This is a genomic window from Massilia sp. Root133 (assembly GCF_001426525.1).
Taxonomy (GTDB): domain Bacteria; phylum Pseudomonadota; class Gammaproteobacteria; order Burkholderiales; family Burkholderiaceae_D; genus Telluria; species Telluria orientalis.
In genome coordinates this window covers 1-56,425 of record NZ_LMEW01000023.1, presented here as the reverse complement: position 1 = coordinate 56,425, position 56,425 = coordinate 1, and the positions used below count along the sequence as shown (strand labels likewise).

General features: G+C 65.9%; 54 protein-coding genes (1 of these 54 cut by a window edge). 20 read left to right on the top strand and 34 right to left on the bottom strand.

All coding sequences use genetic code 11. From position 1 onward, the window contains the following. The 3 genes from ASD28_RS16255 to ASD28_RS16245 form a co-directional block, all read right to left on the bottom strand. Positions 1–1,044, bottom strand: partial view of a phosphomannomutase/phosphoglucomutase gene (locus ASD28_RS16255; protein ID WP_056130027.1) — the 5' portion only. 339 nt of this gene lie to the left of the window's left edge; only the first 1,044 of its 1,383 coding nucleotides appear in the window; it begins with the start codon at positions 1,042–1,044; its stop codon lies off the left edge, out of view. Between the two features lie 198 nt (positions 1,045–1,242). Next, positions 1,243–1,569: an H-NS family nucleoid-associated regulatory protein gene (locus ASD28_RS16250; protein ID WP_056130024.1), complete on the bottom strand. Its 327-nt coding sequence runs from the start codon at positions 1,567–1,569 to the stop codon at positions 1,243–1,245. Positions 1,570–1,655: 86 nt separating this feature from the next. Then, on the bottom strand, positions 1,656–2,750 hold the full coding sequence (locus tag ASD28_RS16245; protein ID WP_056130019.1) for a glycosyltransferase family 4 protein: 1,095 nt from the start codon (positions 2,748–2,750) through the stop codon (positions 1,656–1,658). A 232-nt stretch (positions 2,751–2,982) separates the two neighbouring features. On the opposite strand from ASD28_RS16245, the gene ASD28_RS16240 reads away from it, so the two are divergent. Beyond that, entirely contained in the window at positions 2,983–3,828 is an 846-nt protein-coding gene (locus ASD28_RS16240) for a symmetrical bis(5'-nucleosyl)-tetraphosphatase (RefSeq protein WP_056130016.1), read from the top strand. Positions 3,829–3,939: 111 nt separating this feature from the next. On the opposite strand, the gene ASD28_RS16235 is transcribed toward ASD28_RS16240, so the two are convergent. The 6 genes from ASD28_RS16235 to ASD28_RS16210 are packed head-to-tail and all read right to left on the bottom strand — an operon-like array spanning position 3,940 to position 8,484. After that, entirely contained in the window at positions 3,940–4,674 is a 735-nt protein-coding gene (locus tag ASD28_RS16235) for a 1-acyl-sn-glycerol-3-phosphate acyltransferase (protein ID WP_056130012.1), read from the bottom strand. Beyond that, positions 4,675–5,961, bottom strand: a complete 1,287-nt coding sequence (locus ASD28_RS16230; protein WP_056130008.1) for a dihydroorotase — start codon at positions 5,959–5,961, stop codon at positions 4,675–4,677. 10 nt (positions 5,962–5,971) lie between these two features. Further along, the gene (locus tag ASD28_RS16225) at positions 5,972–6,937 is read right to left on the bottom strand and encodes an aspartate carbamoyltransferase catalytic subunit (protein WP_036235592.1); all 966 of its coding nucleotides are present in this window, start codon (positions 6,935–6,937) and stop codon (positions 5,972–5,974) included. Further along, positions 6,930–7,457 (bottom strand): bifunctional pyr operon transcriptional regulator/uracil phosphoribosyltransferase PyrR, encoded by a 528-nt coding sequence (gene pyrR, locus ASD28_RS16220; RefSeq protein WP_056130006.1) that lies wholly within the window; start codon positions 7,455–7,457, stop codon positions 6,930–6,932. The genes ASD28_RS16225 and pyrR overlap by 8 nt, the downstream gene beginning before the upstream one ends. Continuing rightward, positions 7,441–7,836, bottom strand: a complete 396-nt coding sequence (gene ruvX, locus ASD28_RS16215; protein WP_056130004.1) for a Holliday junction resolvase RuvX — start codon at positions 7,834–7,836, stop codon at positions 7,441–7,443. Before ruvX ends, pyrR begins: the two co-directional genes overlap by 17 nt. Positions 7,837–7,869: 33 nt before the next feature. After that, on the bottom strand, positions 7,870–8,484 hold the full coding sequence (locus ASD28_RS16210; protein ID WP_229412081.1) for a YqgE/AlgH family protein: 615 nt from the start codon (positions 8,482–8,484) through the stop codon (positions 7,870–7,872). Between the two features lie 221 nt (positions 8,485–8,705). On the opposite strand from ASD28_RS16210, the gene ASD28_RS16205 reads away from it, so the two are divergent. After that, a complete protein-coding gene (locus ASD28_RS16205) occupies positions 8,706–10,154 on the top strand; it encodes a deoxyribodipyrimidine photo-lyase (protein ID WP_056129997.1) in 1,449 nt (482 codons plus the stop codon). 89 nt (positions 10,155–10,243) lie between these two features. On the opposite strand, the gene ASD28_RS16200 is transcribed toward ASD28_RS16205, so the two are convergent. From ASD28_RS16200 to ASD28_RS16175, 6 genes are all read right to left on the bottom strand, one after another. Continuing rightward, positions 10,244–15,688, bottom strand: a complete 5,445-nt coding sequence (locus ASD28_RS16200; protein WP_056129994.1) for an Hpt domain-containing protein — start codon at positions 15,686–15,688, stop codon at positions 10,244–10,246. 19 nt (positions 15,689–15,707) lie between these two features. Further along, positions 15,708–18,047, bottom strand: coding sequence for a methyl-accepting chemotaxis protein (locus ASD28_RS16195; RefSeq protein ID WP_056129990.1), 2,340 nt, complete (start codon positions 18,045–18,047; stop codon positions 15,708–15,710). 34 nt (positions 18,048–18,081) lie between these two features. Then, a complete protein-coding gene (locus tag ASD28_RS16190) occupies positions 18,082–18,597 on the bottom strand; it encodes a chemotaxis protein CheW (RefSeq protein ID WP_056129988.1) in 516 nt (171 codons plus the stop codon). 1 nt (position 18,598) lies between these two features. Then, on the bottom strand, positions 18,599–18,967 hold the full coding sequence (locus tag ASD28_RS16185; protein ID WP_036235745.1) for a PleD family two-component system response regulator: 369 nt from the start codon (positions 18,965–18,967) through the stop codon (positions 18,599–18,601). A 22-nt stretch (positions 18,968–18,989) separates the two neighbouring features. Next, entirely contained in the window at positions 18,990–19,391 is a 402-nt protein-coding gene (locus ASD28_RS16180; protein WP_056129984.1) for a PleD family two-component system response regulator, read from the bottom strand. Between the two features lie 174 nt (positions 19,392–19,565). Beyond that, positions 19,566–19,718: a rubredoxin gene (locus ASD28_RS16175; protein WP_029755924.1), complete on the bottom strand. Its 153-nt coding sequence runs from the start codon at positions 19,716–19,718 to the stop codon at positions 19,566–19,568. A 94-nt stretch (positions 19,719–19,812) separates the two neighbouring features. On the opposite strand from ASD28_RS16175, the gene ASD28_RS16170 reads away from it, so the two are divergent. The 5 genes from ASD28_RS16170 (at position 19,813) to ASD28_RS16150 (ending at position 24,432) form a co-directional block, all read left to right on the top strand. Beyond that, positions 19,813–20,634, top strand: coding sequence for a hydroxymethylpyrimidine/phosphomethylpyrimidine kinase (locus ASD28_RS16170; RefSeq protein WP_056129983.1), 822 nt, complete (start codon positions 19,813–19,815; stop codon positions 20,632–20,634). 39 nt (positions 20,635–20,673) lie between these two features. Next, on the top strand, positions 20,674–21,975 hold the full coding sequence (gene hemL, locus ASD28_RS16165; protein ID WP_056129981.1) for a glutamate-1-semialdehyde 2,1-aminomutase: 1,302 nt from the start codon (positions 20,674–20,676) through the stop codon (positions 21,973–21,975). Between the two features lie 16 nt (positions 21,976–21,991). Beyond that, entirely contained in the window at positions 21,992–23,269 is a 1,278-nt protein-coding gene (locus tag ASD28_RS16160; RefSeq protein WP_056129979.1) for an NRAMP family divalent metal transporter, read from the top strand. A gap of 94 nt (positions 23,270–23,363) precedes the next feature. Then, a complete protein-coding gene (locus ASD28_RS16155; protein WP_056129976.1) occupies positions 23,364–23,777 on the top strand; it encodes a hypothetical protein in 414 nt (137 codons plus the stop codon). A 169-nt stretch (positions 23,778–23,946) separates the two neighbouring features. Then, positions 23,947–24,432 (top strand): heme-degrading domain-containing protein, encoded by a 486-nt coding sequence (locus ASD28_RS16150; protein WP_056129971.1) that lies wholly within the window; start codon positions 23,947–23,949, stop codon positions 24,430–24,432. Positions 24,433–24,435: 3 nt separating this feature from the next. Here the strand turns inward: ASD28_RS16150 and ASD28_RS16145 are convergent, their stop codons facing one another. From ASD28_RS16145 to ASD28_RS16120, 6 genes are all read right to left on the bottom strand, one after another. After that, entirely contained in the window at positions 24,436–25,668 is a 1,233-nt protein-coding gene (locus ASD28_RS16145; RefSeq protein ID WP_056129968.1) for a PepSY domain-containing protein, read from the bottom strand. Positions 25,669–25,670: 2 nt separating this feature from the next. Then, a complete protein-coding gene (locus ASD28_RS16140) occupies positions 25,671–27,890 on the bottom strand; it encodes a TonB-dependent siderophore receptor (RefSeq protein ID WP_229411990.1) in 2,220 nt (739 codons plus the stop codon). A gap of 136 nt (positions 27,891–28,026) precedes the next feature. Then, entirely contained in the window at positions 28,027–28,992 is a 966-nt protein-coding gene (corA, locus tag ASD28_RS16135) for a magnesium/cobalt transporter CorA (RefSeq protein ID WP_056129966.1), read from the bottom strand. Between the two features lie 193 nt (positions 28,993–29,185). Further along, a complete protein-coding gene (gene mtgA, locus ASD28_RS16130) occupies positions 29,186–29,926 on the bottom strand; it encodes a monofunctional biosynthetic peptidoglycan transglycosylase (RefSeq protein WP_056129963.1) in 741 nt (246 codons plus the stop codon). After that, positions 29,923–30,744 (bottom strand): shikimate dehydrogenase, encoded by an 822-nt coding sequence (gene aroE, locus ASD28_RS16125; RefSeq protein WP_056129960.1) that lies wholly within the window; start codon positions 30,742–30,744, stop codon positions 29,923–29,925. The genes mtgA and aroE overlap by 4 nt, the downstream gene beginning before the upstream one ends. Before the next feature lie 11 nt (positions 30,745–30,755). Next, positions 30,756–31,607: a TonB family protein gene (locus ASD28_RS16120; RefSeq protein WP_056129957.1), complete on the bottom strand. Its 852-nt coding sequence runs from the start codon at positions 31,605–31,607 to the stop codon at positions 30,756–30,758. Positions 31,608–31,969: 362 nt separating this feature from the next. On the opposite strand from ASD28_RS16120, the gene ASD28_RS16115 reads away from it, so the two are divergent. From ASD28_RS16115 to ASD28_RS31885, 3 genes are read left to right on the top strand one after another with little or no spacing between them, the layout of a single operon-like run. After that, positions 31,970–32,464, top strand: a complete 495-nt coding sequence (locus ASD28_RS16115; protein WP_056129954.1) for a type VI secretion system tube protein Hcp — start codon at positions 31,970–31,972, stop codon at positions 32,462–32,464. 25 nt (positions 32,465–32,489) lie between these two features. Beyond that, positions 32,490–32,915 (top strand): hypothetical protein, encoded by a 426-nt coding sequence (locus tag ASD28_RS16110; protein WP_056129951.1) that lies wholly within the window; start codon positions 32,490–32,492, stop codon positions 32,913–32,915. Further along, complete coding sequence (locus tag ASD28_RS31885) at positions 32,912–33,091, top strand: hypothetical protein (RefSeq protein ID WP_156403698.1); 180 nt, start codon at positions 32,912–32,914, stop codon at positions 33,089–33,091. The genes ASD28_RS16110 and ASD28_RS31885 overlap by 4 nt, the downstream gene beginning before the upstream one ends. Before the next feature lie 31 nt (positions 33,092–33,122). Here ASD28_RS31885 and ASD28_RS16105 read toward each other — a convergent pair whose 3' ends face one another. The 4 genes from ASD28_RS16105 to mpl are packed head-to-tail and all read right to left on the bottom strand — an operon-like array spanning position 33,123 to position 37,742. Next, positions 33,123–35,168: a ribonuclease catalytic domain-containing protein gene (locus tag ASD28_RS16105; RefSeq protein ID WP_056129948.1), complete on the bottom strand. Its 2,046-nt coding sequence runs from the start codon at positions 35,166–35,168 to the stop codon at positions 33,123–33,125. Then, positions 35,165–35,758 carry a chorismate lyase gene (locus tag ASD28_RS16100; protein ID WP_056129945.1) on the bottom strand — a complete coding sequence of 198 codons (594 nt, stop codon included), beginning with the start codon at positions 35,756–35,758 and terminating at the stop codon, positions 35,165–35,167. Before ASD28_RS16100 ends, ASD28_RS16105 begins: the two co-directional genes overlap by 4 nt. Further along, positions 35,755–36,375 carry a YqiA/YcfP family alpha/beta fold hydrolase gene (locus ASD28_RS16095; protein WP_056129942.1) on the bottom strand — a complete coding sequence of 207 codons (621 nt, stop codon included), beginning with the start codon at positions 36,373–36,375 and terminating at the stop codon, positions 35,755–35,757. The genes ASD28_RS16100 and ASD28_RS16095 overlap by 4 nt, the downstream gene beginning before the upstream one ends. Further along, positions 36,372–37,742, bottom strand: coding sequence for a UDP-N-acetylmuramate:L-alanyl-gamma-D-glutamyl-meso-diaminopimelate ligase (mpl, locus tag ASD28_RS16090; RefSeq protein ID WP_082577113.1), 1,371 nt, complete (start codon positions 37,740–37,742; stop codon positions 36,372–36,374). The genes ASD28_RS16095 and mpl overlap by 4 nt, the downstream gene beginning before the upstream one ends. Before the next feature lie 86 nt (positions 37,743–37,828). On the opposite strand from mpl, the gene ASD28_RS16085 reads away from it, so the two are divergent. From ASD28_RS16085 to ASD28_RS16050, 8 genes are all read left to right on the top strand, one after another. Beyond that, on the top strand, positions 37,829–38,458 hold the full coding sequence (locus ASD28_RS16085; protein WP_056129939.1) for a hypothetical protein: 630 nt from the start codon (positions 37,829–37,831) through the stop codon (positions 38,456–38,458). Then, the gene (locus tag ASD28_RS16080) at positions 38,451–39,005 is read left to right on the top strand and encodes a TlpA disulfide reductase family protein (RefSeq protein WP_056129938.1); all 555 of its coding nucleotides are present in this window, start codon (positions 38,451–38,453) and stop codon (positions 39,003–39,005) included. Before ASD28_RS16085 ends, ASD28_RS16080 begins: the two co-directional genes overlap by 8 nt. A 106-nt stretch (positions 39,006–39,111) precedes the next feature. Then, positions 39,112–39,549, top strand: a complete 438-nt coding sequence (gene aroQ, locus ASD28_RS16075) for a type II 3-dehydroquinate dehydratase (protein ID WP_056129935.1) — start codon at positions 39,112–39,114, stop codon at positions 39,547–39,549. A gap of 86 nt (positions 39,550–39,635) precedes the next feature. Continuing rightward, positions 39,636–40,100 (top strand): acetyl-CoA carboxylase biotin carboxyl carrier protein, encoded by a 465-nt coding sequence (gene accB / locus ASD28_RS16070; RefSeq protein ID WP_056129930.1) that lies wholly within the window; start codon positions 39,636–39,638, stop codon positions 40,098–40,100. A gap of 73 nt (positions 40,101–40,173) precedes the next feature. Continuing rightward, entirely contained in the window at positions 40,174–41,565 is a 1,392-nt protein-coding gene (gene accC / locus ASD28_RS16065; protein WP_056129921.1) for an acetyl-CoA carboxylase biotin carboxylase subunit, read from the top strand. After that, positions 41,565–42,518, top strand: a complete 954-nt coding sequence (prmA, locus tag ASD28_RS16060) for a 50S ribosomal protein L11 methyltransferase (RefSeq protein WP_056129918.1) — start codon at positions 41,565–41,567, stop codon at positions 42,516–42,518. The genes accC and prmA overlap by 1 nt, the downstream gene beginning before the upstream one ends. Before the next feature lie 3 nt (positions 42,519–42,521). Beyond that, entirely contained in the window at positions 42,522–44,000 is a 1,479-nt protein-coding gene (locus tag ASD28_RS16055) for a DUF3426 domain-containing protein (protein WP_056129915.1), read from the top strand. Positions 44,001–44,008: 8 nt separating this feature from the next. Next, positions 44,009–44,947, top strand: coding sequence for a carbohydrate kinase family protein (locus tag ASD28_RS16050; protein ID WP_056129912.1), 939 nt, complete (start codon positions 44,009–44,011; stop codon positions 44,945–44,947). 70 nt (positions 44,948–45,017) lie between these two features. Here the strand turns inward: ASD28_RS16050 and ASD28_RS16045 are convergent, their stop codons facing one another. The 5 genes from ASD28_RS16045 to ASD28_RS16025 form a co-directional block, all read right to left on the bottom strand. Beyond that, entirely contained in the window at positions 45,018–45,545 is a 528-nt protein-coding gene (locus ASD28_RS16045) for a YggT family protein (protein ID WP_229411988.1), read from the bottom strand. Between the two features lie 75 nt (positions 45,546–45,620). Continuing rightward, positions 45,621–46,994, bottom strand: a complete 1,374-nt coding sequence (locus tag ASD28_RS33200) for a transcriptional regulator (protein ID WP_307168195.1) — start codon at positions 46,992–46,994, stop codon at positions 45,621–45,623. Positions 46,995–47,701: 707 nt separating this feature from the next. Continuing rightward, positions 47,702–49,357: a glycosyltransferase family 4 protein gene (locus tag ASD28_RS16035; RefSeq protein ID WP_056129906.1), complete on the bottom strand. Its 1,656-nt coding sequence runs from the start codon at positions 49,355–49,357 to the stop codon at positions 47,702–47,704. Beyond that, positions 49,354–50,622: a glycosyltransferase family 4 protein gene (locus tag ASD28_RS16030; protein WP_056129903.1), complete on the bottom strand. Its 1,269-nt coding sequence runs from the start codon at positions 50,620–50,622 to the stop codon at positions 49,354–49,356. The genes ASD28_RS16035 and ASD28_RS16030 overlap by 4 nt, the downstream gene beginning before the upstream one ends. Before the next feature lie 128 nt (positions 50,623–50,750). Beyond that, on the bottom strand, positions 50,751–51,017 hold the full coding sequence (locus ASD28_RS16025) for a hypothetical protein (RefSeq protein ID WP_156403697.1): 267 nt from the start codon (positions 51,015–51,017) through the stop codon (positions 50,751–50,753). Between the two features lie 29 nt (positions 51,018–51,046). Between ASD28_RS16025 and ASD28_RS16020 the strand changes: the two genes are divergently transcribed. After that, positions 51,047–51,760 carry a DUF6445 family protein gene (locus tag ASD28_RS16020; protein WP_056129899.1) on the top strand — a complete coding sequence of 238 codons (714 nt, stop codon included), beginning with the start codon at positions 51,047–51,049 and terminating at the stop codon, positions 51,758–51,760. A gap of 6 nt (positions 51,761–51,766) precedes the next feature. Here ASD28_RS16020 and ASD28_RS16015 read toward each other — a convergent pair whose 3' ends face one another. Next, positions 51,767–52,675 carry a LysR family transcriptional regulator gene (locus tag ASD28_RS16015; protein ID WP_056129895.1) on the bottom strand — a complete coding sequence of 303 codons (909 nt, stop codon included), beginning with the start codon at positions 52,673–52,675 and terminating at the stop codon, positions 51,767–51,769. 123 nt (positions 52,676–52,798) lie between these two features. On the opposite strand from ASD28_RS16015, the gene ASD28_RS16010 reads away from it, so the two are divergent. Beyond that, a complete protein-coding gene (locus tag ASD28_RS16010) occupies positions 52,799–53,722 on the top strand; it encodes an alpha/beta fold hydrolase (protein ID WP_056129892.1) in 924 nt (307 codons plus the stop codon). A gap of 406 nt (positions 53,723–54,128) precedes the next feature. Here ASD28_RS16010 and ASD28_RS16005 read toward each other — a convergent pair whose 3' ends face one another. From ASD28_RS16005 to ASD28_RS31880, 3 genes are read right to left on the bottom strand one after another with little or no spacing between them, the layout of a single operon-like run. Continuing rightward, on the bottom strand, positions 54,129–54,395 hold the full coding sequence (locus ASD28_RS16005; protein WP_056129889.1) for a PAAR domain-containing protein: 267 nt from the start codon (positions 54,393–54,395) through the stop codon (positions 54,129–54,131). 3 nt (positions 54,396–54,398) lie between these two features. Next, positions 54,399–55,805 carry a T6SS immunity protein Tli4 family protein gene (locus tag ASD28_RS31180; RefSeq protein WP_229411986.1) on the bottom strand — a complete coding sequence of 469 codons (1,407 nt, stop codon included), beginning with the start codon at positions 55,803–55,805 and terminating at the stop codon, positions 54,399–54,401. Next, positions 55,802–56,254 carry a hypothetical protein gene (locus ASD28_RS31880; RefSeq protein WP_156650909.1) on the bottom strand — a complete coding sequence of 151 codons (453 nt, stop codon included), beginning with the start codon at positions 56,252–56,254 and terminating at the stop codon, positions 55,802–55,804. Before ASD28_RS31880 ends, ASD28_RS31180 begins: the two co-directional genes overlap by 4 nt. Between the last annotated feature and the right edge of the window lie 171 nt (positions 56,255–56,425).

The following is a 56,425-nucleotide window of genomic DNA, read 5'->3' as shown; positions in this document are numbered from 1 at the left end:
CTCGAGCAGGCGTGCGCCCGTGTACAGGCCGTCGTCGAAGCCGAACCAGCGGTCCTTCCAGAAGATATGGCCGCTCATCTCGCCGCCCAGCGGCGCACCGGTTTCCTTCAGCTTGGCCTTGACGAGCGAGTGCCCCGTCTTCCACATCAGCGGACGGCCGCCATGCTGCTCGATCCACGGCCCCAGGTGGCGCGTGCACTTCACGTCGTACAGGATTTCGGCGCCCGGATTGCGCGACAGGACGTCCTTCGAGAACAGCATCATCTGGCGGTCCGGGAAGATGATCTGGCCATCTTTCGTGACGACGCCCAGGCGGTCGCCGTCGCCGTCGAACGCGAGGCCGATTTCGGCGTCCGTCGTCTTCAGGCATTCGATCAGGTCCTGCAGGTTTTCCGGGTGCGCCGGATCCGGGTGGTGGTTCGGGAAGTGGCCGTCCACGTCGCAGAACAGTTCGATCACGTCGCAGCCCATCGCGCGGAACAGATCGCCCGCGACCATGCCGGCCACGCCGTTGCCGCAGTCGACTGCGATCTTGATCGGACGCGCGATCCTGACGTCGCCGACGATGCGTTCGACGTAGGCGGCCTTGATGTCGTGCGTCGAGTAACCACCTTGCCGGGCGGCCGGCTGGAAGTCGTCGCGTTCGATGGCCTGGTACAGGCCCTGGATCGCATCGCCATAGATCGCCTCGCCGGCCAGCACCATCTTGAAGCCGTTGTAGTCCGGCGGGTTGTGGCTGCCGGTGACCATGATGCCCGAACGCGCACCCAGCACGTTGGTGGCGAAATACACCATCGGCGTAGCGACCATGCCCAGGTCGACAACATCCACGCCCGCGGCCTGCAGGCCTTCGGCCAGCGCCCTGGCGAGCTCCGGGCCGGACAGGCGGCCGTCGCGGCCGATGATCACGGTGCGTTCTCCCTTGGCCAGCGCGGCGGCGCCGAACGCCTGGCCGATGCGGCGTGCGATCCCCGCATCGAGCGTGCTGCCGATGACGCCGCGGATGTCATAAGCCTTGAAGATCGTTTTCGAGAGAGAAACCATGGATTATCTACCTTGCTGGACGAGGCACCGGAATGCACGCGCACGGGCATTACGAACGCCGGTTGGGTCGGGATTGGAAAAAAGGGATATTGTAACGGCAAGCAGGGCCGCCGGGGCCGGATTACCGGTGTACTGGATGCGCAAATAAGCGCGATGAGGCGCACAGAACGTGCGCACTCGGAACGATATGAAACGGAATCAGACGCGCAGTTTGTCCATCGATTTACCGCCTTCGACCCATTCCTTGACCCATTTCGGCTGGCGGCCGCGACCGGTCCACTGTTGCGAGGCATTGTCCGGATTGCGATAACGGACGGCGACGGAACCGGCATTCGCACCCGCCGATTTGCCGCCACGGCCGCTGGCGCTGATCAGGTCTTTCAAAGGTACGCCGACGCTCTGTGCGATGGCCATGATCTGTTCACGCGCCTTTTGCACTTCCTGCACCTCGCGTTTCTTCATTTCCTGCTTGATCTGCTCTTGCAGGTTGCGCAAATCGCCCAAGGACAAATTAGACAGATCCATCTTGATTCCTTATATGTAGAGTCTAGGTGTAAGGGATTTTATCGAATAATCACCAATGCTCGCAATATACTACAACTGAAATTTCTTTAGTGTTTTTTGTGCCAAATCAGCCAGCGCGGCGACTTGAATCTCACGATACGCGCGTACAACCATACGTAGCTGATAATGAACAACAGACAGAAGAATATCAAAATTCCCGTATTCCGCCAGAACACGGTTGCGGGGATAACGGCGGTGAGGGAAAACAGCCACAAGTATGGCGAAGTACGCGCATTCCTTTTCATCAGTGCACGGGCTTCTTTGCGACCGACGGTCCATTGCACGATACGCCGGAAAATCAGGCTGTGCAGGTGGATTCCATCTGGCATGGTAGGGGATTTCCCACGTACAAACATTCGGCGGTAAACGGAAAATATGGTTTCGAATGCCGGATAAATCAGCAGCAAGACGGCATACCACGTCGATACCTGGGGATTGCGCATCACGAGCAGCAGGGCCAGTTCGCCCAGCATGAATCCGATGAAATAAGCGCCGCCGTCGCCGAGGAAGATGAGGCCGACGGGATAATTCCAGATGAGGAAACCGGCCGTTGCGCCCGCGACCGTCAGCGCGGACACCAGCACGAACATGTCGCCCACCTGCCAGCCCACGTAAGCGAGCGACAACAGCATGAAGATCGTGACGACACTGGCCAGGCCATTGAACCCGTCGATGATATTCACCGCGTTCGCAATGCCCGCAACGGCCAGTACGGTCAGCGGCAATATCAGCCACAGCGAATCGAGGTGCCAGCTCACGAAAGGCATATCGAGCCGCGCGATTTTCGCGTCCAGCACGAGATAGCCGAGGAACGCGGCGACCATCGTCAATATCAGGCGGCGCGAGGGACGCACCTTCCCCGTATAGTCTTCGACGATACCGCCGGCGAATGCGATCCCCCCACATCCCAGCAGCGAGACCAGCCAATAACCGAGGCCGGGCACCCGCCATACGGAAATGCCGGCGGTCAGGGCCACCGCGAGGAAGATCGGCAATCCGCCAATCCGCGCCACCGCATGGAGATGGACCTTCTGTACGCCGTCGAAATTATTGTCGAGTGCGGGTCCGTGCAATTTCGAATGCTTGACGACGAGGAGCGTCAGTAGCGCGGACACGACAAAACTTACGATGAAGGAAAACATTTTATTATTTTTTAAATGCAACCGTGCGGGATTGTACCGGATTAGTCGTCGGCAAACCGGACCTCGGCAGTGTACGCGCGCAGACTGCCGTCCGATTGAGGAATTACGAAATACCGGAACTTTGACTGATGGGCAAGACAATTTACAATCAGCAATTCCCTCGGCTGGGGCCGCCGTACGAAACCCGGAAGAATCGATTAGTATCGATCCTGCAAAATCGAATGTGAGCGAAATGAAAACCTATGTAATCGGCGACCTGCAAGGGTGCGCCCATGAAGCCGGCCTGCTGCTGGAACGAATCGACGCGACGGCGGGACCAGGTACGCGCATCCTGTTCGTCGGCGACCTGATCAACCGCGGCCCCGATTCGCTGGGCGCGCTGCGCCGCATGAAGGCGCTGGCGGAAGCGAGCGATGGCCGCGTCGACGCCCTGCTCGGCAACCATGACCTGCACCTGCTGGCCGTGGCCGTCGGCGCCCAGAAAATGAGCCGGTCCGATACGCTGGACGAGATCCTCGCCGCGCCCGATCGCGATGCACTGATCGACTGGCTGCGCCGCCGCCCGCTCGCGATGTTCGTCGATGCCCACCTGCTGGTACATGCCGGCGTGGCGCCGCAGTGGACGGCCGCGCAGACGATGGCGCTGGCGGCCGAAGTGGAGGCTGTGCTGCGCGGCGACCACTGGATCGACTTCCTCGGCCAGATGTACGGCAACGAGCCGGACCGCTGGGACGACGGCCTCACGGGCATCGCCCGCCTGCGCTGCATCGTCAACGCGCTCACGCGCATGCGCCTGTGCTGGCCGGACGGCCGCATGGATTTCCATCACAAGGAAAGCGACAAGGGGCCGGAAGGCACGGACCTGCAGCCCTGGTTCGACCTGCCCAACCGCCGCACGCTCGATGTCACCGTCGTGTTCGGACACTGGTCGGCGCTCGGGCTCGTGCTGCGGCCGAATCTCGTGGGGCTGGACAGCGGTTGCGTGTGGGGCGGCAAGCTGACGGCCGTGTGCCTGGATGACCGGTCGCTGTTGCAGGTGGATTGTCCCGAGTATCGGGAGCACAGCGGCAAGAGATAACGCCGTCGTCCCCGCGCACGCGGGGACCCATGCTGAGTTTCCGAAGTTGGTAGCTCAGTATGGATTCCCGCTTTCGCGGGAAGCCGTTTCCGGCAATGCCGGGAACGACAACTAGCCCTGCCCCAGCGCCCCCGCGATCGCATCATGCGCCGCCTGCGCCAGCTCGCGCCGGTGCGCGCCCGCCGCCGGGATCGGCGCCAGGCAGGCCAGCCGCGCGACCACCGGTTCACCGCCGAGGATGCGCACGATGCTGTCGACGAACGTCGTCTCGCCCGTGTAGTCGACGGCCGGATGCCAGCCGCCGTCCGCGTCGACATAGGCCAGCGCGACCGGCTGCACGGGCACCGCGGCGTCGATGGCGGCTTCGAACAGATTGGCGTGGAACGGCAGCACCGTGCCCTGGCTGGCCGTCGTCCCCTCGGGGAAGAACGCCACGCGGCGGTGCTGGCCGAGGGCTTCCACGAGGCCCTTGAAGATGTGGCGCAGGTCGCGCCTGTTGCCGCGCGCGATGAACACCGTGCCTGCCTGCGCGACGAGCCAGCCGACGACGGGCCAGGCGCGGATCTCGGCCTTGGCCACGAAGCGGCACGGGTGCACGGCATTGATGACGAAGATGTCGAGCCACGAGATGTGGTTCGCGACGATGAGCGCGTGCGCCAGCGAGTCCTCGCCAGGCACGCGCTCGAGGCGCACGCGGCAGATGCCCAGCAGGCGTACCGACCAGCGCTGGATCAGGCGCTCGCGCAGGGCATCGCCCGCCCACGGGAACACGAGGGCGCAGGTGACCAGGCCCTGGACCACGTGGAGGACGAGGCGCGCGAGGCGCCACGCGAGCTTGATCTTCAATCAGCGTTCGAACGCGACGTGGCCGGCGACGATCGTCGCCTTTACCTGGCCCGCCAGTTCGTAGCCGAGGAACGGCGTGTGCTTGCCCTGGCTCGCGAGGGCGGCCGCGTTGACGGTCCAGCGCGTGTCCGGGTCGAACAGCACGACGTCCGCGCTTGCGCCCTGTGCCAGCGTGCCGGCGGACAGGCCCGCCGTGCGCGCCGGATCGCTCGTGATCCTGGCCAGCGCGGTCGACAACGCCTTCCCATCGTTGCCTTGCTCGGCCGCCCATTTCAGCATCAAGGACAGTAGCAGTTCCAGACCGGTGGCGCCGGGCGAGGCCTCGGCGAATGGCAGCAGCTTCTCGTCGTCGTCGACCGGGGTGTGGTCCGAGCAGACGGCGTCCACGGTGCCGTCCTGGACGGCCGCGCGGATCGCGTCGCGGTCGCGCTGGCTGCGCAGCGGCGGCGTGAGGCGCGCGTTGGAATCGAAGAAGCCGATGTCGGCATCCGTCATGTGCAGGTGGTGCACGCCGACGTCGCACGTGACCGGCAAGCCTTCCTTCTTGGCGGCGCGGATCAGGTCCAGCGCGGCGGCCGACGAGATGCGGCACAGGTGCACGCGCGCACCGGAGGCGCGCATCAGTTCGAAGATCGTGTGCAGCGCGATGGTCTCTGACATCACCGGCACGCCAGAGAGGCCCAGGCGCGACGCCAGCGGGCCGCTGTGGGCGATGCCGCCGCGGCCGATGTGCGGGTCCTGCGGGCGCAGCCACACGGTGTAGCCGAACGTCTTCGCGTACTGCATGGCGCGCAGCAGCACGGTGGTGTCCTCGATCGGTTCCTCGGCCTGCGCGAAGCCGATGCAGCCGGCTTCCGTCAGCTCGGCCATCTCGGTCAGCGCCTTGCCCTTCAGGCCGACGGTCAGCGCGCCCAGCGGATGCACGTTGGCCTGGTTCAGCAGGCGCGCGCGGTGCTTGAGCATTTCGACGAGGCCCGGCTCGTCCAGCACGGGGTCGGTGTCGGGCGGGCACACGAGCGTCGTCACACCGCCCTGCACCGCGGCCTGCATTTCCGATTCCAGCGTCGCCTTGTATTCGTAGCCCGGCTCGCGCAGGCGGGCGGAAAGGTCGACGAGGCCCGGCGCGACGACGAGGCCCGCGGCGTCGATCGTGCGCGCGGCCGTGAAGCCGGCGGGTGCGTTGCCGATGCCGGCGATCTTGCCGTCGGCGATGTAGAGGTCCTGGACGGCGTCGATGCCGGCCGCCGGGTCGATCAGGCGCCCGTTCTTGATGTGCAAGTTATTCATACGTGCGAATTTAAGTGTGACTACCGGCTAAGATACTCATGACGGCCATGCGGACCGCGATACCGAAGGTGACCTGGGGCAGGATCACGGCCTGGGCGCCGTCCGCCACGGCCGAATCGATCTCCACGCCGCGGTTCATCGGGCCCGGGTGCATCACGATGGCGTCCGGCTTCGCGAGCGCCAGGCGCTCCGGCGTCAGGCCGTAGCTCTTGAAATACTCGCCGGCCGACGGCAGCAGCGCGCCCGACATGCGCTCGTTCTGCAGGCGCAGCATGATGATCACGTCGACGTCCTTCAGACCCTCGTCCATGTTCGTGAACACGCGCACGCCCATCTGTTCCAGGCCGCCCGGCAGCAGCGTGTGCGGGCCGATGGCGCGCACTTCCGGCACGCCCAGCGTCGTCAGCGCGTGGATGTCCGAACGGGCCACGCGGCTGTGCAGGATGTCGCCGACGATGGCCACGCGCAAGTTCGTGAAATCCTTCTTGTAGTGGCGGATCGTGTACATGTCGAGCAGGCCCTGCGTCGGGTGCGCGTGGCGGCCGTCGCCCGCGTTCACCACGTGCACGTGGTTCTGCTGCGTGTCGTTCAGGTGCTTGGCGATCAGGTACGGCGCGCCCGACTGCGCGTGGCGCACGACGAACATGTCGGCGTGCATGGCCGACAGGTTGTCGATCGTGTCCAGCAGCGATTCGCCCTTGCTCGTCGACGAGGCGGCGATGTTCAGGTTGATGACGTCGGCCGACAGGCGCTTCGACGCGATCTCGAACGTCGTGCGCGTGCGCGTCGAGTTTTCGAAGAACAGGTTGAAGACGCTTTTCCCGCGCATCAGCGGCACCTTCTTGACCTCGCGGTCGGAGATGCTCACGAAGCTCGAGGCGGTGTCGAGGATGTGGTTGATGATGGCCTTGGGCAGTCCCTCGATGGTAAGGAGGTGCTGCAGTTCGCCGTTCTTGTTCAGTTGCGGGTTATGCATTGTCGTCTTCGATCGTGAGCGAGAGTCGACCGTTCGGGTCACGCGCGAGCGCGAGCGAGCGGCCAGGGGCAAGCTGTGCGTGCGCGCCGACGAAATCGGCGGCGACCGGGAGTTCGCGGCCGCCGCGGTCCGCCAGCGCGGCCAGCATGATACGCTGCGGACGGCCGTAGTCGAACAGCACGTTGATCGCCGCGCGCACCGTGCGGCCGGTGTACAGCACGTCGTCGACGAGCACGATGGTCGCGCCGTCGACGTTGAATTCGATCCGGGTCGGCTTCACGTCCGGATGCAGGCCCTTGCGGGCAAAGTCGTCGCGGTAGAACGAGACGTCGATGAAGCCCAGGCGCGATTGCAGGCCCAGGTCGGCCGCGAGACGTTCCGCGAGCCAGGCGCCGCCCGAGTGGATGCCGACGATGGCGGCATCCGCCACGCCCGTGAGACCCGCGCGCACCTGCGCGAGCAGGTCGCGGTACAGGGCCTCGGCATCCAGGCCATCCGCGTCGTTAATATGAGTTGGCATGATCGTCAAAGTATTGTTGCAAAATGATGGCGGCGGCCTTGGCGTCGATGATCTCGCCGCGCTTGGCGGGAATGACGGCCGACGAGTAGCGCTCGTCGACGAGTTCGACGGGCAGGTTGAAGCGGCCGTTAAGCTGATTCGCGAAGCGGCGCGCGCGCAGGGTCATCTCGTGCTCCGCGCCGTCCGGATGGCGCGGCTCGCCTACGACGAGGCGCGCGGGGCGCCATTGTTCGATCAGGTCGCCGATGACCTTGAAGCGGGTCGTATTGTCGACCGCCTTGATGACGGACAGCGGTTGCGCCTGTCCCGTCAGCGTATTTCCCATGGCGATGCCGATGCGCTTGATGCCGAAGTCGAAGCCTAGAACGATGTCGACCATTACCTGCGTCGACTCCGGGTTGTAAAGCGCCCGTCAAGCATGGCCGGCCTCGGAAGCCAGCATGAGGGGATCGATCCCCAGCAGCTTGATGGCCGCGTTGTAGCGCTCCTCGATCGGCAGGTCGAACAGCACGCGCGCGTCGGCGCTCACCGTGAGCCAGCCGTTGCGGGCGATCTCTTCTTCCAGCTGGCCCGGACTCCACCCTGCATAACCGATCGAGACGAGCATGCGGTGCGGGCCGGTGCCGTTGGCGACGGCTTCCAGCACGTCGATCGACGTCGTGAACGCGACGTCGTCGGTGACGCTCAGCGACGAGGAATAGCGGCCGCCGGGCGAATGCAGCACGAAGCCGCGGTCGTCCTGGACCGGGCCGCCGAACATGATCGGCTCGTCCTCGACGCTGGCGCGCAGCCCTTCCGCCACTTTCAGGTCGATGCGGTCGAACAGCACGTCCATGGTCATGTCGGTGGGCTTGTTGATGACGACGCCGAGCACGCCCTTCTCGTTGTGCTCGCAGATATACACGACAGTACCGCCGAAGATCGGGTCATTCATGGACGGCATGGCAATCAGGAAATGATTAGCCAGGTTCAGCTGGGACGTGGATGCACTCAACGTGCCGAGGAGAGGCGTGTCTTCCTGGGGCATCCCGGGCATGGTTAGAGGCTTGCCGACCTTACTTTTTTTCATGCTCATACTCTCTGTTGGCTCACTCTCTGGGGTTACCGCGGCATTGCTATGCTGAAAAGCTGGACTTTTCGCTAGTTTACACCGAATTGCCCGACCGGCCACGGAAGCCGGTCGGCGGGGCAAACCTGAGAGATGGTAGACAGTAAAATTCTGGACTGCATTGACTCAACACACAGAAGATGACTCTGAGAAACTCGCTGGTCTGGTTCCGGCGCGATTTGCGCGTGGACGACCATGCCGCGCTACATCACGCCCTGCTCTCCTCACGCCGGGTGGTTGGCGTGTTCGTGTTCGATACGGACATCCTGGCCGGTCTGCCGTCCGACGACCGGCGCATTCAATTTCTGCTCGACAGCGTGCGCGAGCTGGATGCGCGCCTGCATGCAATGGGAGGTTACCTCATCGTGCGGCACGGGCGCGCCGCGCAGGTGATCCCGGCGCTGGCGGCCGAACTGGATGCGGAATCCGTGTTCGCCAACCGGGATTACGAGCCGCAGGCCATCGCCCGCGACCGCGCCGTGCAGGGCGCCCTGCGCGCGGCCGGCCGCAGCCTGCAGACGTTCAAGGACCAGGTCATCTTCGAGCAGGACGAAGTATTGACGCTGGCCGGCGGCCCCTATTCGGTCTTCACGCCGTACAAGAACGCGTGGCTGAAACGCCTCGCGCGCGAACCGGAGGCGCTGCGGCCGTACGAGACGGCCCCGCACGCGGGCGCGCTCGCGCTGGCGCCCGCGGACCAGGCCCTGCCCGCGCTGGCCGATCTCGGTTTCGTTCCGAACGCCGCACCCATCGCGCATCCCGGCATGACGGGTGCGGAGGCACTGCTGGCGCAATTCGGGCAGCGTCTCGCGCGCTACGACCACGACCGGGACTTCCCGGCGCTGGACGCCACGTCGCGCCTGTCGATCCACCTGCGTTTCGGTACGCTGTCCGTGCGCCGCCTCATCGCGCTGCTGCAGGAACGCATCGCCGACGGCAGCGGCGGTGCCGGTGCGCCCGTGTGGCTGTCGGAACTGATCTGGCGCGAGTTCTACATGATGATCCTGGCGCGCCATCCGCGCGTCGTCACGCAATCGTTCAAGCCCGCCTTCGACGCCGTCGCGTGGGACGACGGTGCGGAGGCGGACGCGCTGTTCGACGCGTGGTGCGCGGGCCGCACGGGCTATCCGCTCGTCGACGCCGCGATGCTGCAGCTGGAACGCACGGGTTTCATGCACAACCGCCTGCGCATGGTGACGGCCAGCTTCCTGACCAAGGACCTCGGCATCGATTGGCGCCGCGGCGAACGGTGGTTCGCGCTGAAGCTGAACGATTACGAACTGGCGTCGAACAACGGCGGCTGGCAATGGGCGGCGTCGACGGGGTGCGATGCGCAGCCGTGGTTCCGCATCTTCAATCCCGTCACGCAGTCGAAGCGGTTCGATCCGGACGGGGCGTTCATCCGGCAGTACCTGCCGCAGCTTGCAGGGCTGAACGGGGTGGCCATTCATGCGCCGTGGCTGGCGAAGCCGGAGGTTTTACAGGAGGCCGGCGTCGTGCTCGGGAAGGATTATCCGGTGCCGGTGGTGGACCACGAAGCAGCGAGAGAGAAAACACTCGCGCGCTTCAAGGCGATACGCGACATGTAAACGTCATCCCCGCGGAGGCGGGGATCCAAGTTCTGCATGCGCGGCCGGAACGCGTGCAAATTGGGCCCCCGCCTCCGCGGGGGCGACGTTCATGTGTTACGAGTTTCGAGCAATCCCGTAATCGCCGCCAGCAACGCATCTTCCTGGTACGGCTTCCCGAAATACGCATCGACCCCGAGCCCCAGCGCCACGTTGCGGTGCTTGTCCGCCGTGCGCGACGTGATCATGATGATCGGCAGCGCCGCCGTGGCAGCGTCTCCGCGCACGTGGCGCGTGAGGTCGAAGCCGTCCATGCGCGGCATCTCGATATCGACCAGCATCAGGTCCGGACGCGTCTCCTGCATCTGCTCGAGCGCATCGACGCCGTCCTTGGCCAGCAGCACGCGATAGCCTTCGCGCTCCAGCAGGCGCTGGGTGACCTTGCGCACGGTGAGCGAATCGTCCACGACCATGATGGTCGCGATGCGCGCGGCCGGCGCCGGTGCCGGCATCTCCACGGCACGGCCGGGGCGCGCGCCCTGTCCCGCCAGCTGCACCGGGTCGAGGATCAGCACGATCTCGCCCGAACCGAGCACCGTGGCGCCGGCGATGCCCGGCATGCGCGCCAGCTGCGGCCCGATGTTCTTGATGACGACCTCGCGGTTGCCCAGCACCTCGTCCACCCGTACGGCGACGCGCGTGTTGCCGCTCCTGAGGACCAGCACCGACGACGAGCGCTGGCCACCGGCGCCGCCGGGTTCGTGCAGCAGCGCGGGCAGGTAATGCAGCGGGACGCTCTCGCCGTGGACGTTGATCGCCCCCGCGGCGAAGGCCGCATCGAGCTCCGCCTCGCGCACCTGCAGCACCTGCTCGACCAGCACGGCCGGCAGCGCATGCGTGCGCGGGCCGCTGGCGACCAGCACGACCTGCGTGACGGCCAGCGTGAGCGGCAGGTGGATGACGAAGGCGGCGCCGCGGCCCGGCGTCGTCTCGACGTCGACGCGGCCGCCCAGCGCGCGCGCTTCCGAGCGCACGACGTCCATGCCGACGCCGCGGCCGGCCAGTTCCGTCAGCGTGTCCGCCGTCGAGAAGCCCGGCTCGAACACCAGCTCGGCCGCGTCCTGGTCGGACACGTCCTCGCCGTCGGCCAACAGTCCGAGCGATGCCGCCTTGGCGCGGATGCGGCCCAGGTCGAGGCCTGCGCCGTCGTCGGCGAAGCGGATCTCGACTTCGTTGCCCTGCTGGCTCACCTGCACGAGCAGTTCGCCCGTCTCCGGCTTGCCGGCGGCCAGGCGCTGCTCGCGCGGCTCGATGCCGTGCACGATGGCGTTGCGCAGCAGGTGTTCGAACGGCGCTGCCATGCGTTCCAGCACGCTGCGGTCGATCTCGACGCCGCCGCCGCGGATGTCCAGGTTGACGCGCTTGTCCATTTCCTTGGCGGTCTGGCGGGCGACGCGGAACAGGCGCTCGGACAGGCTCGCGAACGGCACCATCCGCACCCGCATCAGGTCGCGCTGCAGCTCCCGCGTGAGGCGCGACTGCGCGGCCAGGTCGTCGGCCGCCGTTTCCACCGTGCGCGCGAGGCCGTCGTGGAACGAACCGACGTCGTTCACGCTCTCGGCCATCATGCGCGTGAGTTCCTGCAGGCGCGTGAAGCGGTCGAATTCGAGCGGGTCGAATTCGCGCTCGCCCGCGATCGACAGGCGCGACGCGATCTGCGATTCCGCCTGCATCTCCACTTCGCGCAGCTGGCGCCGCAGGTTGGCGAGGTTGTCGGAGAATTCGGCCAGCATGCCCTTCAGCGTGCCGACCTGCGTCTCCAGCTTCGAGCGCGTGATCGACACCTCGCCGGCCTGGTTGACGAGGCGGTCGAGGATGTCGGCGCGCACGCGCACGAGCGGCGCGCGCGCGGCCTGCTCGTCCGCGGGCGCTGCCGGCAGCGCCGCGGGTTCCGGTGCCGCAGCGGGTTGGAGCACCGGCGCTGCCGGCTGCTGCAACTGCTCGAACAGCAGTTGCGCCTGGTCGTAGTTGGCCAGCAGTTCGTCGAACGCGGCCGGGTTCGTCGTCCCGGCGTGCAGCATGTTCTCGATCTGGGTTTCCAACGCGTGCGTGTGCTGGCCGAGGCGCATCGCGCCGGCCATGCGCGCGCTGCCCTTCACCGTGTGCAGGGCGCGCAGCAGGCCTTGCGCGACGGCCGCGTCGGCCGGGTTCTGCTGCCACTGGCGCAGGCCGTTGCCGATCTGCGGCAGCAGGTCCGCCGCTTCTTCCATGAAGACGGGCAGCAGGTCCGCGTCGAGGTCGTCGACGAATACCGGCTCCGCGGCCAGCACCGCGTCCGCTTCCGGCTCGGCGACGGGGTCCGGCTGCGCCTCGGGTTCGGGTTCGGGTTCGGGCTCGGGTTCGGGTTCGGGTTCGGGCTCGGGTTCGGGTAGGGGCACCGGGATGTCGAACAACGCATCGATGTCGATGACCTCGTCCGCTTCGACCGGTGCGGGCGCGGGTTCGGCCTGCTCCAGCGTGGGCGCGGCGAACGGATCGTCGAAGTACGCATCGAACAGATCGTCGACGGCACTCACGGCCGGATCGTCCAGGCGCGGTGCCGGCGCGCGCGGCGCCAGTTCCGTGCTGGCGGGCAGCGACGGCGTGCCGGTGGCGAGCGGCGGATCGGCAAGGATGCTCGCATACGTGGCGGCGAACAGCGCGTCCAGGCGCTGCGCCAGTTCCGGCTCGGCGTCGGCGATGACGGCGTCGGCGCGCTGGCGGCCCAGCGCATCGCGCAGCGCTTCCAGGCGCGCCAGCAGTTCCGGCTGCGCGGGCGCCAGTTCGCCCAGCGCGAACACCTGCAGCATGATGCGCACGCGCTCGACCGTCTCGTCCAGCAGGTCGAACTGGGCGCCGTCCAGCGGCGGAACGGCGACCTGCAGCGCTTCTTCCAGCGCCACGGCCAGTTCGCGCAGCGCGTTGAAGCCGACGGTGGCCGACGTGCCGCCCAGCGTGTGCGCCGCCTTCAGGGCCTGCGCGGACACGGCGCGCAGCGGTTCCGCGCGCCAGCCGGCGAAGTCGTCGGCCAGCGTGCGCACCAGTTCCTCGGTCTCGCCGAGGTAGATGTTGTACAGCGGGAGCGGAATCTCCAGGTCGCCCACGTGCCGCACGTTCGCTTCCGACACGGGGAATGCGAGCACGTTGTCCGGCAGCTCGTCCGTGGACAGGGCCGGGAGCGGCGCGGGCGCCTCGTCGGGCGCGACCTCGAAGCCGGCGGCGGGTTCGACCGGTTCCGGTGACGGCTCGGATGCGGCGGGCACGGCATCGAGCGCGCCGACCGTTTCCGGTGCCAGCTCGGCCGGTGCATCGACCGCCGGCACCTCCGGCGTCGACACGAGCGACGCCGGCGCTTCCGCCGGCGCAAACGGCCCACCGTCCTGAACGCGCCGGGCTGCCTGCACGAGCGCCGCGCCATCGCGCTGCGATCCGCCGGCCGCGAGTTCATCGACCCACGCGCCCAGCTCCGCATGCGCCTGCGCGAGCAGTGCCAGCAGGTCCGGCGTGGCGGCGCGCGCCTCGGCCAGCCACAAGTTCATGACCTTCTCGATGGCCGCCGCCGCCGCGGCGAACTGTTCGAGGTTCACCATGCGGCTGCTGCCCTTGAGCGTGTGGAAGCCGCGGCGCAGGCGCGTGAGCGTGTCCTGGTCGGCCGGATTCGCTTCGGCGGCCGGCAATGCGGTGCCGACGACGTCCAGCACTTCGCGGGCCTCGCCGATGAAGATCTCCAGCAGTTCGGCGTCGAGGGCGTCCGGTGCCGCCACCGGCACGGGCTGCGGCTCCGAAGGTGCCGGTGCTTCGAGCGGCAGCTCGTGGAACAGGCCCGCCGCCGCATCGAAGCGGTAGCGCCGGCGCGCGCCGTCGACGTTCTGCGCCAGCGCGTCGGTGAAGAAGCCGAGCGCGCCGATGTTGCGGGCCAGGTTGTCCAGCACGGCGCCGCGCGCCGCGGCATCCGGCGGCGTCTCGATCAGCGTGCGCACCTGGGCGCGCACGTGGTCGACGGCCTGCGTGGCCTGCTCCTGGTCGAGGATGGCCAGCGCACCCTGCAGCTGGTGCAGCAGTGGATCGACCTGTTCCAGGGCCGCGATGCGTGCCGCGTCTTCGTAGTAGTCGTCGATGAGTTTCTCGACCTGGCGCAGGCCCGTGCGGATCTCGCCCGCCAGCACCGCGACGGTCTGGCCCTGCTGCAGCTCGCGCGCCATCTCGCCGTGCCACACCGGCGCGTCCGGCGGGGTCGCGCCGTGCGCCAGCGCGAGCAGGCGCTGGCCGACGGCTTCCGCATGCTGGCCGAAGTCCTCGGGCAACTGGCGCACCTGGTCCAGGCCATGCTCGACGAACAGCATGGCCTCGGCCATCTCGAGGCTGAACTGGTCGCTGCGGCCGCCCGCCATCGATTCGCTGGCGGCCTGCCCCAGTTCGCGCAGCAGGTGCGCGAGCTGCGGTGCGCCCAGCTTCTCGCTGGCGCCCGCCAGCTTCGCCAGCGCGTCGTTGAAGCCACCATCGAGCACGTCGCCGCCTTCCGTGGCGACGCGGTCCCAGCCCTGCTTGGTCTCGATCAGCGCTTCCTTGGCATCCTTCAGCAGCTCCGGATCGACCTTGCCGTAGCGGCGTTCCAGGTAATCGGCCGGCACCTGGCCGCCGACGTGGTACGCGTCGCGCAGCTGGCGCGCATCAAGGGTAGGTTCGGGCGCGGCCGAGATGAAGAACAGCGCGTCGCGCAGCAGCGCTTCCGGCAGTTCGGTATGTCCCTGTACCGCGCGGCGCAGTTGCAGGTTGATCTGGCCGAACAGCTGCTTCACGTACAGGTCGGGCGCCACCTGGCCGTTCGCGACGAGGTCGGCGACGGCCTGCAGCGCCAGCCAGAACGCGTGGGCCTCCGCCTGCGGCTGGCCGTGGACGACGCTCGCCAATGCATCGCGCATGGCGGCCGCCTGGCCGCGCTGGGCGTCGACATCCTGGCTGCGCAGGAACAGCAGCAGCGCCTTCTCGAATGCGGCGCGGGTCGCGGCGTAGTCCGGCGTCGGGCCGGCGCCGCCGCCCGGCAGCAAGGCCGGCGCAAGGTCCAGCACGAGCATCTGGCCCGGGTGGACGCGTTCCACGCCCAGCAGTTCCTGCAGCGCGCGGTAGTACGGGAACAGGCGCACGGGTTGCGGCGCCGCGCCTTCCAGCAGCTCTTCCAGGTATTCGACGAGCGCCCGGTACGCCTCGCCCACGGCGCCGGCCCGCTCGGGGTCGAGCGCCAGGGTACCGTCCTTGAAGCGGTCGATGACCTGTTCGGCCGCCTCGCTCAGGCGTTCGACGCCGGCGACGTCGACCATCTGCAGGGCCCCGTGGGCCTGGTGCAGGTGCGACTTGGCATGCAGCAGCAGCGTGGGCTGCGCTTCCGGCGTGCGGCCGGCCGCATCCTGCAACGCCTTGGCGGAACGCCCGAGGGCGTCGCGGATTTCACCGATGACCCAGGACAGGGGGCCGGTGTCGAAAGGCGGTGCGGAAGACGCGTGCGAAAACTGGGTCATGTGGGCAAAAGTGAGATGCTCAGGCGGCGACGCGGAAGCGCGACACCGAATTCTTCAGTTCCTGCGCGAGCTCCGCCAGCTGCCGGATCGACTGCGCGGTCTGCTGCGTGCCGCCCTGTGCCTGTTCGGTGATCGCGAGGATGTGCTGCATATTATGCGCCACGCCGTTCGCGGACGTCGCCTGCAAGCCCGCGGCGACCGCCATCCCCTGGATCAGCTCCGCCAGGCGGTTCGACACGCGCGAGATGTCGGCCAGCGCCGCGCCGGCCGCGTCGGTCGTGCGCGCGCCCTCGACGACGCCCTGCGTCGACTTTTCCATCGCCGCCACGGCGTCGTGCGTGTCGGTCTGGATGGTGCGCACCAGCGCGCCGATCTGCTTGGCCGCTTCGGCCGACCGTTCCGCCAGCCGCTGCACCTCTTCCGCCACGACCGAGAAGCCGCGCCCCGCCTCGCCGGCCGACGCGGCCTGGATGGCGGCGTTCAGCGCCAGCACGTTGGTCTGTTCCGTGATGTCGGAAATGAGTTCGGTGATCTCGCCGATCTCCTGCGACGATTCGCCCAGGCGCTTGATGCGCTTGGAGGTCTCCTGGATCTGCTCGCGGATCTCGCCCATGCCGCGGATGGCGTTCTGCACCGCCGTCGCGCCCTGCTCCGCCGCCGCCACCGACTGGCGCGCCACCTCGGCCGACTCCTTCGCGGAGCTGGACACGTCCGTGATCTCGCCGGCCATGCGCAGCATCGTGGCCGACGTATCCTGGATCTCGCGCGCCTGCTGGCCCGCCGCGACGAGCAGCCGGCTCGACACCTGCTGCGCATCGTTCGACGCCTGCGTCACCTTTTCCGCCGTATCGATCACGCGCACGACGAGGCCGCGCAGTTCTTCCACCGTGTAGTTGACGGAGTCGGCGATGGCGCCCGTGATGTCTTCCGAGACGGTGGCATAGACCGTCAGGTCGCCGTCCGCCACTTCCTGCAATTCGTTCATCAGGCGCAGGATCGCGGCCTGGTTCTGGTCGTTGGTGGCCTTGGCTTCCTCTTCCTTGGCCTGGGCCAGCAGGTGCATCGCCTCCGCTTCCTGGCGGCGGGCGTCGGCGCCGCGGGTGCGGTTGCGCGAATCCTGCAGCATCACGCGCGAGATGCTGCCCGCCGTGACGAGGGTGAAGATCGATGCCGCCACGAGCACCCACAGCCACATACCCGTGCTGCCCTCGCCGGCGCGGTACGACGCCTGCAGGCCGGTCAGCTGGCGGCGCAGCGTCTCGTTGTCGCGGAAGATCGTCTGCTCGGCGGCCTTGGCGGCCGTCATGTCGGACAGTTTGTCGAGGAAGGTGGAGATCAGCTTCTGGCAGATGTCGAATTTCGACTGCACTTCTTCCAGCTTGGCGCGCAGCGCCGGGTCGCGCAGCGCGGCCAGGCCCAGCGCGGCGCTGCCGTTCAGCAGGCCGTCGACGGTGGCGCGGAACGTGGTCGTGTCGCGGCCCATCTGGAACGCGGTCTCGGGACGGATGCCGCCCGACGTGAGGAATTCGCTGGCGCTGCGCGACAGGCGCTGCGTCAGCATCATCATGCGGCCCAGCGCCGCCAGTTCGCGCGCGCTGCCGCCGCGCGCCGTGCGTTCGGTGAGGATGTCTTCGGTCAGCGCCAGCATGTCCGGCGCCAGCACGTCGAGCTGCTTCAGGTTCTTGTCGAAGGCGACCAGCTCCGGCTTCATCTTGAGGATGCTGGCGGCGGCCGCGTCGGACACGTTCCACTTCTTGCGCACGGCGGCCAGCTGCGCGGCCAGGTCGCCCGTCGACGCGGGAATCGCATTGCCGTTGAAGTCGCCGCCGCGGGCCAGCAGGTCGAGGTCGTGCCCCAGGGCGATGCGGCTGTCCTGCAGCTGCGTGAACGCGTCCGGCACGCCTTGCATCGCATTCGGCGCGGCCTTGCCCACGCGCTGCGAGTGCATCAGCGCTTCGCTGGCGATCTGGGTCTGGCCGCTGGCGATCGCGCCGCTGCCGGCATTGCGCCACAGCGACAGCAGCGTGAGCAGGATGCCGATGCCGAAGGCGACGAGCAGGATGCGCAGCTGGCGCGGCAGGGACAGATGGCCGATGAGCGGCAGGCGCAGGTCGTCGTCGCCGCCCGTTCCACTGGCAGCTTCCTCCGCATGGCGGCGCTTGCGCCGGGCGAGCTGGCCGAGGCGCAGCGCGGCGTCATCGGCGGAACCCGTCGGCGCCTTGCCGCTGACCGGGCCGGCGGGCACCGTGCCGGGGCCGAACTGCGTGTCGGGCGACGCCAGCACCGTGCCGGACGCCTGCGCGTCGCCGCCCCCGTCCTTGGGGAAGAAATTCATCGACAGTTTGGATACGAATCCCATGCCAGCTCCAGTACAGAACCTGTTTTTTAAATGATTAGCGTGCCACTTGCAGGAAGCGGTCCGCGCGCGCGAGGGCGGCGAGCGACAGCGGCGTCCATTCCTGGCCGTCGGCGTCGCGCAGGCGGCCGTCGGCAGGTTGCATGTCGCCCGCGTGGCGCAGGCCGACGACCTTCGCCACCAGCAGCGCGCACGGAAAACCGAGGGCGGGGCCGAACGTCACGAGCCGCGTGCCGGACGTTGGCGCCGCCTCCGCATCGAGATAGCGCGCCAGGTCGACGACGCCCAGCAGGTTGCCGCGCACGTTCGCGAGGCCGAGATACCACGGCTGCGTGAGCGGCACGGCGGCCAGCGGCGGCAGCGGCACGATCTCGCCCGCTTCGACGAGGTCGAGCAGGTAGCGCACGCCGCCGATCTCCACGCCCAGCTGGTGCGCGCGCGCGCCGCTGCTCGTGCGCGCGGCCTGCATGCGCTCGAGCAGCTGTTCCTGGTACTGGCGCAGGCGCGCGCGCCTGGCCGCGCCCTTCTGTCCGGCGGCGTCGCTGACGTCCATCTCAGGCGCCGAGCGTGGCGATCGTGGCCAGCAGCTTCGCCGGATCGACGGGCTTGACGAAATAATCCTTCGCGCCCTGGCGCATGCCCCAGATGCGGTCGGTTTCCTGGTTCTTGCTGCTGCAGATGATGACGGGGACGGACGCCAGCTCCGGATCGCGTGCGATCGAGCGCGTCACCTGGAAGCCGTTCGCGCCGGGCATCACCACGTCCATCAGGATCAGTTCCGGTCGCTCGGCGCGGATCTTGGCGAGCGCCTCCTCGCCGTTGTCGGCGGTGGTGACGGTGAAGCCGTTGCGCACGAGGATGTCGGTCAGGTAGTAACGTTCGGTCGGGGAATCGTCGACGATCAGGATTTTTTGTATGGCCACGGTGGGCTCCGCAACGTTGGAATCAGGCAGCCGCGTCGGTCCGGCCCTGCGCATGGTCGCGCACGGCCGCCAGCAGGCTGTCCTTGGAAAAAGGTTTGGTCAGGTAGGCGCTCGAGCCCACCATCGCGCCGCGCGCACGGTCGAACAGGCCGTCCTTGGAGGACAGCATGATGACCGGCGTGGCATGGAATTTCGCGCTCTTCTTGATCAGCGCGCAGGTCTGGTAGCCGTCCAGGCGCGGCATCAGGATGTCGCAGAACACCAGGGACGGATGATGGTCGTTGATCTTGGCCAGCGCGTCGAAGCCGTCTTCGGCCAGCACCACGCGGTAGCCGGCCTGCGTCAGGAAGATTTCGGCGGACCGACGGATCGTGCTGCTGTCGTCGATCACCATGATCGTCAGGCCTGTCGGTTGCGTCGTCATATTCGTTTCACTTCAGCATGAACCCGCAAGATAGCATAGGGGCTGCGGCTTGTGCATGAAGTGTTGCGATACGTCAACTTGCCGTAGGACGACTCATTGACTGGATGACACGAAACATTGGCGGGACGTTATTTCTCGTTGATGAACCGACAAATATCGATAGCACTGAGCCGCTCAGATCGCGGTCATTTCGAAGTCGTCCTTGCGCGCGCCGCATTCCGGGCACGTCCAGTTCATGGGCACGTCGGCCCAGCGGGTGCCCGGCGCAATGCCGTCGTCCGGTGCGCCGGCGGCTTCGTCGTAGACCCAGCCGCAGATCAGGCACATCCACGTCTGGTACACCTGTGTTTCAGTACTCACTTCGATTTCCTCTTTTCGGTTCAGATAAAATGGGGGGGAAAGGTATAGTATTCTACCCGCTGTGCAAAACCAAACGTCTCCACTCATCCTCACGTTCGGGCCCGCCGACCCGGTCGGGGCGCTGGGCATCCAGTCCGACGTGACCGTCTTCGCCATGCATGGCTGCCACGCCCTCTCGGTCGTGACGGGCCTGCTCGTGGCGGATTCCGCGCGCGTGGACGACATCCAGCCGACCGACCACTCGCTCGTCGTGGAACAGGCGCGCATGCTGCTCGAGGACATGCCGGTGGCCGCCATCAAGGTCGGCACCCTGGCCAGCCTGGAGCAGATCGCGGCGGTGGCGGAGATCGTGTCCGACTATGCCGACGTGCCGCTCGTGCTCGACCCGTTTACGTCGTCGCTGCCCGATTGCGGCCCGCGCGACGATGACATGCTGACCCTTATTCATCAACTGCTCGTGCCGCAGGCCAGCGTGTTCATGCTGTCGCAGCCGGAACTGGCGCGCCTGGCCGACTGCTGGCGCGACCCGGGCAGCATCGCCACCGTCGCCGAGGACGCGGCGGAGCTGACGGGCCTCGGCTGCGGCCACGTGCTCGTGACGGGCGTCGGCGGCGGCGACGGCAGCCGCTGCAACGAGTTGTACGAGCCGGACGGCCTGGCCACCGCCTTGCCCTGGGCCCAGCTCCTGCCCGGTCCGTTCGTCGGCGCCGGCAACACGCTGTCGGCCGCTTTGGTGGCGCGGATGGCGCGCGGTGCCGATGCGGCGGACGCCCTGCCCGGCGCCCAGGACTACCTCACCGGCACCCTCGCCAACGCCTGCCGCTTCGGCATGGGCCGGCTGATTCCGAACAAGATCTTCCGCGCTCCCGGCGCGGCCTGCTAACCCCGCCGGCGCCTGCGCCCGGGATTCATCCAGACAACCATGACCGCTACGTCCGACACCACTTCGAAAAACGACATCCTGTTCGCCCGCGCCCAGCAGACCACGCCGGGCGGCGTGAACTCGCCCGTGCGCGCCTTCCGCTCCGTCGGCGGCACGCCGCGCTTCATCACGCGGGCCGAGGGGCCGTATTTCTGGGACGCGGACGGCAAGCGCTACATCGACTACATCGGCTCCTGGGGCCCGGCCATCGTCGGCCACACCCATCCGGACGTCGTGAAGGCCGTGCAGGACGCGGCCGCGCGCGGCCTGTCGTTCGGCGCGCCGACCGAGGGCGAGATCGAGATCGCCGAGGAAATCTGCCGCCTCGTGCCGTCGATCGAACAGGTGCGCCTCGTCTCGTCCGGCACGGAAGCGACGATGAGCGCGCTGCGCCTCGCACGCGGCGCCACGGGCCGCGACAAGATCGTCAAGTTCGAAGGCTGCTACCACGGCCACGCCGATTCCCTGCTGGTCAAAGCCGGTTCGGGCCTGCTCACGTTCGGCAACCCGACGTCGGCCGGCGTGCCGGAAGACTTCGTCAAGCACACCATCGTCCTCGACTACAACAACATCCCGCAGCTGGAAGACGCGTTCCAGTCGATGGGCGACACCATCGCCTGCGTGATCGTGGAAGCCGTGGCCGGCAACATGAACCTGATCCGCGCGACGCCGGAATTCCTGCAGCGCATGCGCGAACTGTGCACGGAATACGGCACCGTGCTGATCTTCGACGAAGTGATGTCGGGCTTCCGCGTCGGCATCGGCGGCGCGCAGGCGCTGTACGGCATCGTGCCGGACCTGACCGCGCTCGGCAAAGTGATCGGCGGCGGCATGCCGGTCGCCGCGTTCGGCGGCCGCGCTGACCTGATGCAGAAGATGGCGCCGATCGGCCCCGTCTACCAGGCGGGCACGCTGTCCGGCAACCCGGTCGCCGTCGCCGCCGGCATGACGACCCTGAAGCTGATCCAGCAGCCGGGCTTCTACGAGCACCTGACGGCGCAGACGAAGAAGCTGGTCGACGGCCTGACGGCCGCCGCGCAGGAAGCCGGTATCGCGTTCTGCGCGGACAGCGTCGGCGGCATGTTCGGCCTGTATTTCGCCGACACGATCCCGTCCAGCTACGGCCAGATGATGGCCGGCGACAAGGAGCGCTTCAACCGCTTCTTCCACGGCATGCTGGACGAAGGCGTGTACTTCGCGCCCGCGATGTTCGAAGCAGGCTTCGTCTCGGCCACGCACGACGATGCCGTGATCGCCGAGACGGTCGCAGCGGCCCGCCGCGTGTTTGCCCGCCTGGCGTGATCGCGCCCGGCCCGACATGCCGCTGAAGCTGTTCCGCCGCCTCACCGACAACGCCACGCTGAAATCGCTCGGCCCCGGCCTGATCACGGGCGCGGCCGACGACGACCCGTCCGGCATCGCGACGTATTCGCAGGCCGGCGCGCAATTCGGCTTTAACACGCTGTGGACGCTCGTGCTGACCTACCCGTTCATGGTCGGCATCCAGCTGGTGTCGGCGCGCATCGGGCGCGTGACGGGGCGCGGGCTCGCGGCCAACATCCGCCGCGCGTATCCGCCCTGGCTGCTGTACGCCATCGTCGCGCTGCTGCTCGTCGCGAACGTCATCAACATCGCGGCCGACATCGCCGCGATGGGCGAGGCGCTGCGCCTCGTGACGGGCACCGGCTCCAGCCACCTGTATGCGCTCGGCTTCGGCCTGCTGTGCCTCGCGCTGCAGGTCTTTTTGCCGTATGCCGCCTACGTGCGCTACCTGAAATGGCTGACCCTGGGCCTGCTGGCCTACGTCGCGACGGCCTTCGCCGTGCACATGCCGTGGACGGAAGTCTTCGCGCGCACCGTGTGGCCCCATTTCACCTTCACGAAGGATGCCGTCGCCCTCATCGTCGCCGTGTTCGGCACGACGATCAGCCCCTACCTCTTCTTCTGGCAGGCGTCGCAGGAAGTCGAGGAGATCCGCAACGACCACCACACGCGCGCCCTGCGCACGCGCCCGCGCGACGCCGCCGCGCAACTCAGGCGCATCAAGTCGGACACCTTGATCGGCATGGGCTTTTCCAACCTCGTCGCCTTCTTCATCATGCTGACGACGGCGGTCACGCTGGGCGCGCACGGCATTACGGACATCCAGTCGTCGGCCCAGGCGGCCGAAGCGCTGCGCCCGGTGGCGGGCGAGTTCGCGTTCCTCGCGTTCGCGCTGGGCATCATCGGCACGGGCATGCTGGCCGTGCCCGTGCTGGCCGGGTCGGCCGCGTATGCCGTCACCGAGAGCTTCCGCTGGCGCAACGGCATGGACCTGAAGGTCGTCGAGGCGCGCGAGTTCTACGGCATCATCGCGCTGGCCACGCTGGGCGGCGTCGCGCTCGACTTCGCCCCGGTCGACCCGATCGCGGCGCTGGTGCTGTCCGCGCAGATCAACGGCGTCATCGCCGTGCCGATCATGGCCGTCATGATGCTGCTCGCGCATAACCGCAAGATCATGGGCGGCTACACCTTGTCGACGCGCCATACCGTGATCGGCTGGATCGGCGTGGCGGTGATGCTGGTGGCCGTCGTGGCCATGTTTGCAACGATGTGACGGGTTGATCGTCTCCCCCACGCGTGGGGCTGCACCGGCGCGACGACCGTATGTACGATGCGTTCCACATCGACCATCCATCAGGAGCCGCACCATGCAAACCACGACCGTCAATCCGCTGCCGCAACCGCAGTTCTCGCACGCCGGCATCATCTGGATCAAGCTCGCCGTCCTCTACCTCATCTTCGGGATCTCGCTGGGCATCGCCATGGGCGCCAGCCAGAACTTCACCCTGCGCCCCGTGCACGCCCACGTCAACCTGCTGGGCTGGACGACGATGGCCCTCGCCGGCCTGATCTACAGCGTGTTCCCGAAGGCGGGCGAAAGCCGTCTCGCGCGCCTGCACTTCTGGCTGCTGAACCTCGCATTGCCCGTGATGATGGTCGCGCTCTCCATGCTGCTGCTGGGTCATATGGCTTTCGCGCCGGCCCTGGTGATCGCGGAAATCATCGCATCGGTGGCCATCCTCGCGTTCGCCGCGAATCTGTTCCTGAATCTCAAGCAATAACGGGCCGCTCTCCGGTTATACTTTCCGGATAACAAAACCGGAGAGAGGCAACGACATGGCTGTGCGTATCATCCGCCGCATTATTCCCTGTTCCTGCGCCGTACTGATCGCGGCAAGCGCGCTGTTCGCCGGCACCGCCGGCGCCGCAACGACCAACCCAGGAACCAGCATGGACAAGAAAACCGTAGCGCTCGACACCATCCGCCGCCAGGAGCAGGCGCTGCAGTTCACGTCCTTCGACAACGACGCGGCGCTCGCAATCGGCAACAGGATCGTCGAGCAGGCGAAAGCGGACAAGGTCGCCGTCACGATCGACATCACGATCAACCGCAATCCGCTGTTCTTTTATGCGATGGCGGGCACGAGCCCGAACAACGTCGACTGGATCCGCCGCAAGAGCAACCTCGTGAACCGCACCGGCCACGCGTCGTTCTTCGTGCACACGGAAGCCGTCAACGCGGGCCGCGACTTCGACAACCTGCCCACGTTCGACTCGAAGGACTACGCGGCGCACGGTGGCTCGTTCCCCATCGTCGTCAAGGGGACGGGCCAGGTCGGCACGATCACCGTGTCGGGGCTCGCGGGCGTGGACGACCATGCGATGGTCGTGCGCGCGCTGAAGTGGTATCTGAAGGCGGACGACGTCGCGCTGTAAGCATCAGGTCTCGACCGGCACCGCCTTCACGCGCCGCGCGCTCACGGCGCGCGACGCCCGCTTGCGCCACCAGATGATCACGCCGGTCACGCTCAGCATGGCGACGACGAGCCCCATGCACGAGATCAGGATCCGCCCCGGCAGCCCGAGGATGCGGCCGGAGTGCAGCGGGAACTGGGCCTGCACGAAGATGTCGGCCGCAGTCCCCTTCCACGGCTGGCGATCGCCCAGCAGGCGGCCATCCAGGCCGTCGTAATACAGCAGCGCGGGGCCGACGCCGCCCGTGCCGTGGTCGTCGCCCGGCGCGAACAGGCTCACCATGAAGATGCCGTACTCCTGCGAATAATAGAGGCTGCCGACGGGCGCATCCCAGCCGCGCCGGCGCGCTTCCGTGCCGGCGTGCGCGACGACGTCGCCGAACGCGACGCGCGGATCGACCGGGTGTTGCAGGTCGGCCGGCACGCGGGTGTCGAACGGCGACGGCGTGACCCGCGTGAACGTCTGCATCACGGGATAGAACACTTCGCGGTACAGGTTCAGCGAAAACGCCGTGAAGGCGAGGACGAACAGCACGATCCACGTCCACAGGCTGAACGCGCGGTGCAGGTCGAAATTCAGTTTCGCGCCGCCGCCGCGCCAGCGTACCATCCACGCCGGGCGCCAGCGCTGCCACCACGACTTGCCGGGGTTGGCGGTTTGGCGCCGCACCGGCAAGGTCAAATAAAAGCCGACGAAGCAGTCGAGCGTCCACACCACCGCGATGGCGCCCATCAACCAGATGCCCCAGCGGTCCGGCAGATGCAGCGAATAATGCAGGCGGTACAGGAAGGACACGAACGTCTCGCGGCTGATCGGCCACACGGCGCCCCACTCGCGCCGTCCCAGTTCGACGCCGCTGACGGGGTCGACGAAGACCTGGTTGAAGCCGGGCGACCTCAAGGCGCCCGTGGCGGGATCGATGCGCGGCGCCACGCCCAGCGCCAGCGATTTCCCGGCTTGCGCGTGCAGCGGCACGTACGACACGCGCACGTCCGGATGGCGCGCCTCGACCTGGCGTGCCAGCGCCAGCGGATCCCGCGGCGTGCCGGGCGTATGCGCTTCCATCAGGTGCGGGTTGAGCAGGTCGTCCAGCTCGTGGTCCCACGAGATCACGGCGCCCGTGATCCCGCTGACGAACAGGAAGGCCGCCGTGAGCAGGCCGCACCAGCGGTGGATGAGGGTCCAGGTCGCGCGCATGGTCAGAACGCGTACTTCAGCGTCAGGGTCGTGCTGCGCGGGGCCGCGTACGTGATCGCGCCGTACGCGGAGAACATGCCGAAATGCTTGCGGTCGAACGCATTGTTGATGTTCAGCTGGGCCGACAGCTGCCGCGTGATTTCGTAGCGCGCCATCAGGTTGACGACGCTGAACGGCGACTGCTCGATCAGCCCATTCGTGCCGGCGGGGGCGCTCGGGTCGACCGTGTACGTGCGGCCTTCCCAGTTCACGCCGCCGCCGACGCTCAACGCGCTCCACGCATCCGGCAGGCGGTACGTCGTGAAGACGCGGAACAGGCGGCGCGGATAGACGCTGTTGACGTCCGCGCCGGCCGCATCCTTCGCGCGGTACTGCGTGTAGCCGGCCGTCACGTTCCAGCCTTTCGCCAGTTCGCCGGACGCATCGAACTCGATGCCCTCGCTCGTCGCGCCGGCGGCCGCGCGGTAATACGTCTCCGGCGCCAGGGGGCCGCTGCCGTCGCGGTCGACGAGGCCCGCTTCCTGGCCCAGGTTGTTCTGCTTCGCACGGAACACGGCGAACGACCCGTTCAGGCGGCCGTCGAGGAATTCGGCTTTCACGCCCGCCTCGTAGCTCTTGCCGACGATCGGGTCGAGCATGTTGCCGCCGATGTCCTTCAGGTTCTGCGGCTGGAAGATGTCGGTGTAGCTCGCGTACACGGAATACGTCCTGTCGATGTCGTAGACGAGGCCCGCGTACGGCGTCACTTCGCGGTCGTGTTTGATGTCGTACGCGGCCGTGTACAGGCCGCGGCCCGTCTTTTCATAGTCGGTCACGCGGGCGCCCACGATCAGGGTGAGCGGATCGGCGAGCGAGAAGCGCGCCACGCCGTACAGCGCGTCCTGCTTCGTCGCGCTGCTTTCGTAGAACGTCGGCGCGCCCCACGCGGGCTGCGGGTACGCGGTCCCCGTCCATGCGTTGAAGTCGCCGACGGCCGGCATGCCGGCGCCCGTGCCGAAATCGGCCGCGCGGCTGTCGGAGACGAAGGTCTGCTTCTGGTGCAGCACGCCGAACGCCGCTTCGTGCGTGCGGCCGGCGAGTTCGAACGGACCGCTCGCGTGCAGGCCGGCGTTGTCCTGCTTCGTGCGGGTCGCGTACGAGCCGGCGAAGGCGGAGAGGCCCTCGCCCGTCGCGCGGTCCGGCACGCCCGACAGGTACAACAGGTAGGAATCGGAACGGCGGTCGCCGCGGCTCGCGGTGGCCTTGACCTTCCAGCCGTTGGCAAAGCCGTGTTCCAGGTTGACGAAGGCGCTGTTGTACGAGGTCGGCCAACGGGTCCAGCCGGCGGCCGACGTCTTCGAGACGTCCCAGTCCGTCTTCGACCCGTCCGAATACCAGTACGGCAGGCCGCCCCACATCGGGCCGTTCGCCTGGGTTTCCTGGCGGCTGATCCCGACCTGCAGCAGGGTCGAGCGTCCCAGGTCCGCGTCGATCGTCGCGTACGCGGTCTTGTTCCGGTTCGACAGCAGCGACACCCAACTGTCGCCATCCGTGTATTCGCCGACGAAGCGGGCACGCACGCTGCCGTCCCGCGTCAGCGGCGTCGTCACGTCGCCCAGCAGCCGGCGCTGGTTCCAGCCGCCGATGCCTGCCTCCACCGTGCCGGCCAGGGTCTTGCCGGTCGCATGCTTGCGCACGAGGTTGATGGCGGCGGACGGGTTGCCGGCGCCCGTCATCAGCCCCGTCGCGCCGCGCACGACGTCGATGCGGTCGTACAGCGCCAGGCTGCCCAGCACCTCGCCCGCACTCCACGACTGTTCCCACGTCGTCGGCACGCCGTCGATCTGCAGGTTGTCGATGTCGAACCCGCGCGCGGTGAAGCCGGCGCGGCTCGTCTCGTACTGGTTTACCGACACGCCCGTCACGTTGTTGACGACGTCCGTCACGGTGAGCAGGCCCTGGTCCTCGATGCGCTGCTGCGTTACCACCGTGACGGATTGCGGCGTCTCGCGCAGCGACAGGGTCAGCGGCACGGCCGTCCGGTCCTTGCCGGTCGTGTAGGAACCGGTCCCCTCGGTCGTTTCGCCGAGCCGCGTGGCGCTGATCTGCACCTGCTGGATCGGCGCCTCCGCAGGGTCGTCGGCCCCGGCGGCCTGGGCCAGCAGCGGGATGGCGAGCGTGACGGCGGCCGCGAGGCGGTTGAGTGGAAGACGCCGGGCGGCGGCGCGCGCATGCATGACCATCGAAGACTCCGTTCCGAATTTCATATTGAACGCGAATGATAATGATTCTCATTTAATGAGTCAACGACAATGAGACGAACGCATGCCCGCGCTGCCGGCTGGGCCGGCGCACGGGATCACGGGAGCATGTCGGGAATTACTTGAGCCAGCCGCGGTGGCGGAAGTACATGAACGGCGCGATCGCGCTGACGACCATCAGGCCCAGCGACCAGCCGTAGCCGAAGTGCCAGTGCAGCTCCGGCAGGAAGTCGAAGTTCATGCCGTAGATGCTGGCGATCAGTGTCGGCGGCAGGAAGGCGACCGACGCCACCGAGAAGATCTTGATGATCTTGTTCTGGTTGATGTTGATGAAGCCGACGGTGGCGTCCATCAGGAAGTTGATCTTGTCGAACAGGAACGACGTGTGGCCGTCGAGCGATTCGATGTCGCGCAGGATCTGACGCGCCTCCTCGAACTGTTCCGCGTTCAGCAATCGGCCCCGCATCAGGAAGCTGACGGCGCGGCGCGTGTCCATCATGTTGCGGCGGATGCGGCCGTTCAAGTCTTCCTCGTGGGCGATCGCATTCAGCGCGGAGGCCGCGTCCTGGTCGGTGAATTCCTTTTGCAGCACGCGCTGGCTGACGTCTTCCAGGCTCTCGTAGATGCCTTCCAGCGCATCGGCCGAGTACTCGGCGTCGGTCGCGTACAGGTCCAGCAGCACGTCCATGTAGTCCTCGATCGACCCGGGCCGCGAGCGCGCGCGCAGGCGCACGAGGCGGAACACGGGCAGGTCGTCCGTGTGGACCGAGAACAGGATCTTCTTGGCCAGGATGAACGCGACGGTCACGATGCGCGACGGGCCGTCCTCTTCCTCGCGCAGGAAGTCGGTGCGCAGGTGCAGGTCGCCGTTTTCCGCTTCGTAGTAGCGCGCGGACGCCTCGATGTCCTGGACTTCGTCCTCGCCGGGCAGGATCACGTCATAGGTCGTCTTGACCCAGGCGCGCTCCTCGTCGGTCGGGTCGAGCAGGTCGACCCAGACGGCAGGCGCGTTCTCCAGATCGGCGCGCGACGCGATGGGTATCTGGTTCAGTCGGCCATTTTGTAGGACAAATACGTTGATCATGCGCTGCTTTCTCGGCCGGATTCGGAAACAGCGCAAGTGTACCTGTAAGCCCTGAGACCGGCCAGCCTAAACCAGGCAAAACCGGGGTCAGAGCCCGATTTTTGGAAATATCCTGAGCAAACTTGGCCGGCGATGCGCCAGCCGATTCAACATGTTCTTGAGCTATTGCCAAAAACTGGGCTCTGACCCCGGTTTAAGGCAATTCCGCGGCGTTCATGCGGCGCTGGATGATTGCCGTGCGGCGTGCCAGGTAGCTGGTGTCGCGGTGACGGTCGTAGTAGCGCGGGTTCGGCAGCATCACCGCGAGGCGGGCGGCCTGGGTGGCGTTCAGGTTGGCGGCCGGGATGCGGAAATAATGGCGCGCCGCGGCCTCCGCGCCGAACACGCCGCGGCCGAATTCGACCACGTTCAGGTAGATCTCCAGGATGCGTTCCTTGTCCATCACCGCTTCCAGCATGTAGGCGATGACCAGCTCCTGGCCCTTGCGCAGGTAGTTGCGCGAGCCGGACAGAAACAAATTCTTGGCCAGCTGCTGGGTGATCGTCGAGCCGCCGCCCACGACCCGGTGCTTTTTGTTGTTGCGCTCGTACGCCTTTTCCAGCGCATCCCAGTCAACGCCGTCGTGCTCGCTGAAATTGGCGTCCTCGGATGCGATCACGGCGCGCTTGAGGTTGTTCGAGATGCGCGCGTACGGCACCCACACCTGTTCGAGCTTCGCATTCGGATTCTGCTCGCGCAGCGCCGACAGCTGCTGGCGCATCATGCTCGTGGACGACGGGTTGAACTGCGTCCACCAGCACACCATCGCAAAGAAATACAGCTGCAGCAGGACGACGAACAGCAGCGGCCCGAGGATGATCCACTTCAGCCAGCGCCGCCCGCCGGTTCTTGCGCGCGCGGACGCTCCCGCCTTGAGCGTGCCGATGCCGCTCATGATGCGCGCATGCGGGCCAGCAGGGCCGACGTCTCCGGCCGCACGCCGCGCCACGTCAAGAACGCTTCCGCCGCCTGCTCGACCAGCATGCCGAGGCCATCGCGCACGGTCGCGCCGTGGGAGGCGGCGAACGCCATGAACGGCGTCGGCTCCTTCCCGTACATCATGTCCAGCGCCAGCGTCCCCGCGCGGAAGGCCGACGCGGGCACGGGCGGCAGGTCGGCCGACAGGCTGGCCGACGTCGCGTTGACGACGACGTCGAACGCACCCTCGATGTCGGCGAACCCGCAGGCGCTGATCTGCCCCGAGTACGCCACGTGATCGGCAAAGTGGGCAACGAGCGCATCGGCCGTCGCGCGCGTGCGGTTGGCGATCACGATCGCTTCCGGCTTCTCGTTCAGGAACGGCAGGATGACGCCGCGCGCCGCGCCGCCCGCGCCCAGCAGCAGGACGCGCTTGCCGGTGAGCGGCACGCCGGCGTTCCTGACGATGTCGGCGACGAGGCCCGGACCGTCCGTGTTGTCGCCGACGATCTCGCCACCCTCGAAGCGCAGCGTGTTGACGGCTCCGGCCAAGCGCGCCCGCGCTTCCAGCCGGGTGGCCAGCGCGGCCGCTTCCAGCTTGAAGGGGAGCGTCACGTTGGCGCCGCGGTAGCCCTGCGCCACGAGGTCGCGGACGGTGTCCGCAAAACCGTCCAGCGGCGCCAGGCAGCGTTCGTACGCGATGTCCTGGCCGGTCGCGGCCGCGAACGCGGCGTGGATGTCCGGCGATTTGCTGTGGGAGATCGGGTTGCCGATCACGCAATATTTATCGGTCATGGAGTCTCCTGTTATCCTTCGCCGCGCAGTTCGGCCTGCAGCTTTTCTTCGCGGGTGAATTTGAAGCGGGTGACGACGATCCAGAGATCGTCCTTGTCGGTCGAGCGCATATTGGCCGGGAATTTGCCGAACGGCGCGGCGCGGCGGACGATCGCCAGCGCGGCCTTGTCCAGCGCCGGATTTCCGGAACTGCGTTCGATGCGCGGTCCGCCTTCTTTTTCGTACAGCGTGCCGTCCTGGAAGATCGGGATGTAGACGACCAGTTCGCCGTACAGCTTCTTGCCGTTCTGCTGCGGGAAGTTCAAGGTGCCGACCTCCTCCACGCGCTTCTGCATCGCCTTGTAGTACATGGCGTAGCCGACTTCGCGCGTGCTGGGGCTGATGAACGTCTTTTTCGGGCGCTTGTTCTCGTCGGCGATGCGCTGGGTGATCTCGGCCGTCATGCGCGCGATGGCCCTGGTGGAGTCCAGGTTGTCCTCGCCCGTGCGGCTGGGGTCGGGCTTCGTCTGCTCGGCCACGGGCGCGCTGTTGAACTGCGACTGGCGCATCTTCGTCAGCACGCTTTTCTGCTGCTGTTCCAGTTCCGCGATGCGGCGCTGCAGGGCCTTGATGCTGTCGCCATTCTCGACCTTGCGCAGGTCCGGCAGGGGCGACTGGGCGCGGCCGGCGTCGGCGTTGCCGCCGCCGTCCAGGTTGGCCTGGGCCAGCGCGTCCGCCTTGACCGGGGCGCGCGTATGCCTGGCGTTGACCAGGATGACCTCCAGGCCCGGATCGGCCGGCTGCAGCCGGAAGGCGTCCGGCGCGGCGAAACGGACCGCCAGCAGGGAGGCGTGCGCCAGCACCGAGCAGGTGATGGCGATCATCAGGGGGCGGTTGTGTCGGAGGGTGTTCACGCGCTGCGGGGTGGGACGGTTGGGGTCATGGAACTCCCCATTCTACCGTGCAGACTGCCCGCTTTGCGAGCCTTGTGGAAAGACCCGACCGCTGAAGCAACAAGATATTGTCGAGGTTTTAACCTAATTGCTCACCATCGGATGCTTCTGGCAAAGCCGTCAGAGCCGTCAAACATCTCGACAAATCGATTTGCCCGTTCTTGACCTTCCATGCCAGCCCTGCCTTGCCCCTGCTGTTGATTCGTCTCTTTTGATGCACTGACGCTAACCAACGTCGTCGAAAGGAAGCGGAGCCAGAATGCACCACTTGCTCAATCAACATCGGAGGCATCATGGCAGTGGACGCTTATCTTCAGATTGAAGGCATCAAAGGCGAGTCCCAAGACTCGGCCCACAAAGATTGGATCGAATGCTTGAATGTGCACTTCGGTATAGATCAGCCACGCAGCCCCGTGACCTCGACCAGCGGCGGTCATACATCGGCGCGTGCCGATTTCGATGACGTTATCGTCGCCAAGTTGGCCGATCTTTCTACGCCGCTTTTGCTACAACATTGTGCGATGGGCAAAACGATACCTAAGGCCAAGTTCGAATTCTTCCGGGCCGACAGTAACGGCGAGCGGGTCAGGTATTTCGAGATGAACCTCGAACACGTGTTAATCGGCTCCATAAAACCGGGCCTGTCGGCGACAGGCGGGATGCAAGAACACTTTCAGCTGAAATTTGCCAGGATGACGTGGAAGTACTCGCAACAAAAAATCTCTGGCGGTGCTGGTGGATCGACTGCGGGAGGTTGGGATTTGTCGGCCAATAAGGTCGTTGCATAGCCGTCAGCACAACCGGGAGCATCGAATGCCGGACTTCTACAAATACTTCAAAGAGAACATGGATGCGCTCGATTTACCTGCGCCCGAAAATCTCTATGGATCCGTTGCGACCGCACAGGCCAGCATATCAGGCATGCTCGTCTATATTGACAAGTATGGGACCAGAGTAACCGTCCTGGAAATGATCGGCGCAGGAACGAACCTGGAGCGCCTTGCCACTGTGGGCGCAGTGCAAGGCGCATATTACATAGGGGCGGCAATAGGCAGTTTGGCAGTAGCGACAGGCCGAACCCTCGCCGGTGGCACGTCGTTAAGCGATGTGCTTTTCGAGGCATCCAGGTGGAATTTGAAGCGGGATTGGCTATTGCCGCTTCTCCACCGTAACCCGGGCATCTACGACCGAAGCGTACCGGGCAGGAAGTACCACAAGCTCTACGAGAACTTCAAATGAAAGACTCGCTATTGTTGCTCGCTACAGGACTTGGTCTGGCCCTGACCTCATGGGCATTTTGGAAGTACGGCAGCAATGATGCCCTTTGTGTGTTTGCAATTGTCGGGTTCGCGTGCGCCGTGGCGGACAATGTGAAGCTTCGCCGCCAGTTGAGAGAACGGAGGGCGAAGCTTTGAGTCTAACGCTGATGAGAGCCCAACTACGGCATCATGCCTGCTGACCCGCCACGTCGGTCTGCGTTTCCGGATCGGTAACGGCGACCGCACCCTCGGCCTCGGCCGCTTCCGCCGCAGCCGCCTCGCCCGTGTCTTCTTCCTCGTCCAGGCCCAGCTCCTCGGCCGCTTCCGGTGCGACGGCCGCGACTTCGAGCAGGCGCGCCTCCAGCGACAGGTCGACCTCGTCCCAGCGCACGATGTCCAGGCGGACCTGCGCGCCGCGCGCCGCCTGCGGCATGCCCGGCAGGCGGATCACGAGCGGGATCTCGACGAGGCGCAGCACCTCGTCCTTCAGCACGACGGCCTCGACCTGCTTCGCATGTTCCTGCGCCAGCCAGCGCAGGCACCAGTAACGCTCCATGTTCTGCTGGAAGTCGTTATAGGCCGAGTACGCGGCGTCGAACGCGGAGACGATCGAGAACAGCGTCGCGTCGCGGTGCTTGAACGGGGCGACGAGCGGCGCCGTCACGCCATTGCTGGCGCAGGCGAGGATCTGCCACTGGTTCACGAGGTCCGTATAGCGGCGCAGCGGCGACGTCGACCAGGCATATTGATCGACGCCGAGGCCCTGGTGCGGCGCCGCGTGCGTGACCATGCGCACCTGCATCTTGGCGGCCCAGCCGCCGGCGCCCGGCCCTTGCGAGCGGTAGATGCCCGGCACGCCGCAGTCGTGCAGCAGCTTGCCCCACGTGCTGTTCGCGAAGATCATCAGCTCGGCCACGATCTTGTCCAGCGGCGCGCCGCGCTTGCGGCGCACGATCGTGACGACGTCGTCCTCGACGTAGAAATTGAAGTCGACGCGGTTCGCCTGTTCCGGCTTCAGGCCGAACGCTTCGCGCTTCTTCATGCGGCCCGCTTCCAGCTGCAGCGCCCACTGCCACAGCAGGCCCAGTTCCATCTTGTGCGGGTAGTCGCCCTCGCCCTTGTTCAGCGTTTCCTCGTTGACGACGTCGTCGAGATCGTTGTGGCGCAGGTTGTTCTTGATGGGCACGCGCTCGGCGCGGGTCGTCGTCGAGAGCACGGTCCACGTGGCCGGATCCAGTACGGCATACAACGACAACGCCGGGCAGTCGTTGCCCTCGGCCAGCGTGTAGGCGTCGACGACGTCGTCAGGCAGCATCGTGATCTTGTCGCCCGGCATATACACGGTCGACATGCGCGCACGGGCGATCTTGTCGATCGCGTCGTCCGGACGGATGCCCAGGCCCGGCGCCGCGATGTGGATGCCCACGCGCACGGTGCCGTCATCCAGCTTCTCGACGGAGAACGCGTCGTCGATCTCGGTCGTCGTCACGTCGTCGATCGAGAACGCGGCCACGTTCGCCAGCGGCAGGTCGGCCGGTGGGGTCGGCACCGCGACGGGCGGGAAGCCGGCGCCGCGCGGGAAGTGTTCGAACAGGAAGCGGCCCATGTGCAGCTCTTTCGCCGACGCGATGCCGCCCGTGGACAGCATCAGGCGCGGCGCCGTCGTCTGCAGCTCGTCGGCGGCCGTCTCGAGCGCCTTGAATTCGATGCTGTTCTTGTCCGGCTTGAACAGCAGTTGCTGGACGAGCGGCTGCATCGCCTGCGGCAGCGTGCCGGCCTTCAGTTCCTCGACATACGCGGCCTGCACGATGGCCTGCTGTTTCTTCTTTTCGATGCCGGCCAGCGCCGCGCGCAGCGATTGTTCCGGCGCCGCCTTGTAGCGGCCGCGGCCCTTCTTGTAGAAATAGATCGGCGCGCCGTGCAGCGCCAGCACGAGGCCGGCCGCTTCGAACGCCAGCGGCGCGTGGCCGAAGTACTCGGCGCCCAGTTCCGTGAATCCGAATTCTTCCTGGCCCGCGACTTCCCACAGGAATTCCAGATCGACGTCCGCCGCGACGGCCTTCGCCTGCTCCAGCAGGGTGGCGGGGTCCGGCTTGTCGAACTGCAGCATCACGTCGCGCGCCTTGACCTTCGTACGCTTCCCGCTCGGCATTTCGACCTGGTAGGCCTCGCCCGCCTGCGACAGCACGGTGCCGACCTTGAAATCGCCGGACTCTTCGAAAAATAAGTTCATTTTGTATTCGTATTCATATTAAATGCGGCCGCCTCGAGATCGAGCACCTCGGGCAGGAAGACCTCGGTGACCAGCAGCAGTCCCTGGCGGCGGCGGTACACGCAGCGCCGCGCAAAATAAGTGTCGCGCGCCGGCGCGTTCCGGCCGAGCGCGGCATGCACGCGCGCCACCAGCGGATGGCCGGGACGCAGCCGCGCGAATTCGAGCGCCCCGCGCGTGACCCGCGGATCGTAGAACAGCGTGGTGCCGAGCGAACGTTCGCCCAGCGCCGAAAACAGGGGCCAGTCGCTCGCGCTCGCACTCATCGGCACGACGGTGTGGCCGTACACGACCGGTTGCCCGTCGCAACGCAGCAGCACATCGCGTTCCCACACGCGCCGGGGCCGCGCCAGGCCGATCGCGTCGGCCTCGTCCGCCAGGCAGACATTGCCCGCCTGGCGCAGTTTCTGTACCCGGAATTGCCGGCTGTGCGCGATCAGGCGCGCCGTCAGCGAACCCGGCGTCGTCAGCCAGTCGCGCATGACGGCCGGCGCGCCCACGCCGGCCGGATGCGCCAGCCAGCGGGCCCGGCGCAGCGACGCGGGCCTCACTGGCGCTGGTCCGATCCGGCGTCGCCTTCGTTTGGATTATCCGTCAGGCAGAACGCCAGCACCTCATCGACATACTGCTCGAATTCCGACACCGCGTGGTCGCTGCCCTGGATGACGTGCTGGTGCGCGCCCGCGTAATGCGCAACCATGTCGCGGTAGTCCAACACCTCGTCGCCCGTGGCGGCCAGCAGGAAATAACGCGCCGGCCGGGTGATGGTGCCGACCTTCAGCGCCGCCAGCTCGTCGATGTAGTCGCGCTTGAATTCGAACGGCTCGCCCGTATGCCACTCGGTCGTGATGCCGACGTGCTTGTCCAGGTCTTTCAGGGGATCGACGGCCGGATTGATCAGCGCGGCGCGGCAGCCGAAGCGTTCCGCCAGCCAGGTCGCGTAAAAGCCGCCCAGCGAGGAACCGATGATGGCGAGATTGCCCGAATAGCGTTCGACCAACGTGAGGACGAGGTCCATCGCGGCCTTCGGCGACGCCGGCAGTTGCGGGCAGATCAGGTCGGCGGCGCGGCCGGCCGCTTCCATCCGCTGCTGCACTACCCTCGCCTTGAACGAGCGCGGCGACGAGCGGAAGCCGTGCAGATAGAGCAGATGCGAGCCCCCGCTCATGCCGCCATCGCCTCCAGCAGCTTCTGGTGCACGCCGCCGAAGCCGCCATTGCTCATCACGAGGATGTGGTCGCCCGGCTGCGCGGCCTGGACGATCGCCTGCACCATGTAGTCGAGCTGGTCGAAGCTGTGCGCGTTGGCGCCCAGCGGCTTCAATGCATCGGCCAGCGACCAGCCCAGCGCCTGCTGGCTGCCGAAGCCGAACACGAGGTCCGCATCCTTCAGGCTGCCCGGCAGCGCATCCTTCATCGCGCCCAGCTTCATCGTGTTCGAGCGCGGCTCCAGCACGGCGAGAATCCTTCCCGACGTCCCGATTTTCTGGCGCAGGCCGCCGACCGTCGTCGCGATCGCGGTCGGATGGTGCGCGAAGTCGTCATACACGGTCACGCCGTTGACGACGCCGCGCACTTCCATGCGCCGCTTGACGTTCTGGAAGCGGGCCAGCGACTCGATCGCCTGCGCGGGCGGCACGCCCACGTGGCGCGCGGCGGCGATGGCGGCCATCGCATTGCTGCGGTTGTGGTGGCCGGTCAGGTCCCAGTGGACGGTGCCCTGCTTGTCGCCCTTGAAGAACACGTCGAAGCTGGACCCGCCCGGATGTTCGACGAGGCTCCAGTCCACGCCTTCGGACGAGCCGAAACTTTCCTTCTCGCTCCAGCAGCCGCGCTTCAGCACGCGCGCCAGCGACGCTTCGTCGCCATTCACGACGATGCGCCCGACGCCGGGCACGGTACGCACGAGGTGGTGGAATTGGGTCTCGATGGCGCCGATATCGGGGAAGATGTCGGCGTGATCGTATTCCAGGTTGTTCAGCACGGCCGTCTTGGCGTGGTAGTGCACGAACTTCGAGCGCTTGTCGAAGAAGGCCGTGTCGTATTCGTCCGCCTCGATCACGAAGAAGTCGGAATCGGTTTCGCCCGACAGACGCGCGGACACGCCGAAGTTCAGCGGCACGCCGCCGATCAGGAAGCCCGGCGAATAGCCGGCATCTTCCAGGATCCACGCCAGCATCGAGGTCGTCGTCGTCTTGCCGTGCGTGCCCGCGACGGCGAGCACCCATTTATTACGGAGAATGTGGTCGCCAATCCATTGCGGGCCAGATACGTACGGCAAGCCGCGGTTCAGGATTTCCTCGACGAGCGGATTACCGCGCGTCATCACGTTGCCGACGACGTACAGATCCGGGTTCAGGTTCACCTGTTCGGGCCCGTAACCCTGGATCAGCTCGATGCCCTGGGCTTCGAGCTGGGTGCTCATCGGAGGGTAGACGTTGGCGTCGCACCCGGTGACGCGATGGCCGGCCTCTTTGGCCAGCACCGCGAGGCCGCCCATGAAGGTGCCGCAGATGCCGAGGATATGGATGTGCATGACGTGCCGAAGGGATCTCTGTAATAGCGAATACGCGATTCTACCCGACGCGATGCCATTTTCCTTTCAAGAGTATGATCTCGGACATGATGCCCAATTCAAATGACGACCTCCAACAGGTGCGCGCACGCATCGCTGCGACGGCCGCCCGCATGATCGCCCAGGATGGGGCCGATTACTCGACGGCCAAGACGAAGGCGGCGCGCCAGGTGCTCGGCGTCGACCGCCCTTCTCCTAATTACCTGCCGGATAATCTGCAAGTCGAAGACGAAGTACGCCGCTACCAGGCATTGTTCCTCGGCCCGGCGCAGGCCGCGCGCCTGCACCATTTGCGTGCCGCAGCGTTGGAAGTGATGGACCAATTGGCCGAGTTCCGTCCGTATATTACCGGCGCGGTTTTGAACGGAACGGCGGGCGAACATGACGACATCCACCTGCAATTATTTGCCGACAGCGCCAAGGAAGTCGAAATCTGGCTGTTGAATCGCAATGTCAATATCGAGATTTCGGAAACTCCCCACTTCAAAGGGGGACGCTACGATCCGGTAGAAACGGTAAGCTTCACGTGGCAAAAAGAAATGGTGCACGCCGAGCTTTATGATATGAACGATTTACGCGGTGCGCTGAAGACCCGCGCGGACGGCAGCCTGCAGCGCGCCGATGCTGCCACGCTCCGCACCCTGATGAACAACGACTCTCTCGAACACGATGAATAAGAAACACCTGGCCGGTTATGTGATCCTGGCCGCCGCCTTTACGGTTCTCGGTGCCATCGCCGGTGTGAAGCAGGATGCCAAGGGTCCGCTGACCACGACCTATGCACCCACGGACGGCCGCCCGCACACGGCGGTGACGAATCTGTATGCGACCTCGCTGAACGACCTGGCCGGCAAGCCGCAGCCGCTCGCCCAGTGGAAGGGCAAGCCGCTGCTCGTCAACTTCTGGGCATCGTGGTGCGCGCCGTGCGTGTCGGAGATGCCGGAATTGTCGGAACTGGCGGCCAAGGACGGCGGCAAGACCTTCAATGTGATCGGCATCGGCATCGATTCCCCTACGAACCTCGCCGAGTTTGCCCGCAAAATCAAGATTTCCTACCCATTGTACGTAGGCGGCATGGGTGGCACCGACCTCGCGCGTGGCCTCGGCAACGCGAACGGCGGGCTGCCATTTACGGTGCTGATCGGCGCAGATGGGCAGGTCCGCAAGACTTACCTGGGCCGTCTGAAGTTCGATCAGGTGCGCGCCGACCTGGCCAAGTTGTAGTTCCAGTGAACGGTCGTTCACTTATTTTCCGACTTCTTTATATCGCTTGCCAACACGTAACGTTGGCGGCAAAATGCCTGTCTTTCGGGCAAACAGACGGTTGAATATGGCGAAAAAGCTACTGCTGCTCAATGGCCCCAATTTGAATTTGCTGGGGACGCGTGAGCCTGCGGTGTACGGCGCGACGACGCTGGCCGACATCGAGCAGGCCGCCACCGCCCAGGCACGGGAAGCCGGGGCGGAGATCGTCTGTTTCCAAAGCAACCATGAAGGCGCGCTGATCGACCGCATTCACGCCGCCCGCCAGGAAGGCGTGGACGCGATCGTCATCAACCCGGGCGGTTTGACCCATACCAGCGTGGCGCTGCGCGATGCGCTGGCCGGGGTGGACATTCCGTTCGTGGAAGTGCACATCTCTAATATTTACAAGCGCGAGGAATTCCGGCACCACTCTTTCCTGTCGGCGATCGCGCTGGGCACGATCTGCGGGCTGGGAGCGGATGGATATCGCTTTGCCATCGACTTCGCGCTGAAACAACGTTAATCTACGTCAACTTCACGCATTCGCGCATAAGTACCTACCGCCGACGCGCCGTATGCTCTTAAACAAATAATTCCAAGGGGTTTCACATGGATCTAAGAAAACTCAAGACACTGATCGACCTCGTCGCCGAGTCGGATATCGCCGAACTCGAAGTGACCGAAGGCGAAAGCAAGGTCCGCATCGTCAAGTCCTCGGCAATCCCGCAGAATCAGATGGTCATGGTGCCGCAGCAAGGCGTCCAGCAATACTCGGCACCGGCCGTCCAGGCACCGGCGGCCGCGCCCGCGGCAGCCCCGGCCGCACCGGCCGAACCGACCGGCCACGTCGTCAAGTCGCCGATGGTCGGCACGTTCTATCGTTCCTCGGCACCGGGCGCCCCGGCGTTCGTCGAAGTGGGCGCTACCGTGAAGGAAGGCGATACCCTGTGCATCATCGAAGCGATGAAGCTCCTGAATGAAATCGATGCCGACCTCTCCGGCACCGTCACCAAGATCCTGGTGGAAAACGGCCAGCCTGTCGAATTCGGCCAGCCGCTGTTCGTGATCGGCTAAACGTCTCCGGCGCGGTCGTCCGACCGCGCCCTCCCGGCACGCTGCCGGCACTCAAAGAAACACCGAACTTACCATGTTTGAAAAAATTCTTATCGCCAACCGTGGTGAAATCGCGTTGCGTATCCAGCGCGCCTGCCGCGAGATGGGCATCAAGACGGTCGTCGTGCACTCCGAAGCGGACAAGGACGCCAAGTACGTGAAGCTCGCCGACGAGTCCGTTTGCATCGGTCCGGCGGCGTCCGCGCAAAGCTACCTGAGCATGCCGGCGATCATCAGCGCGGCGGAAGTCACGGACGCCGAAGCGATCCACCCCGGCTACGGCTTCCTGTCGGAAAACGCCGACTTCGCCGAACGCGTCGAAAAATCGGGCTTCGTCTTCATCGGCCCCCGTCCCGAATCGATCCGCCTGATGGGCGACAAGGTCTCGGCCAAGCAGGCCATGATCCGCGCCGGCGTGCCGTGCGTGCCCGGCTCGGACGGCGCCCTGCCCGACGACCCGAAAGAGATCATCCAGACCGCGCGCCGCGTCGGCTACCCGGTCATCATCAAGGCCGCGGGCGGCGGTGGCGGCCGCGGCATGCGCGTCGTGCACACGGAAGCCGCACTGCTGAACGCCGTCGCGATGACCAAGACGGAAGCCGGCACCGCGTTCGGCAACCCGGAAGTCTATATGGAGAAATACCTGGAGAATCCGCGCCACGTGGAAATCCAGATCCTCGCCGACGAGCACAAGCAGGCCGTCTGGCTGGGCGAGCGCGACTGCTCGATGCAGCGCCGCCACCAGAAGGTCATCGAGGAAGCGCCGGCGCCGGGCATCCCGCGCAAGCTGATCGAAAAGATCGGCGACCGCTGCGCCGAAGCCTGCCGCAAGATCGGCTACCGCGGTGCCGGCACGTTCGAATTCCTGTACGAGAACGGTGAGTTCTACTTCATCGAGATGAACACCCGCGTGCAGGTCGAACACCCGGTCACCGAAATGATCACCGGCATCGACATCGTGCAGGAACAGATCCGCATCGCCTGCGGCGAGCGCCTGCGCTTCCGCCAGCGCGACATCATGCTGTCGGGCCACGCGATCGAGTGCCGCATCAACGCGGAAGACCCGTTCAAGTTCACCCCGTCGCCGGGCCGCATCACCAGTTGGCACCCGCCGGGCGGCCCCGGCATCCGCGTCGATTCGCATTCGTACGCCGGCTATTACGTGCCGCCGCACTACGACTCGATGATCGGCAAGGTCATCGCCTACGGCGCCACGCGCGAGCAGGCGATCCGCCGCATGCAGATCGCGTTGTCGGAAATGGTCGTCGAAGGTATCCTGACCAACATCCCGCTGCACCGCGAACTGATGGTCGACGCCCGCTTCATCGAAGGCGGCACCAACATCCACTACCTGGAGCAGAAGCTGGCCCACAAGCCGGACCTGCCGAAGGATGGCGCGATCGGCGCCAAAGCCGAGGTTGAATGATGGGCTGGACTGAAGTTGTCATCGAGATCGCACGCGAGCACGCCGAAGGGCTCTCTGATGCCCTGATGGAGGCGGGCGCGCTGTCGGTCTCGGTGGAAGATGCGGACGAAGGCACGGAAGACGAGAAGCCCCTGTTCGGCGAACCAGGCATGGTGCCCAAGGAAGCCGCGTGGGACCACAGCCGCGTCGTCGCGCTGACGGACGAGGATGCCGACCAGGCCGCGATCGTGGCCGAGGCAGCAAGCGCCATCGGCCTGCAGCAGGCGCCTGCATTCACGACCCGTTCCGTCGCGGACGCCGACTGGGTGCGCCTCACGCAATCGCAGTTCGAGCCGATCCACATCGGCAAGAACATCTGGGTCGTGCCGAGCTGGCACGAAGCCCCGGATCCCGACGCGCTGATCCTCGAAGTCGACCCGGGCCTCGCATTCGGCACGGGCAGCCATCCGACCACGCGCCTGTGCATGGAATGGCTGGAAGCCCACCCGGCACCCGGTAAATCGGTGCTGGACTACGGCTGCGGCTCGGGCATCCTCGCGATGGTCGCGAAGAAGCTCGGCGCGGCTGGCGTCTCTGGCGTCGACATCGACGAGCAGGCCATCGAATCGGCGAAGCTGAATGCCGAACGCAACCGCTGCGAGATCGACTTCTACGTGCCGGACGACTTCGTCGCGTCGAAGCACGGGGAAGAACGCTTCGACATCGTCGTCGCGAACATCCTGTCGAGCCCATTGAAGCTGATGGCGCCGATGCTTTCGAGCCGCGTGGCCGAGGGCGGTAACCTGATTCTGTCGGGCGTGCTGGCGCGCCAGGCCGAGGAAGTGGCCGCCGCGTACGCACCTTTCATCAAGCTGGGCGTCTGGGCCGAGCAGGACGGCTGGGTCGCTCTTCACGGGCAGCTCGGCGCAGAACGTGCACCGGAGCCGCGCGCGACTGCCGACGGCAGCAAATAAGGCATGGCGCTCGCCACCCAGTGCCCGCATTGCCACACCACGTTCCGCGTCGCCGCGGACCAGCTCAAGCTCCGCGGCGGCATCGTCCGCTGCGGGTCTTGCCAACGCATCTTTGACGGCAACGCCCACCTGATCGACCTGGACAAGCCGGCCGCGCCGGCGCCCGTCCAGGAAGACGACGCGCTGCCCGTCTACACCCTCGACTTCGACCACACCTTCGATCCGCTCGGCATCCTGCCGAAGCCTGCCGACGACGTGCCCGAGCCGGAGCCGGAGCCGGAGCCCGAGCCGGTGCGCGCGCACGTGTGGCGGCGCGCGCCCGAGGCCGAAGAAGGGCCGGAAGCGGCGCCGGTCGCGGCGGACTATGCCCCCGCCGACCGCGTCGAACCGCAACTGGAGCCGGTCGTCCACGCGGCGCCCGACACCGAACCGGAGCCCGAGTCCGAGCCTGCCGAAGGCCCTGTCGCCGAACCGCCGCCACCAGCGAGCGCCTACGCGCCCGCTGACCGCGTCGAACCGCAACTGGAACCGGTCGTCCACGCGGCGCCCGACACCGAACCGGAGCCCGAGCCCGAGCCTGCCGAAGACCCTGTCGCCGAACCGCCGCCAGCGAGCGCCTACGCGCCCGCGGACCGCATCGAACCGGTTTTCGACCTGCCGGTGACCGAGGAAATCGTCGCCCAGCCGCTGCCGGATTACGAGCCGGAGCCGGAGCCCGAACCCGAGCCCGCACCGGAACCGCCCGCGCGCGCGCCGGCATCCGACGCCCCGCCCTTCCTGCCGCTGCGCGCATCGGCCGCGAGCGAACCGCCCGCGCCGGCACCGGCGATGATCCCGCCCGTGATCGCGCCGGCGCGCAGCAAGGCCGCGCGTACGTCCGAGGCGCGCGCGCGGCGCTCCAAGCTGACGCCGACGAAGATCGAACCGCCGAAGCTGCGCCTCGCGCTCGACGCCGACGCCGACGAGCCCGAATTCGTCAAGCGCAGCCGCCGCCAGGAACGCATGGGGCGCACGCAGCGCATGCTGATGGCCGCGGGCGCCGTCGTGCTGCTGCTCCTGCTGCTGGCCCAGGCGGTGCTGGGCTTCCGCAACACGCTGGCCGCGCAGCATCCGGGCCTGAAGCCGGCCCTGGCGGGCGCGTGCGCCCTGCTGGGCTGCCGCGTGGAGCTGCCCGCGCAGACCGAGAACCTCGTCATCGAGACGGGTGAACTGACGACGCTGGGCCCGAACACGTACGCCTTGAATACGCTGCTGCGCAACCAGGGCAGCCTCGTGCTGGCCTGGCCCAGCATCGAGCTCGAGTTGACCGACGCCAGCGACAAGCCCGTGCTGCGCCGGGTGCTGGCGCCCGCCGACTACCTGCCGCGCGGCACGTCGCCGGCGGGCGGTTTCGGCCCGCACTCGGAACAGCCGGTCACACTGCATTTCACGCTGGACGGCCTGCAGCCGTCCGGTTATCACACTTTCGTTTTCTATCCTTGAGGCTTCCAATGACCAAGACCTCGCTGATCTGCGGCTCGATCGCCTTCGACAAGATCATGCAATACCACGGCCGTTTCGGCGAAACCCTGCTGGCCGACCAGCTGCACCGCGTGAACGTCTCGTTCCTCGTGCCGACGCTGCGCACGGAATACGGCGGCTGCGCCGTCAACATCGCCTACAACCTGAAGCTGCTGGGCGGCGAGCCGCTCATCATGGGCACCATCGGCCAGGACGGCGGCGACTACCTCGACCGCATGGAGCAGCAAGGCCTCGCCACCAACGCGATCCGCACCATCGAGAACGCGTACACGGCCCAGTGCTTCGTCACGGCCGACCTGGACGGCAACCAGATCAACGCCTTCCACCCGGGCGCCATGCAGTTCTCGCACGAGAACAGCCTGGCCGACTACCTGCCGCTGCGCGTCGCGATCGTCGCGCCGGACGGCCGCGACGGCATGATCAAGCACGCGCGCGACTGCGCGGAACGGGGCGTGCCGTTCATCTTCGACCCGGGCCAGCAGTTGCCGATGTTCAGCGGCGACGAGCTGCTGACGTTCATCGACCAGGCCAGCTACCTCGCCTGCAACGACTACGAATTCGAGATGGTGATGGACCGCACGGGCCTGCCCCTGCAGGACATCGCCGCGCGCCTGGACGCGCTCATCGTCACGCGCGGGGAAGCCGGTTCGGACATCTACGCCGGCGGCGAGCATCACAAGATCCCGGCCGTGCCGGCGGCCAGCGTCGTCGATCCGACGGGCTGCGGCGACGCCTACCGCGCCGGCCTGCTGTTCGGCATCGCCAATGACCTCGACTGGCCCACGACGGGCCGCCTGGCGAGCCTGCTGGGTTCCATCAAGATCGCCCACCAGGGCGGCCAGAACCACGGCTTCACGCCTTCGGAGATCGCGGATAAATTCGAAGCGGCCTTCGGCTACCGCTTCTAAAGCGTCGGGCCAATGAAAAGCGCGCCGTCCCTCGCGGGACCGGCGCGCTTTTTGTTGGGTGTAGCCAGCGTCAGATGTAGAACACCTGGCGCAGCAGGTATTGCGCGATCTGGATCAGGATGAAGGCCACGAGCACCGACAGATCGAGGCCGCCGACCGGCGGGATCACGCGGCGCAACGGGCGCAGCAGCGGGTCGTTGAGCGCGTGGACGAACGGCGCCAGCGGCGCATGCGGATTGACCCAGCTGAAGATCACCTCGATGATCAACAGGCCCATGAAACCGTACAGGATCCAGTCGAGCAGGCGGACCACGGCGATCAGCACGACGGCCTGGCCGCTCGTCCCCGCCAGCAGCAGGATCGACGATGCCGCCAGCACGACGAGGAACGCGCCCAGCAGGCTGGCCCAGTCGTAACCACCCATGCCCGGCACGATGCGGCGCAGCGGGCGCACGAGCCAGTCGGACAACGTGAACGTAAATTGCGCGACGGACGCCGGCGGACGCACGCGGGTCACCTGCATCCAGAAACGCAGCAGCAAGACGCCACCCAGCACACCGGCCGCGGTATCGACGATCAATTTAAGAATGGGCAGCACGACGACTCCTTGAAAAAAAAACCGCTGTGTGAAAGCTCACACAGCGGTATTTTGCCTGAACCAGGCAGGAATGGCTTACGGACGGCTGCTGGTCGGGAACGGCCATGCTGCTGGTGCGATCACCGACTTCGCGGCCGGGGCCGGGGCTGCAGCGGCGCCGCTGTCCTTGCCGTCGGTCTTGGCTTCGGCTTTCGTCTCGGCCTTGGTGTCGGCCTTGGTTTCAGCTTTCGACTCGGCCTTGGCTTCCGGCTTGGCTTCAGCCTTGGTTGCGGTCTTGCTTGCGGCCTTCTTGGCGGCCGGCTTCTTCGCAACAGCAGCAGCAGCTTCCGGCTTCGCTTCAGCCTTGGCGGCCGGCTTGGCGGCGGCCTTCTTCACTGCCGGCTTGGCTTCGCTTTTGGCGGCGGGAGCGGCGGCCTTGGTGGCTGCGGTCTTGGTGGCTGCGGTCTTGGTCGCTGCGGTCTTGGTCGCTGCGGTCTTGGTCGCTGCAGTCTTCTTCGCAGCCGGCTTGGCGGCGGTGGTCGACTTGGCGGCGGTCTTGGTTGCAGCCGGCTTGGTGGCAGCGGTCGACTTGGCAGCGGTCTTGCCTGCTGCTTTCTTCGCAGCCGGTTTAGCGGCGGCGGTCGACTTGGCGGCAGTCTTGCCTGCTGCTTTCTTGGCAGCCGGTTTGGCGGCAGCGGTCGACTTGGCGGCGGTCTTGCCTGCTGCTTTCTTGGCAGCCGGTTTGGCGGCAGCGGTCGACTTGGCAGCAGTTTTCTTCGCAGCCGGTTTAGCGGCGGCGGTCGACTTGGCGGCAGTCTTGCCTGCTGCTTTCTTTGCAGCCGGTTTAGCGGCGGCGGTCGACTTGGCAGCGGTCTTGCCTGCTGCTTTCTTTGCGGCCGGTTTGGCAGCAGAGGTCGACTTGGCGGCGGTCTTGCCTGCTGCTTTCTTGGCAGCCGGTTTGGCAGCAGCGGCCGACTTGGCAGCGGTCTTCTTCGCAGCCGGTTTGGCGGCGGCTTTGGTTGCGGTCGACTTGGCGGCGGTTTTCTTCGCAGCCGGTTTGGCGGCGGCTTTGGTTGCGGTCGACTTGGCTGCAGTCTTCTTCGCTGCCGGTTTGGCGGCGGAGGTCGACTTGGCGGCGGTCTTGGTTGCAGCCGACTTGGTAGCGGTCGACTTGGTTGCTGCAGTCTTGGTTGCAGCGGCTTTCTTTGCTGCCGGTTTAGCGGCGGCGGTCTTGGTTGCTGCAGCTTTCTTTGCAGCGGGTTTAGCGGCGGCGGTCGACTTGGCGGCGGTTTTGGTTGCTGCCGATTTAGCCGGAGCTTTGGTCGCTGCGGCTTTTTTCGCAGCCGGCTTCGCAGCGGCTTTAGCGGCTACGGTTTTGGTTGCTGGTTTATCTGCTGCTGCCTTTGCGGCCGGTTTGGTGGCGGCTTTTGCGGCCGGCTTTGCTGCTGGTTTTTTCGCGGCGGTTGCCATTTTCTGTTCTCCTTCTCTGCGATGAGAAATTACGCTACATGGTTTGAACCCGTCCAACCCGGTCTGCTTGGTCGGGCGAATTATTCATCGGCGCAAACGCTATGTTTGCGTCAATGAATCCGGCACCAGCCGAACTGACGCGGCGATTCGATAAAACCCGTAAAACGTCCGGGCATTCATCGCCGATTTACGCTATACTGTGTATTCATACAGTAGTCGCTCAATCGCTCTCCGCGGCACCTCGGCTAATCGTCGTCGCCGACGACCTAAACGACTAAAGTCCGATGGCTCACTGCGCTGTCCACATCGCAGCCCGCTGGCCGCGAAAAGAAAAAGCCGCCATACCCGACGTTTATCAGGCAATGCGGCTTGTTCTTTTCGCTAAGCTTACGTGCATACTGAATGAATCAGCGTCCCATTTATGATCGGTTTGTTTCCCGTTGAACGCCTCGAAAATCGGCGTCTTCACGTTTTGACAAATTCAATCACGTAAAGTACACGAAAACCTTGTCAGTGCGCAACCCGCACACAATATTTTTCATGTCTTTTACAGGTGAACCAGCGATAACCTCAACCGAAACGATCGCTGCGATAACGTTTGATTCCTTCCTCGTCTTGCTTGGTCTCCAAAAACAAGCGCGCAAAACAATGCGCATTACGTTACTACCATTCCGCATAAAGCCTTTATTTAAAGGCGATATTCGAAATCAGTCCTCCGCCGCGGTGATACGCAGCAAGTCCATCTTGCACAGCCACGCGAGTCCGCGCAGCAAAGTCGGCCGGTCGCACGGTCCGAGCGCGTCGAGCAGCTCGTCGACCTGCATCGGCCGCGATTCGATCGATCCAAAGATCTGTCCAAACTCTTCCAGCGTCGGCAGCGACGCGTGCGCGAAGCGGTTGATCGCGAGCTCGCGATACTGGCGCAGCAGCGCAAGCGATGCGTCCGGCGCGAGTTCCACCATCGACGCCGGCGTGATCCGCAGCGTCGGGTAGGTGGCGAACAGCTCGAACGGATCGAGCCGGTCCGGCACGACCGCCGGCAGCGCGGGACCGAGCGCCGCATCGGCGCGACGCCGTTCGTCGAGCTCGCGCCACAACGCGCGGTAGCGTCCGAACACGACGGCCCAATCGAATTCCGCGCGCGCACGCCGGCGTGCGTTCTCGCCCAGTTCGCGCCGCAGCGCGGCATCGCCGGCGAGGCGCGCGCAGGCCTGCGCGAGGGCCGGTCCATCCACGGCGACCGCCTGGCTCGTATGGCCGCAGTACGCGTCGTAGCTGTCCACGCCATCGTCGTAACGCTGCGCGAGATCGGGGCCCGCGCCCGCATCCGGCATCACGGTCGGGATGCGATAGCCGTCCACGCCGTCGCGCACGGTGTCGCGGTAGCCGTTCCAGTCGCTGACGATGCACGGCAGGCCCGCCGCCATCGCTTCCAGCGGCGTGAGGCCGAAGGTCTCCTGCACGTTGTCCGCGAGCGAGATGAAGACGTCGGCGGCGGCCCAGGCGTCGAGCTGGTTCGCGGCCACGCGGCCGTCCAGCACCGACAGCGTCACGGACGGGCACAGTTGCGCGGCCGCCTCGTGGAAAGCCTTGTCGATGGCCTCGTTGGCGAACCACCCGCACAGCACCAGGTGCACGCGCCCACCGCCCTGCGCCGCGGCTTCGAGCGCCGCGAACATCTGTTGCGGATGCGCCTTCGCGTGGAACGACAAATGGCCGAGGAACAGGAACGCGACGTCGCCGATTTCCAACCCCAGGCGCCGGCGCACGGTGGCGCGGCGGGATGCGTCGACGTCGAAGTCGGCCGCGTGCACGCCGAGCGGGATCAGGGGCAGCTGCGGCAGTTCGAAGCGCTGGGCACCGAGGCGCGCACTCAAATACTCGGCCTGGCGCTCCAGCACGCGGCGCACGCTGTCGCGCACGACGCGCGACGTGCAGATCACGGCATCCCAGCTGCGCACGGGCGCCACGAGCAGGTTGGCGAGGCTCGTCATCACGGCGTGGCTGGCCGTCGTGTGCGTGATGCCGCACAGGCTGTAGCGGCGCTCGCCGAGTCCCTGGCGGCGCCACGCGAGGCGTTCGATGCCGGGCGCGGGGTGGTACAGCGTGCCGTAGCGCTCCAGGTCCTGCGGGCGGCCCTGCGCGATCCAGTCGACCTGGCCCTTGTAGCCGGACTCGCGCAGCAGGCGCTCGCCTTCGGCCGCGTGGGCCTGGCCGCCGGCGAAGCAGCCGACCGACTCGAGACCGGGCGCCGTCGCGATCGCACGCAGCAGTCCGGCGCCGGCGGCCTGGCGTCCCATCAGGCGCGGGCCCGATGTCGAGTAGCCGTCGGGGGCGTAGTGGAAGGCGAAGCGGTCCGTCATGCGACCTCCTCCGTGTCCGCGCGCTCATCCAATGGCGTGAGCAGGTCGAGGTAGACCGGCAGGCCCACCGTTTCGAAATCGTAGCGCGTGCGCACCGTCTCGCGTCCGGCCAGGCCGACGTGGGCGATCTCGTGGCGGCGCGCGATGAGGTCGAGCGCGCGGTCGGCGAGCAGCGCCGTGTCGAAGAACGGCGTCAGGAACCCGTTCTCGCCGTCGCGGATCACTTCCCGCACCGGCGCCGTATCCGAGCCCAGCACCGGCACGCCGACGGCCATCGCTTCCAGCATCGACCAGGACAGCACGAACGGATACGTCAGGTACACGTGCAGGCTCGAGACCTGCAGCGCGCTGCGGTAGGTGGCGTACGGCACCTTGCCGAGGAAGTGCACGCGCGACCAGTCGACGGTCTCGGCGCCGCCGTCCAGCTCGGCCTTGAGCGCGTCGCGGTAGCTTGCATGGCCCGGCGGCGGACGGCGGCCGTAGCTGACGCCGTCGCCGCCGATGACGACGACCTGCAGCTCCGGATTCCCGGCCAGCAGCCGTGGCAGGCTGCGCATGAAGACGTGGAAGCCGCGGTAGGGTTCGAGGTTGCGCGCGACGAACGTCAGCACCGGCTGCGCGCGCGTGAGCACGGCGCCGCCGGGCAGTTCCAGCCGCGCATGCGGATCGGGGCTCAGTTGCTGCGTGTCGATGCCCTCGTGGACTTCGCGGATCTTGCCGCGCAGTTCGGGCGGGTGCACGCCGCGCTGCCACGCCGTGGGCGCGACGCCGTCGTCGGCCGCGAGCAGCGACTGCATCAGCACGGAGTTCTTGATGCGGATGCGCAGGCGGTCGTCGAAGCTCACCGGATACTCGGGATCGAAACCGACGTCCAACCCGCTTGCCGCCCACCAGAACTCGCAGAACACGACGAGGCGCGCCTGCGGGAACACGTCCTTGACGAACAGGGCCTCGCCCCAGCCGGGGTGGCACACGACGACGTCGGGCGCGAAGCCTTCCTGCTTCAGCGCCACGCACGCGCGCGCGACGGCCTGGCCGCGGCGCACGCAACCTTCGAAGTGGCGCAGGTAGTGATGGGTCTTCTCGCCCGGACCGTCCGGCCTGGCGTAGCCGATCGTCCGCACCTTCGGTCCCAAGGGCTCGCGCCGCACCGCGGTCTCTTCGCCGATCGCGACGACGTCGAAGTCGGGCCGCGTCTGCAGATACCGCATCAGCCGGCGGAACTGGCCCGGCAGATTCTGGTGGATGAAGAGGACTCGGGTCATGACGTTCGGTTCGCGTGACGACGACGACAAGTTGGAATTGAACGCATGATAGCCTCAGACTCCGCGTCGTGGCGCGACGCACGTACAAAATCGTGAAGAATGCGTGCGTTGGACCACGCTAGATGGCATCAACGTATCGTCGAAGGTACGCACCAAGGCACATCGACCGCGGGTGCGTGCGTTGCGCGGTCGCGGCGGTAGATGTGGAAGGTCCAGCGTCCATCGGCGCGCGCGTGGCACATCGTGCATTCGTCCCGTGCCGCCACGGCCTCCACGCCGGCACGTTCGCGCTGGCGGCGCACGATGGCGGGATGGTCGAGGAGCGGGCTGGTGAACATGACGGACTGCGGATGGCAAGGCCGAAGTGGCGGCGGCATGGCATGGCGTTGTACCATGGACGCTCCTTCACAACGCCGCCACCGTCATGCTCCCCCTGCTCAATCCGCAGCCGCGCGTCGGCGTGGTACCGATCTTCGACGACCACCGCTGCGTCATCATCGACGACTTCATGCTGGAGCCGGAGGCACTGGTCGACTTCGCGGCGAACAACCACATGAATTTCCAGGACCTGGCGGGCAACTACTATCCGGGTCCCGAACTGCCGTTCGGCGGCGCGCTCGCGGCGCGCATCCAGGACAGCTTCCTGCAGCACGCGCGCGCGCCGCTGGGCGCGCGCCGCATCCTCGACATGAAGAGCCGCCTGTCGCTCGTGACGCGCCGCCCGCAAGACCTGCTGCCGGGCCAGCGCCTGCCGCACCGCGACTTCACGGGCCTGCCGGCCGGCGTCGGCGTGGGCGCGATGGTGCTGTACCTGTTCAGGGACGAGCGCTTCGGCGGCACCAGCTTCTTCAAGCCGAAGGTGCCGGAGCCCGAGATCACGGCCCTGGAAAACGATCTGAGGCGCCACGAACGGGCCGGCGCGGCGATGCCGGACGTGCCGCCGACCTTCGCGATCGCGTCGAGCCGCTGGTTCGAAAAGGTGCTGACGGTCGAACCGCGCTACAACCGGGCGATCTTCTACAGCGGCGGGATCTTCCACTCAGGACACATCCACATGCCCGAGCTGATGGTCGGCGACCCGCGCACGGGGCGCCTCACGGCGAATGCGTTCTTCCAGCTGCGCATGGCCGCCGGCTGAGCGTCGCTAGCCCCGACCCTCGGTCTCCCAATACGGCGGTTCGCCGAACGCCGCGCGTAACCAGGCGCCGAGCGCGCGCAGCTTCGCGGACGGATGCTGGCCGTCCGCGTGCGCCATATAGATGTATTCCTGTTCGGCCTCGACGCCGACGTCGACAACGCACAGCGTCCCTGCCTTGAGCGCCCCGCTGACGATGAACACCGGCAGCAGCGCGATGCCCAGCCCGGCGAGTGCGGCGTCGCGCATCATGTCGCCGTTGTTCAGGACCAGGCTGGGCCGCGCGCGCACGATGCGGGTCTCGCCCTGCTGCGCGAAGCGCCAGTCGGCCGCGCCGCGGTGCGTGTAGAAGATGCCGCGGTGGTCCTCGAGTTCGTCCGCTGAACGGGGCGTGCCGTGCCGGTCCAGGTACGCGGGCGCCGCGACGAGCACGCGCCGGCTCGTCGCCAGTTGCCATGCGACGAGATAGGTATCCGCGATCGGACCGTGGCGGACGACGGCATCGAAGCCGTCCGACGTCGCGTCGACCCGGCGGTCGTCCAGGTCCAGCGTCAGTTGGATGTCGGGATGGGCGGCCAGGAAGGGATAGAGCGCAGGTCCCAGGTGCATGCGGCCGAACGTCACGGGCGCGGCGATGCGCAGCGGGCCGCTCAGCTGTCCGCGCCGCTCGGCCAGGTCGGCCGCGGCCTCCTGCACGTCGCGCACGATGCGCGCGGCGCGCGCAAGGAACGCGGCGCCGTCCTCCGTGAGCGACAGTTTGCGCGTGGACCGCTGCAGCAGGCTGGCGCCGAGCGACCGCTCCAGCTCGACGAGACGCTCGCTGACGACGGAGCGCGACACGCGCAAGCGGCGCGCCGCCTCGCTCAGGGAACCGCTTTCGGCCACGGTGACGAACGTGGCGATGCCTTCCAGTTTCATGTCTGTTCACCCTGTTTGTTCGGCGTTTCCGAATTGCTGTTGCGGTATTTGGCGACTAGTCCGGCTGCTCATCCTAAACCATACTGGCCTCCACCCCAACGCCCGTCAACCCAGGAGATCCTCATGTTCCCACGCATCGCAACGGCCGCCGCCGCACTGTCGCTGTCTCTGGCGCTCAGCCATCCCGCCACCGCCGCCGTCCAGCCCTTCCCGCCGGCGTTCAAGGCGCAGACGATCCAGGCCGGCGACGCGGCCCTGCACGTGGTCACCGGCGGCCACGGCCCCGCCGTCGTGCTGCTGCACGGCTTCGGCGACACGGGCGCGATGTGGTCGCCGCTTGCCGCCCGCCTGGCGGCCAGCCACACCGTCGTCGTGCCGGACCTGCGCGGCATGGGCCTGTCCTCGCACCCGGCCGGCGGTTACGACAAATGGACGCAGGCCGGCGACGTCCGCGCCGTCCTCGACAAGCTCGGCATCGACCACGCGGTCGTCGTCGGCCACGACATCGGCACGATGGTCGCCTTCGCCTACGCCTCCCGCTATCCCGACAGGACGGACCGCCTCGTCGTCATGGACGCGCCCGTGCCCGGGATTCCGCCGTGGGAACAAATCCTGCGTAATCCGCTGCTGTGGCATTTCTCGTTCGGCGGCCCGGACGCCGAGCGCCTCGTCGCCGGCCGCGAGCGCATCTACCTGGACCGCTTCTGGAACGAATTCGCCGGCGATCCGAAGAAGGTCGACGAAGCGACCCGGTCTTATTATGCGAAGCTGTACGCCCGCCCCGGCGCCATGCACTCGGCCTTCGCGCAATTCCTCAGCTTTCCCAAGGATGCCGAGGTCAACCAGAAAGTCGTCGCGAATAAACTGCCGATGCCAGTGCTGGCGATCGGCGGCGCCAAATCGTTCGGCGCCAACGAGGCGGTCGTAATGCGCAATGCGGCCACCAACGTCACCGAAGTGGTCATTCCGGATGCGGGGCACTGGCTGATGGAAGAGGCGCCGGAGGCGACGATGGCGGCGATCCAGAAGTTTGCGGACGGAAAATAAGAAATCCCGCCAGGTGGCGGGCGTGTCAGCGTGCCCGCCCTGGTCTCCCATACGAACGCGTGTGCGCGCATCCCGTTGCTGCCTAGCGCGGGGCGAAGACGGGAGAGTGCCTCTCACATGCGATTCATGGTGCTCTCCCGCTTGCTACCGCCGATATCGCCATCCAACAGGAATCGGTCATGGCTTTGACCGGCTCGATATGGATGAAGTCCTGCTTACGCTTGCCTCCACTGAGCGTGGCCCCGGCAGGCACATCGATCAGGAAGCGTCCCATGCAGAATGTGGAGGTGGTAGCGGCACCGTGTGTGTCATGGCCGATGGGCTGGAACTGCCGAATACGGCCGTGCAGGCGCCAAGCGCTGCGCACGTGGCCATCACGAGCGCAGCCAACAAGAACGAGACCGATCTATTGACCGCTGAAGTTCCCGATCGTCGCAATCAGGGCCGCACCGCAAGTCGTCTTGTGCCCTTCGTAAGCGACCGGGACACCGTCGATAACGTGGTGCGGGTCGCCCTCGGCAACGATGCAAACGGTGTGCCCCGCGATCGGACAACTGCACATGTCGCCCACGCGGGCCACCGGGATGCCGTCAACCGTGAAATGTTGCGCACTCACGGTCACGACCTTGCCACCATGCGACGTGGGATCGCCAAGACGAATCACATTGGGCATCGGTTACCCCTTATCTTGATGCGACGATCCGTCACCCAAGCCATGAGCGTCGGAACTTGCGTTGCCTGGTGCGGCCTGCGCGATCGACTGCTGCTTTGGCGCCTCGGCGTCGTAATCGACCAGTTTCCACACGGTCGCCGTACGATACGAAGGACGCGCTCCCTTGAGCTTTTGCCACAACGAGGACTCGCCCAACATGGTCACCTGCGGCATCGTTTCCCCCGCCGTGAAGTACTGACGCGCACCGCCTTCAATCTCGCCGGCTTCGCTGGCTTGCCACCAGCCCGTTTGGGGACACGCGCGGCCGGTCGCTGCAAGTTCTCCGAGCGGAAGGCGCGGTTGCGGTTCAGGGGAGATGTCACTGGTCTTCACTGTGTCGCCTGTAGGACGCAAGCGGAAGCTGTTGAGGATGTCGTCCCACAGCTTCATGGCTTGGTCGTCAGTCAGGCTTGTTTTTTGGGGATTGCCTTTGCGATCCGCATGACCTGTCGATAACTCGATCTTGATGGCGGGTGTCTCCAACGTGCCCTCGCCCTGAGTTTCCCAGACAAACGCGTGTCCACGCATACCTCCACCGTTTGGCGCCGACGCGAGATGTTCCTGTCCCTTGTACGGTCCAACCTGCCGGTTGCCTTTACGTAGAACATGTATTGATGTGGCAAGATTACCGAGCACCTGCGTCATCCCCCCCATACGTTCAAGCAAAGGCTTGTCATGCTTATATTTGGCAAGAGGGTAAAACCATACCGATAGGATCGTATCGGGATGGTCGGCAACGCGAAAGTCCACGCCTGCCTCTTCATTTTCCCATTCCGAATTTGCGATTAAACCACCGGCAAAGCAGTATCCAGGCTCACTGGGCATTTCTGTTTCAGAGCGAGAGCGGAGACGAGAAAGTACTTTGCCCATATTTTCCATTCCAATTTTCTGCTTATCGTCGTCGACGCTATCCTTCAAAAGAAATCGATAGCCGCCAATCCACCGGTATCCAAAAACGGTAACTTGGGCAGTGCTAGCATCAGACTTCCATGAAGAAAATATTCGCGTGGTCTTCTCGGACTGCACAGACTCAAGTAACATGCTCTTTTTTGTCCGGCCATTGATGGACGATTTTAAAACAGATTCATGCGCAGTTGTTTCCTTCTCGAATTCTTCAAGTGACATGGTCTTTACCGGCTCAATGGCAAGGAAGTCGTACTTGTAATTTCCTCCGGTGAGTTTAGAGCCAGAAGGAATATCGATCAGAAACCGACCGACGCAAAAAGTGGATGTAGGTGATGAAGGTGCCGTGCTCACGTTATTATTTGCCATGACGAATAGATGAGGGCGATTTTGAGCGGCAACGCAAGCATTAGGGCTTACAGAGAAGGCTGCCGCGAAAGCAAGAAGAAATAGACCGTACGTTTTCATGTCTTAGGTAATTTTTGCTTTAGCCAGCTAGAACTGGAGACAATTTTTACAATGGAATATAAGGTAACTGACTGGGCAAGCTTCGCTTCATATGAACCCTGGTGATCGTAGCTTTCATGACCCTTGCTTTTGCCTTCATGTCGAAAGATCTGAACGACATACGGGGTCGGTGCAGACCCAGATTCGGCTGGAACGGTACCGTCACCTGGCCCTTGCGCCTTCTGAATTTCAAATCCGCGCTGATTTTTTTCATTAAACGATAATTTGATGGAGCCATTTAAATCATCAGCCATCAATAGCGCACGCTTGAGATCACCAGCAACAGCCTTAGTAGCCTTCCAGTGCACTTCGTTCCACGCCAACTGTTTTGCATCGGCACCGTAGTATGCATAAGTTTCAGGATGGTATTTATTCAAAATAAAATCCTGAAGCTTTCGTGCATCATCCATATTAACTAAAAACTTCTTAAAATCAGATTCCCGAGAATTTTCCCCGACGATCTTCCTTCCTTCCCGCTTAGCTGTTTAGTTTCGTGCGATCATCTTCCTCGTCGTAGCTGGCCTTTGTTTCGTGCAAGGGCTATGCTGGGTGACTTGATTGCTGGGTTCAGCAGTCCCGGC

Bases quoted from the DNA above. Each gene is read 5' to 3' on its own strand.
- ASD28_RS16250 (WP_056130024.1), bottom strand. From the start codon at position 1,569: ATGGATCTGTCTAATTTGTCCTTGGGCGATTTGCGCAACCTGCAAGAG.
- ASD28_RS16245 (WP_056130019.1), bottom strand. From the start codon at position 2,750: ATGTTTTCCTTCATCGTAAGTTTTGTCGTGTCCGCGCTACTGACGCTC.
- ASD28_RS16240 (WP_056130016.1), top strand. From the start codon at position 2,983: ATGAAAACCTATGTAATCGGCGACCTGCAAGGGTGCGCCCATGAAGCC.
- ASD28_RS16230 (WP_056130008.1), bottom strand. From the start codon at position 5,961: ATGAATAACTTGCACATCAAGAACGGGCGCCTGATCGACCCGGCGGCC.
- ASD28_RS16225 (WP_036235592.1), bottom strand. From the start codon at position 6,937: ATGCATAACCCGCAACTGAACAAGAACGGCGAACTGCAGCACCTCCTT.
- pyrR (WP_056130006.1), bottom strand. From the start codon at position 7,457: ATGCCAACTCATATTAACGACGCGGATGGCCTGGATGCCGAGGCCCTG.
- ruvX (WP_056130004.1), bottom strand. From the start codon at position 7,836: ATGGTCGACATCGTTCTAGGCTTCGACTTCGGCATCAAGCGCATCGGC.
- ASD28_RS16210 (WP_229412081.1), bottom strand. From the start codon at position 8,484: ATGCCCCAGGAAGACACGCCTCTCCTCGGCACGTTGAGTGCATCCACG.
- ASD28_RS16205 (WP_056129997.1), top strand. From the start codon at position 8,706: ATGACTCTGAGAAACTCGCTGGTCTGGTTCCGGCGCGATTTGCGCGTG.
- ASD28_RS16200 (WP_056129994.1), bottom strand. From the start codon at position 15,688: ATGACCCAGTTTTCGCACGCGTCTTCCGCACCGCCTTTCGACACCGGC.
- ASD28_RS16195 (WP_056129990.1), bottom strand. From the start codon at position 18,047: ATGGGATTCGTATCCAAACTGTCGATGAATTTCTTCCCCAAGGACGGG.
- ASD28_RS16190 (WP_056129988.1), bottom strand. From the start codon at position 18,597: ATGGACGTCAGCGACGCCGCCGGACAGAAGGGCGCGGCCAGGCGCGCG.
- ASD28_RS16180 (WP_056129984.1), bottom strand. From the start codon at position 19,391: ATGACGACGCAACCGACAGGCCTGACGATCATGGTGATCGACGACAGC.
- ASD28_RS16175 (WP_029755924.1), bottom strand. From the start codon at position 19,718: ATGTGCCTGATCTGCGGCTGGGTCTACGACGAAGCCGCCGGCGCACCG.
- hemL (WP_056129981.1), top strand. From the start codon at position 20,674: ATGACCGCTACGTCCGACACCACTTCGAAAAACGACATCCTGTTCGCC.
- ASD28_RS16160 (WP_056129979.1), top strand. From the start codon at position 21,992: ATGCCGCTGAAGCTGTTCCGCCGCCTCACCGACAACGCCACGCTGAAA.
- ASD28_RS16155 (WP_056129976.1), top strand. From the start codon at position 23,364: ATGCAAACCACGACCGTCAATCCGCTGCCGCAACCGCAGTTCTCGCAC.
- ASD28_RS16150 (WP_056129971.1), top strand. From the start codon at position 23,947: ATGGACAAGAAAACCGTAGCGCTCGACACCATCCGCCGCCAGGAGCAG.
- ASD28_RS16145 (WP_056129968.1), bottom strand. From the start codon at position 25,668: ATGCGCGCGACCTGGACCCTCATCCACCGCTGGTGCGGCCTGCTCACG.
- ASD28_RS16140 (WP_229411990.1), bottom strand. From the start codon at position 27,890: ATGGTCATGCATGCGCGCGCCGCCGCCCGGCGTCTTCCACTCAACCGC.
- corA (WP_056129966.1), bottom strand. From the start codon at position 28,992: ATGATCAACGTATTTGTCCTACAAAATGGCCGACTGAACCAGATACCC.
- mtgA (WP_056129963.1), bottom strand. From the start codon at position 29,926: ATGAGCGGCATCGGCACGCTCAAGGCGGGAGCGTCCGCGCGCGCAAGA.
- aroE (WP_056129960.1), bottom strand. From the start codon at position 30,744: ATGACCGATAAATATTGCGTGATCGGCAACCCGATCTCCCACAGCAAA.
- ASD28_RS16120 (WP_056129957.1), bottom strand. From the start codon at position 31,607: ATGATCGCCATCACCTGCTCGGTGCTGGCGCACGCCTCCCTGCTGGCG.
- ASD28_RS16115 (WP_056129954.1), top strand. From the start codon at position 31,970: ATGGCAGTGGACGCTTATCTTCAGATTGAAGGCATCAAAGGCGAGTCC.
- ASD28_RS16110 (WP_056129951.1), top strand. From the start codon at position 32,490: ATGCCGGACTTCTACAAATACTTCAAAGAGAACATGGATGCGCTCGAT.
- ASD28_RS31885 (WP_156403698.1), top strand. From the start codon at position 32,912: ATGAAAGACTCGCTATTGTTGCTCGCTACAGGACTTGGTCTGGCCCTG.
- ASD28_RS16105 (WP_056129948.1), bottom strand. From the start codon at position 35,168: ATGAACTTATTTTTCGAAGAGTCCGGCGATTTCAAGGTCGGCACCGTG.
- ASD28_RS16095 (WP_056129942.1), bottom strand. From the start codon at position 36,375: ATGAGCGGGGGCTCGCATCTGCTCTATCTGCACGGCTTCCGCTCGTCG.
- mpl (WP_082577113.1), bottom strand. From the start codon at position 37,742: ATGCACATCCATATCCTCGGCATCTGCGGCACCTTCATGGGCGGCCTC.
- ASD28_RS16085 (WP_056129939.1), top strand. From the start codon at position 37,829: ATGATGCCCAATTCAAATGACGACCTCCAACAGGTGCGCGCACGCATC.
- ASD28_RS16080 (WP_056129938.1), top strand. From the start codon at position 38,451: ATGAATAAGAAACACCTGGCCGGTTATGTGATCCTGGCCGCCGCCTTT.
- aroQ (WP_056129935.1), top strand. From the start codon at position 39,112: ATGGCGAAAAAGCTACTGCTGCTCAATGGCCCCAATTTGAATTTGCTG.
- accB (WP_056129930.1), top strand. From the start codon at position 39,636: ATGGATCTAAGAAAACTCAAGACACTGATCGACCTCGTCGCCGAGTCG.
- accC (WP_056129921.1), top strand. From the start codon at position 40,174: ATGTTTGAAAAAATTCTTATCGCCAACCGTGGTGAAATCGCGTTGCGT.
- prmA (WP_056129918.1), top strand. From the start codon at position 41,565: ATGGGCTGGACTGAAGTTGTCATCGAGATCGCACGCGAGCACGCCGAA.
- ASD28_RS16055 (WP_056129915.1), top strand. From the start codon at position 42,522: ATGGCGCTCGCCACCCAGTGCCCGCATTGCCACACCACGTTCCGCGTC.
- ASD28_RS16050 (WP_056129912.1), top strand. From the start codon at position 44,009: ATGACCAAGACCTCGCTGATCTGCGGCTCGATCGCCTTCGACAAGATC.
- ASD28_RS33200 (WP_307168195.1), bottom strand. From the start codon at position 46,994: ATGGCAACCGCCGCGAAAAAACCAGCAGCAAAGCCGGCCGCAAAAGCC.
- ASD28_RS16035 (WP_056129906.1), bottom strand. From the start codon at position 49,357: ATGACGGACCGCTTCGCCTTCCACTACGCCCCCGACGGCTACTCGACA.
- ASD28_RS16030 (WP_056129903.1), bottom strand. From the start codon at position 50,622: ATGACCCGAGTCCTCTTCATCCACCAGAATCTGCCGGGCCAGTTCCGC.
- ASD28_RS16025 (WP_156403697.1), bottom strand. From the start codon at position 51,017: ATGGTACAACGCCATGCCATGCCGCCGCCACTTCGGCCTTGCCATCCG.
- ASD28_RS16020 (WP_056129899.1), top strand. From the start codon at position 51,047: ATGCTCCCCCTGCTCAATCCGCAGCCGCGCGTCGGCGTGGTACCGATC.
- ASD28_RS16015 (WP_056129895.1), bottom strand. From the start codon at position 52,675: ATGAAACTGGAAGGCATCGCCACGTTCGTCACCGTGGCCGAAAGCGGT.
- ASD28_RS16010 (WP_056129892.1), top strand. From the start codon at position 52,799: ATGTTCCCACGCATCGCAACGGCCGCCGCCGCACTGTCGCTGTCTCTG.
- ASD28_RS16005 (WP_056129889.1), bottom strand. From the start codon at position 54,395: ATGCCCAATGTGATTCGTCTTGGCGATCCCACGTCGCATGGTGGCAAG.
- ASD28_RS31180 (WP_229411986.1), bottom strand. From the start codon at position 55,805: ATGAAAACGTACGGTCTATTTCTTCTTGCTTTCGCGGCAGCCTTCTCT.
- ASD28_RS31880 (WP_156650909.1), bottom strand. From the start codon at position 56,254: ATGGATGATGCACGAAAGCTTCAGGATTTTATTTTGAATAAATACCAT.